Raw genomic sequence first — 44210 nt, forward strand, 5'->3', positions numbered from 1 at the left:
ACTGGAGCAGGCGGTGGGCGTGGGTGGCCGCGCCGGCGTTCCTCGTGCTGACCGCGGCCACCGCGTTGCTGGGCGGCGGGCTGTACCTCTCCGCGCTGATCGGTCTCGGCGTCTTCGCCGTGGTGCTCGCCTTCCAGCGCGACACCGCCTGGCCGCAGTTCGCCGTCGCGGGCGCGGTTTTCGCGCTCTCACTGAGCTTGCGCACGCTCGACCGGGACGTGTGTGACTACGTCCCGGCCGGCACGCACTTCCTCTGGCACCTGCTCAACGGGCTGGTGCTCTACCTCGTTTCCCGGGCGATCATCCGTCCTCAGTGGACTTAGTGGACGCCGATCGGGCGCAGGTTCTTGTCGTGCTCGTCGGTGTGGTAGTCCTCCGGCTCGGTGTCGTCCGTGCCGTTGAACACCTTCAGCTGCCGGGCGATCACGGTGACGATCGCCGCGACCACCAGGTTGGCGATCAGCGCCACGAAACCGACGTAGATCTGGACCTGGGAGCCCGCGAACGGGTGCCAGCCGAAGATCGACATGTTGCCCAGTGCGAGCGCCGAACCGCCGAAGTGGAGCTTGCCGTTGGCCGGGTTGGGGATGCCGTACAGCATGATCAGACCCCAGCCGATGCCGACGATCCAGCCCGCGATCAGGCCCCAGCGGTGGAACCAGCGCGTGTACAGCGCGAGCGCCACGGCCGGCAGCGTCTGCAGGATCAGCACACCGCCGATGAGCTGGAGGTCGATCGAGAACTGCGGGTCGATCAGGATGATCACGGCCACCGCGCCGAGCTTCACGACCAGCGAAGCCAGCTTCGCCTGCTTCGCCTCTTCCGCCGGTGTCGCGTTCTTGCGGAGGTACTCCTTGTAGATGTTGCGGGTCCACAGGTTGGCCGCGGCGATCGACATGATCGCGGCCGGCACCAGGGCACCGATGCCGATCGCGGCGAACGCGATCCCGGCGAACCAGGACGAGAACTGGTTGTCGAACAGGACCGGGACGATCGTGTTGCCGTCCGCCTTGCCGGTCGCCGCGTTCGTCAGCGGCTTCACGCCGGCGGTGATCGCCACGTAACCGAGCAGCGCCAGCAGGCCGAGCACCAGCGAGTACGCCGGCAGCGCGACCATGTTCCGCTTGATCACGCTGCGGCCGCGCGAGGCCAGCACGCTGGTCAGCGAGTGCGGGTACAGGAACAGCGCCAGCGCCGAACCCAGGGCCAGCGTCGCGTACTGCAGCTGGTTGTTGGCCGTGAGCAGGATCGACCCGGACGGCTTGCCGGTGGCCGGGCTCGGCGTGCCGAGCTTCTTCGCCGCCGCGTCGAAGATGTGCGACCAGCCGCCGAGCTTCGAGGGCAGGTAGATGATCGCCACCAGGATCACCAGGTAGATCAGGATGTCCTTGACGAACGCGATCAGCGCGGGCGCCCGCAGGCCGGACTGGTAGGTGTAGAAGGCCAGGATGATGAAGGCGACCAGCAGCGGCAGGTGCCCGACGATGCCGGAGCCGTTGATGCCCATCGTCCGCAGCACGGCTTCGAGGCCGACCAGCTGCAGCGCGATGTAGGGCATGGTCGCGACGATGCCGGTGACCGCCACCAGCAGCGCCAGGATCGGCGAGCCGAAGCGGCCGCGCACGAAGTCGGCCGGGGTCACGTAGCCGCGGACCCGCGAAACCGACCACATCCGCAGGGCCGGGAGCAGGACGATCGGGTAGACGACGATCGTGTACGGCAGCGCGTACAGGCCGAGCGCGCCGGCGCTGAACACCAGCGCGGGCACCGCGACGAACGTGTACGCCGTGTAGAGGTCACCGCCGAGCAGGAACCAGGTGATCCACGAGCCGAACTTGCGGCCGCCGAGACCCCATTCGTCCAGGTGGTCCAGCGTGCTGCCGCGCTGCCAGCGCGACGCCATGAAGCCGAGCACGGTGACCAGGGCGAACAGGAGCGTGAAGATGATCAGCTCGGGCCACTGCAGGTTGCTCATCGAGCGTCCCCCTCGTCCAGGTCCTCGACGCTCAGCTTGTCCGGCGCGTCGACGGTCGGCTTGTCCCGCGTCATCAGGTAGACGATCCAGGTGCTGAGCACCCCGACGCCGACCATGAGGAATTGGAACCAGTAGAAGAAGGGCATCCCGAACAGCCGTGGACCGTCCATGTTGAACAGTGGCGTGACCAGGACCAGCAACGGGACGATCAGGAGCAGGTTCCACGGGCTGAACTGGAACCCGCGCACCTTTCCGTCGTGCTTCACAGTCGACATCGGACCTCACCCTTGACACTTCCGTAACCGACTGACTGACCTTAAGACCTGGGTGACAGCGAGTCACGCTTGTCCGATATCGATTTGATCGCCCCGCGCAAAGCTCTCCGACGAACGTGGGTTGCCCCGCCCGTACCGGCCCGATATCAATAGCCGACTCCGCACGCGCAAAACCCAAAAGGGGCAACCGTATGACACGACTCCGCTACGCGGTGGTGATCCCGGCGATCGCCGGCACCCTGCTGGCCGGGTTCACTCCTGCGTTCGCAGGCCAGGAGGTCGCGGCCGGTAAACAGCCGCTGAACTCCACGAACATCCCGGCGCAGTACGCGAACCAGAAGCTGGACTGGCACAAGTGCGCTGTCCCCTCCGAGCTGCCGACGGCCCCGCCCGCGGGCGCCGAGGACATGGAGTGCGCGACCTACAAGACCCCGCGCAACTGGTACCAGGCGAACGCCCAGATCGACCTGACCATCGCGGTCAGCCGCCTGAAGGCGACGCAGGACGCGACCGCCAGCGTCGTCACCAACCCCGGTGGCCCGGGCGCGCCCGGCCGCAACTTCCCGGCCCGCCTGCGCAACCAGACGAAGCTGCGCGAGCACCAGGAAATCGTCGGCTTCGACCCGCGCGGCACCGGCAAGAGCACCAACATCACCTGTGGTGGCGCCATCGGCACCGGGTCGGACCTGGACCCGCGTGACCGCGACCGCGGCAACCTGAACCTGATCCTGCAGGCGACGAAGTACGCGGCGCTGTCCTGCCAGCAGAAGTCCGGCGAGCTGGGCCCGCTGATCAACACCGACCAGACGGTCAAGGACATCGACCTGCTGCGCGTGCTGCTCGGCCGCGACAAGATCAACTGGGTCGGCTACTCGGCGGGCACCTGGATGGGTGCGCACTACGCGCAGGCCTACCCGACGCGCACCGGCCGGTTCGTCCTCGACTCGGCCACCGAGTTCACCACGACCTGGCAGAAGTCGTTCGACTGGCAGCCGCTCGGCTTCGAGCGCCGCTGGCGGCAGGACTTCCTCCCGTGGATGGCGAAGTACGACAAGCTCTACCACTTCGGCACCACCGGCGAGGCCGCCCGCCAGACCTACGAGCAGGTCCGCTACGCCCTGACCCAGGGCGCGGTCACCCTGCCCGACGGTTCGACCGTCTCGGCCAACGGCCTCGACTCGTTCATCGCGTCGCAGATCTACTCGAAGCGCGCCTTCCCCGGCCTGGCCGACTACCTGGTCAGCGTCCGCACGCTGACCCAGGGCACCGCTTCGGCGGCGGCCAAGTCGTCGGCCGCGCAGAAGGCCAAGGCCGCCGACAAGAGCACCGTCACCTACGGCGCGCAGCCGCTGATGGTGCCGGCCGACGGCGACTCCTACGACGCCAGCTTCTGGACCATCCCGTGCAACGAGGGTCCGTGGACCGGCTCGCCGAACAGCGCCATCAAGGACTCGCAGAAGCTGATCGACAAGCAGCTGCCGCTCCTGGGGGCCGGCTGGTTCATCCAGCCGTGCCTGTTCTGGAAGAAGCCGCCGTCCCCGCTGCCCGTGCTCGACGGCAAGGGTGTCCCGCCGGTGCTGATCGTCGAGTCGGAACACGACCCGGCGACGCCGATCGAGGGCGCGAAGCGCGCGCACAAGGCGTTCGCGGGTTCGCGGATGCTGACGATCACCGGTGAGGGTGACCACGGCATCTACGCCGGCGGCAACGCGGGTGTGGACAAGGTCGTGGAGGCCTACCTGATCGACGGCGTGGTGCCGAACGACCAGAGCCTGCCCGGCATGCCACTTCCGGTGCCCGCGGGCGCCTGAGGGCACTAGATGTGGTGGGGCCCCGCCGAACTCCGGTTCGGCGGGGCCTTTTCCACACCTGTGCACAGAGTTGTCCACAGGCCGTGGACAACTAGTGGTATTAGAATCACGCTCATGGTGCGGGTACCGCTGACGGACGAAGAGCGCGAACGGGGCGAACGCCTGGGCCAGGCCCTGCGGGCGGCACGCGCCGGCCGGAGCATGGTCGACGTCGCCGCCGAGGCGGAGATCTCGGTCGAGACGCTCCGGAAGATCGAGACCGGCCGGATTCCGACGCCGGCGTTCTTCACGGTGGCGGCTATTGCGGATGCCGTCGGGCTGCCGCTGGAGGAGTTGCGGGCGGCCGTCACACCTGCCGCGTCGCCGCCACTTTCGCAGGCGAGCTGACCGCCCCGGACATGCGCTGGCACCTCACCGGCGACATCGAGGACTTCCTCGCCCGGGCCGGGGACTTCCTGCGCTCACGGCCCGCGCTGCACACCTCGCAGCTGACCCGGCTCGAGAAGCTGCGGACCCAAGAAGAAAAGGGCACGCTCTTCGGCCGGCTGGAGCGGGACGGCGAGGTCCGTGCGATCTGCTACCTCCGCCCGTCGCTACGCCTGATCCTGACTCCGGTCGCACCGGACGAGGTCGACGTCCTCGCCGCGGACCTGGCCGGCCACGCATTGTGCGGAGTGACCGCGGAGGACGACTCGGCCACCGCGTTCGCCGAGGCGTGGCACCGCCGAACCGGCATGACACCGGAGCCGGGCGTGCGGGTGCGCCTGCACCGGCTCGGCACGCTCACCCCGCCCGACCCGATGCCCGAAGGCCGCGCTTCGGCCGCGCCGGACCACGCGGAGGTCGTGCGCTGGTGCAGCGAGTTCGCCACCGCGGTCGGGGACGCGCCCCTGGCCGACGAGCGGTCCTGGGCCGCCTCGAACTTCGCGGGCAAGCGGTTCACGTTCTGGGAGACCGGCGTTCCGGTCGCCATGGCCGGCTCGACCCCGGTGCTGGCCGGCATGGTCCGGATCGACCCCGTCTACACCCCGGTCCGGTTCCGCGGCCGGGGCTACGCGGGCGCGGTGACGGTGGCGGCGAGCCAGGCCGCGCTCGCCGCCGGCGCGACGGACGTGGTCCTCTACACCGATCCCGCCAACGTCACGAGCAACGCCCTGTACCGGCGCCTCGGCTTCGTCCCGATCGCCGCGTTCCGCGGGTACGACTTCCGCTAGAGCGGGCGCAGCTGCTTGAGGATGTGCTCGCGGTCGTTGAGGAACGCGCAGCCCGGCACCGGCAGGTCGTAGCTGTTCAGCAGCTTCTCGAAGTCCGAAAACTCGTCGGCCGAGAAGCCGAAGCCGACCCGGTAGGCGTGCGCGGCCAGGACGTCGGCCAGTTCCTCCCACTCGCCGGCCCACAGCAGCGTGCGGTAGTGCGTGTAGTCCTCCGGCGAAAGGCGGTTGCCGATCATCGTCAGGACGCTGTCGGCGAAGAAGCTGATGCGGTTGCCCTTGAGGTCCGCCACCGTCGGGTTCGCCGGGTCGCGGGCGGTGTCGGGGTTGCGGACCACGCCCGGCCCGGCCACCGGGTAGGCGGTGTGGACGTGCCCGTTGTCCTCGACCAGCACGATCAAGTGGACGTTGAACCGCTCGCCGGCGCAGCGCCAGCGGCCGTTGCGCTGCTGGCGCCGGGCCTCGCTGGGGTCGTTGGCGACGTCCTTGACCACGGAGATGATCTGCTCGTCGGTCCAGCCGGCCGGGAACTCGCTGGTCGCCCTGCGCCCGACGCCCGGTGCGTGCCCGCCGCCCACTCGCTGCTCCCTTCGTCGCAACGAGCGTAGGTCAAACGGCCGCGGCGAGCAGCACGATGCCGACGACCTGGAGATCGAGACCGCGGAAGAGCTGGCGGGTGAGGTTGGCCGGCATCGGGCCCATCGGGGTGTCGACGAACCCGGGATTCGCGTAGTCAACGGCGGTGCGGGTGACCGTGCGCAGGATCGAGAGCACCGAAAGCGGCACGGCGAGCCACGCGCCCGCGGCGAACGACGTCCCACCCGCGAGGGTGACCACGAACAGCGCTGTCGCCCAAAGAAGACCCACCCCGGCGAGCACCAGGCCGTGGGCCAGCACCAGGTCGCGATCCCGCGAGCCCAGCCACCGGCGGCGGCCCGGATTGCGCCACAGCTCGCCGAGCCCGCCGGCGAACGGTGTCAGCGCGACGTACGCGCCGAGGCCGACCAGGACCGCGCCCGGCACGGTCGGCACCGCGATGTGTGCGACGACGACCGCGAGGCCGACCAGCAGCGCCGCCCCCGCGTACCGCGACCGGCCGAGCGTCCCCGCCCACGCCAGCCGCAGCGGGGTCGGGCGGCGCAGCGAAAGCCCGCCGATCGGCGCGGACGGCGGGAGCAGCATCATCGGGTCGAGGAAGGTGACGGCGACCGAGCGCAGCACCCGGCCGTCCCACCCGGCGAGCAGCGCCGCCCGGCCCGCGCGCGACACCGGTTCGCCGCCGAAGGCCAGCGGCAGCGCCGCGACCAGCACCCCGGCCGCGACGAACTGCACCGTCGCCGGGCCGAGGCGGAGCGCGGCGATGCCCAGGCCGAGCACCGCGAGCGCCAGCGGGCCGAGCGCGTCGAGGCGCAACGACGTCCGCCGGGCCGACGCGAAGGCCGCCACCCCGGTCGCGGCGACGATCGCGACCGCCGCGCGCCACTCGTTCAGCCCGGCGCCGCCGACGGCGAGCAGCAGCGCGGCCAGGTAGCCGGTCACCGCGATCACGCCGGTCCAGGCGCCGAGCAGCCGGAGCGTGACGACGCGGCCGCGGTCGACCGGGGCGAAGTCGAGCCAGGTCAGCTCCGCCGGTTCGACCCAGGCGAAGCCGCGCCGCAGTAGGCCGCGCCAGCCCACCGCGCAGCACAGCGTCAGCAGCCCGAGCACGGCCGGGAAGTCCACAATGGACGATCCGTAGAGCGCCGGGCGCCAGGCGTCGACGTGGAAGAACGCGGTGAACAGGAACCCGAAGCCGAACAGGAAGACGAAGGTCGCGGTGTCGCCGCTGAAGATCCCGCCGAACCGCTTCCGGCCCGGGATCCGCATCCGCCTCGGGGTCAGCGTCACCACAGTTCGAGCACGCTGTCCGCGGCTTCCAGCAGCGGCGGGTGGTGGGTGGCCACCACGACCGCCGCGCCGGCCGCCGTCGACCGGGCGATCACCTCGACCAGCCATTCCTTGCCCGCCGTGTCCAGCGCGCGTTCCGGCTCGTCCAGCAGGAGCACCCGGTGGGGCCGCGCGGTGACGCCGAGCAGCAGCAGGCGACGCCGCTGGCCCGCGGAGAAGTGCCCGGACGTCACGCGCATGCGTTCGCCCAGGCCCGCGTCGCGCAGCAGTTTCTCGTGGTCGCCGAGGTCGGCGCCGAACGAACCCGACAGCAGTTCGAGGTGCTGCAACGGGGTCAGCTCGGCGAAGAAGTCGGAGTCGTCGAAGAGCACCGTCACCTTGCGCCGGAATTCGACGTCCCGCTCGTCCGGCACCTTGCCGTCGATCAGCACGCGGCCCCGCTGCGGCTTCTGCATGCCGTAGAAGCAGCGCATCAATGTCGACTTGCCGACACCGTTCGGCCCGACGATCGCGGCGCACTCGCCGGGGTCGACGGTGAAGTCGAGGTCGTCGAACAGCCAGAGCTCGCCGGCCCGGACGCCGAGCGCCTTCGCGTCGATCATCGGAGGGCTTCGAGGACCGGGGCGAACTCGTCGAGGAACGGCTCGAGGACGGTGAAGTAGCTGAACCCGAACCGCTCGCGGTGCGCCCGCAGCTGGTCGGCGATCTGCGCGGGCGTGCCGACCAGGGCGACCGGCAGCTCGCCGATCTCGGTGGCGCTCAGGCGGCCGCCCACCAGCTGCTCCAGCTCGGCCAGGCCGGCCGCGCGGTCGTTCGTGACCTTCACGAACTGGCAGAGCAGGTTGAACTCGACCGAAGGCGCGCGGTCGCCGAGCTTCGCCCGCACGAACGCCACGCGCTCGTCGACCTCCTCGGGCGCGGCCGCGGCCAAGGGCGAGCCGTCGGGCGTCTTGGTGGTCCCGGTGAAGCCGATGATGTCGGCGTGCTGCGCGGCCAGGCTGAGCACCCGGTCGCCGCGGCCACCCAGCAGCAGGGGCGGGCCTTCCGGACGCACCGGCGCGGGTTTGTGCTCGGGGTCGGCGTACCGCCGCTTGAGCTCGGCGATCGTCCGCTCGAGGTGGTCGACGCGCTCGCGGGCGGACGGGAACGGCATCCCGGCGGCCTCGAACTCCTCCTTGACGTACCCGGCGCCGAGCCCGAGCTCCAGGCGCCCGCCGGTGAACTGGTCGGTGCCCGTGACGTCCCGGGCGAGCAGCACCGGGTTGTAGAACGGCGCGTTGAGCACGAAGGTGTTCAGCTTGACGCGCGAGGTGACCTCGCCGGCCAGCACGAGCGCCGGGAACGGCGGCGCCATGCCCAGGTGGTCGGCCGCCGACAGGACGTCGAAGCCGAGGTCCTCGGCCTTGCGGCACTTCTCGACCCAGGCGGCACGGCTGTCCGGCACGACCATGTTGACACCGAAACGGAAATCCCCAGTCATGCCGACCAAGGTACTCACCGGAGCTTTTCGATCACCGGGCCCAGCCTGGCCAGGTCGTCTTCGAGCACGGTGAAGTAGCTGACGCCGAGGGTCTCGCGGGTGCGCAGCAGCTGCTCGGCCGCCGCTTCCGCCGAGCCGGCGACGACCGTGGCCAGCTCGCCGAGCTCCTCGACGCCGAGGTGCGGCACGAGTTCGTGGGCCGCTTCCAGGGCCGCTCGCCGGTCATCGGTGATCCGGACGAAGTGGACCATCAGGTTCAGCTCGACGTCCCGGCCGTCGAGCACCTGCTTCACGAACTCTGCGCGCTCGGCCAGCGCGGCAGCACCGGCCAGGGCCAACCGACCCTCGGCCGCTCCGGGCGCGGTGCCGGTGAGGGCGATGGTGTCGGCGTGCGCGGCGGCGAAGGTCAGCATCCGGTCGCCCCGGCCGCCGAGCAGCAGCGGCGGCCGCGGGCGGTCGGTGAACGCGCGCTCGAGCTCGGTGACCACGTCGACGAGCCGTTCGAACCGGCGGCCGGGCGTGCCCCAGTCGACGCCGGCGGCTTCGAACTCCGCGCGGACGTACCCCGCGCCGATCCCGATCTCCACCCGGCCACCGGTGAACTCGTCGAGCGCGGTGACGTCCCGGGCCAGCAGCACCGGGTTGTGGAAGCTCGCGTTCAGGACGTAGGTGTTCAGCCGGATCCGCTCGGTGGCCTCGGCGGCGAGGAGCAGAGCCGGGAGCGGCGCGACCCGGCCGAGGTGGTCGACCACGCCGACGACGTCGTAGCCGAGGTCCTCGGCTTGGCGGCACTTCGCCACCCACTCGGCCCGTGAGCCGGGCACGTACAACGCGACGCCGAAGCGGAACGGTCTCATGGCCGCGAAACTACCCGTAAAAGAACAAAGGGACGCCTCCCGGATGCGGCCGGGAGGCGTCCCCTGTCTCAGGGAGCTCAGCTGAGGCGCTGGGCCAGCGCGTCGAGCTCGTCACGCAGCGACGTCGGAACCTTGTCGCCGATCTTCTCGAACCACTCCTCGATCAGCGGCAGCTCCTCGCGCCACTCCTCGGGCTTGACGTCCAGGGCGGCCTGGATGTCCTCGAGCGGCTCGGTCAGGCCCTCGGTGTCGAGGTCCTCGGCCCGCGGCACGAAGCCGACCGGCGTCTCGACCGCGTTGCCACGGCCCTCGACGCGCTCGACGACCCACTTGAGGATCCGGGAGTTCTCGCCGAAGCCCGGCCACAGGAAGCGGCCGTCGTCGCCGCGGCGGAACCAGTTGACGTAGAAGATCTTCGGCAGCTTGTTCGCGTCGGCGTTCTTGCCCAGGTTCAGCCAGTGCTTGAAGTAGTCACCGGCGTGGTAGCCGAGGAACGGCAGCATCGCCATCGGATCGCGGCGGACGTTGCCGACCGCGCCGGCCGCCGCGGCCGTCGTCTCCGACGACATCGTGGCGCCCATGAACACACCGTGCTGCCAGTCGCGGGCCTCGTTCACCAGCGGGACCGTCGTCTTGCGGCGGCCGCCGAACAGGATCGCCGAGATCGGCACGCCCTTCGGGTCGTCCCACTCCGGCGCCAGGATCGGGCACTGCGACATCGGCGTGCAGTAGCGCGAGTTGGGGTGGGCGGCCTTCTCCTCGGAGTCCGGCGTCCAGTCCTGGCCCTTCCACGACGTGGCGTGCTGGGGCTTGTTCTCCATGCCCTCCCACCAGATGTCGCCGTCGTCGGTCAGGGCGACGTTCGTGAAGACCGTGTTGCCCTTCTCGATCGTGCGCATGGCGTTCGGGTTGGTGTGCCAGTCGGTGCCCGGCGCGACGCCGAAGAACCCGAACTCGGGGTTGACCGCGTACAGGCGGCCGTCTTCACCGAAGCGCATCCAGGCGATGTCGTCGCCCAGGGTCTCGGCGCGCCAGCCCGGGATGGTCGGCTGCAGCATGGCGAGGTTGGTCTTGCCGCAGGCGCTCGGGAACGCGGCCGCGACGTAGTGGACCTTGTCCTCCGGCGAGATCAGCTTGAGGATCAGCATGTGCTCGGCGAGCCAGCCCTCGTCGCGCGCCATCACCGAAGCGATGCGCAGCGAGTAGCACTTCTTGCCCAGCAGGGAGTTGCCGCCGTACCCCGAGCCGTAGCTCCAGATCGCGCGCTCCTCGGGGAAGTGCGAAATGTACTTCGTTTCGTTGCAGGGCCAGGAAACGTCCTTCTCGCCCGGTTCGAGCGGGTGCCCGACCGAGTGCAGCGCGGGCACGAATTCGCGCTCGCTGCCGTCCGGCGCGATGAACTTCTCGAGGGCCGCCTTGCCGGCGCGGGTCATCACGCGCATCGACGCGACAACGTAGGCGAAATCGGTGATTTCGATACCCAGCTTGGGATTCTCGTCGCCGAGCGGGCCCATGCAGAACGGGATGACGTACATCGTGCGGCCGCGCATCGAGCCGCGGAACAGCTCGGTCATGGTGGCCTTCATCTCGGCCGGGTCCATCCAGTTGTTGGTCGGACCGGCGTCCTCGGGACGCTCCGAGCAGATGAAGGTCCGGTCTTCGACGCGGGCGACGTCGTCGGGGTCGGAAGTGGCCCAGAAGGAGTTCGGCTTCGACTTGAGCTGCACGAACGTGCCCGCCTCGACCAGCTCCTGGTTGATCCGGGCGGCTTCTTCGTCAGACCCGTCGACCCACACGACCCGGTCCGGGGTGGTCAGCTCGGCGACCTCCCGGACGAAGGACAGCACGCCAGTGTGCGTCGTCGGCGCGGTGTCCAGTCCGGGGATGGCGACTGCGGTCATCTCTACTCCTGACTTCCGACGACAAATGCGCCCGCACCGGAACGACGTTGTCCCGGTGCGGGCGTCATTGCCGGCGACCGAATGGCTTCGCACACCGGCTGGCGAACCGGTGTGGATGTTTTGGGATTCCCCGAGAGTAGCCGCATGACCGGCAAGTAACCGAGAGCTGACGTGTAGGTTCTCTCACAAGAACGATAAGGGAATCGATTCAGATGTCACTTGATCGGTGTATTCGCCGAAAATCTTGCGGTGGCCCGGGACACACCTGTGACCTGCTCGTTTTCATTGAAGACATGAAGAAAGCCCGAGGCCGCAGCCCCGGGCTTTCAAACTATGACCTGGGTCACTTTCAGTTCGGCGAAATCCACTGCCCGGTGCCGGAGTCGATGCGCGCGACGCCTTCCAGGGTCTGCGTGCCGGCCTCGCCCCAGGCCGCGTCCGCGGCGGGATCGCCGTCGTTCCTCAGTCCACTGGAGACTTCGGTCCACTGACCGGGGCCGGAGTGCTCGAACGTCGTGGTCGTGCCGTCGGACTCGGTCTGCACCGCGATGTCCGCTTCGCCGTCGCCGTCCTTGTCGGTGAAGGCGATGGTGCCGCCGCTCTTCGTCTCGACGATGGCGGTGTCGTTGTGGCCGTCGTGGTCGGTGTCGATGGTCGCGACGCCCGCGTCGACTTCGCCGTCCGGCAGGTCGGCGTGGATGTGGCCGCCGGAGCTGTCGTCCCGGCCGCCGGTGTCGGAGTCGTCGTGGCCGACGCCCGCGCCGTCCTGGACCCACTGGCCGCTGGCTTCGTCGTAGACCGCCTGCTCGACGACCTTCCCGTTCTCGTCCAGCACGGCGTAGTGGTCGGCCTCGCCGTCGTGGTTCGTGTCGATGAACGCCTGGGCCGAGCCGTCGTCGTGCTCGATGATCGCGGTGTCGTTCACCCCGTCTTCGTTCACGTCGTAGTTGACCTCGGCCTGGTACTCCTGGCCGTCGACGTGGACGGTCATCGCGTCCGGGCTGCTCGCGTCGGTGTCGCTGCCGCCGCTCTCGTCGACCCACATGGCACTTCCCCCTTCGAACCGGGTAACACGCTCCGACCTGCTGTCTGAGGGTATGACTCACCGTAGGCCCGTTCGGTTCCGCTTCACAACCGGACCGGTGCTCAGGCGGTTTTGTCCCGCAGCGCCCGGATCCGCGTCAGGAAAGCTTCGGCGCGCTCGCGACCGTCACTGACCTCCTTGAGCCGCTTCGACACGACGGCGATCTTCTTGGCCCGCTCCTGCGCGCCCATCTTGATCGTCTTGTCGACTTCCTTCAGCTCCGCCTCGATGGCGTCGATGCGCCGGCCCAGCGCCTCGTCCAGGGCCATCGACAGCTGCTGCTCGGCCTCGATGAGCTGCTCGGCGACCAGCTGGTCGAGCGTCGAACGGGCGTCCGCGATGGCCTCGACCAGCCACTGCTTCATGTGCTGCTTGTCGGCCGCGTGCTTGCGCGTGCGGGCCATCCACCAGCCGGCGCCGAGACCGATGATGATCGTCGCGGGCAGCACGACTGGGTTGAGGATCGCGACGCCGGCCAGCGGCAGCGCGGCCACCTTGCCGGCCCCGACACCGCCGGAGATCCCCATGAAGACGAGCAGCTTGTCCTCGGCCGTCGGCGGCTTCTTGTCCGGCGGGCGCAGCACCACGGGCGGGCCGCCTGCCCGGGCGAACTGCGCGCGGATGACGTCGAGCTCTTCGGGCGAGAAAAGCTCCGCCAGTGAGACGTTGGTGACCTGGTTCAGCCGTTGCGAGAGCAGCATCGAAATGCGCTGCGACGTCGTCTGCAGCGCGATGTCGACCTGCTGGGGCAGCGCGGCCAGCTCGTCGCGCTTGGCGGCGTCGATCAGCTGGCGGAAGTGGGTCTGCGCGTCCCGCATCTGCCGGCTGCTTTCGTGCCCGACCTCGACGCGGGTGCGCTGCACCTCGCCGCGCAGCTTCAGCTGCCAGCCGCGGGTCGAGCTCCGGCGTTCGGCCTGCAGCTGGTCACGGCGTTCGCGCAGCTGCTCGGCCTCGGCCTCGCCCGCCGACAGCGCGCGGCTCTCGGCCTGCAGCTTCGCCTTGAGCTCGCCCAGTGCGCTGGACAGCGCGCGCAGCGTGTTCGCCTCGCCGAGCATCGCCGACCGGCCGACGAGCAGCTCCTGCAACGCCGTCTGGATCGCCGCGACGCCGGACTTCTCCCGCAGCATCGCGGCCATCTGCTCGTTGGGCGCCTTCGCCGCGGTCTCGAACATCCGCGCCGACACCGGGTGGAACACCGCTTCGGCGAAGCGGGGCGCGTAGTCGCGCAGCAGCTGCCGGTCGGCTTCCATGACCTCGCGCCAGCCGCGGAACATGTCCACCTTGGTCAGCGCGAACACGACGGTCTCGACGCGCTCGCCGACGTCCCGCAGGAACTGCAGCTCGGTCGAGGTGAACGGCGCCGAGGCGTCGACGACGAACAGCAGCGCGGTGGCGCCCGCGGCGGCTTCCTTGGCGAGCTCGCCGTGCATCGAGTCGAGCCCGCCGACCCCCGGCGTGTCGACCAGCGAAAGCCGTTCGAGCAGGGGCACCGGCCCGGTGACCTCGACGTACCGCGGCGGGATCTGCCCCGGCGGCAGCTCGTGCGCGGCGGACACCCAGTTGATCAGCTGGCCGAGGTCGATCGGCACCGGGGCGAGCTGGCCGGGGTAGCAAGCCTGCGCGCCCCAGCTGTCCGCGTGGTCGAACACCAGGTAGGTCGCGGTGGCGACGTCGGCGTCCACAGGGGACAGGCCCGGTGTCGCGAGCAGGGCGTTGACCAGCGAACTCTTCCCGCGGTTCGTCTCGCCGACGACCACGACGGCCGGCTTCTTCGGCCGGGCCTTCCGGATGTCCTCGACCCACTTGGCGGCGTCCGGATCGGCGTCGCGGACGACGGTCAGCAGCTGGTCTCGGGTCGCGGCGACCTGCGCGGGCAGGCTCGGCGCGGTCGGTGCGCTCACGGGCTCTTCTTCGCGTAGACGGTGACGATGGGGGCGCGCAGCAGGCGGTCGTGGTCGGCGAAGCCGGTGACCTCGGTTTCCGCGACGATGCCGTCGAGCGCCGGGTCTTCGGTGGGGACCGCGCCGCCGGCCTCGTGGCGGGCCGGGTCGAAGCGCTCGCCGTCGGGCCGCAGGGCCTGGACGCCGATCGCGGCGAGCCCCTCCTCCAGGCGTTCGACGACGCCGCCGCTGCGGGCGCGGTCCAGGGCGTACAGGCACATCTGGATCAGCGCCTGGCGGTCCGCGAGTGCCCGCTCGAGATCACTCACCTGCTGCAAGGGGTGCACATCGGTGTCCGACGCGGCCACGCCGCCGTCGGTTCCCTCCTTGCGAAACCACGCCATGACCCACAGTCTGGCGGACTCACCCACCCTCCGGGGATGAAACCGGGCGAAGGAACCGGATCAGGATCGTCCGGAGGATCGCCTGCTCGGCGGCCAGATCGAGGCCGGGGTCGATGCTGGCCCGCGAAATCATCGCGTCGATCAGGCCGGCCAGCCAGCCGGCGACCGCGCGCGGGGCGACGCCGGGGTCGATCTGCCCGGCCGCGCCGGCGCGGGCGACCAGGACGGCCAGGCCGTCCCGCATCGCCCGGTCGTTGCGCTGGATCAGCTCGGCGAACTCGTCATCGCGGGCGGCCTGGGCGGCGGCTTCCAGCACGAGCCGGACGACCGCGGGGTGCGCGACCTGGCCCGCCAGCTCGGTCACGACGTCGAGCAGCGCGGCCAGCGGATCGTCCGTCTTCGCGGCGGCTTCGAGGCGATCGGCCGTCTCGGCGGCGTCGTCGGTGAAGATCGCCGTGAAGACCGCACGCTTGCTGGGGAAGTAGTGGAAGAGGCTGCCGGAGCTGATGCCCGCGGCCCGGCAGATGTCCGCGGTCGTCGTCCGCTCGAAGCCCTTCTCCGCGAAGCAGCCGGCCGCCGCGTCGACGATCGACGCGCGCTTGGCCGCGTGCTTGGCCGGGTCGACCGTCCTCATCGCTCGACCGGCTCGTCCTGCCAGGGGTAGCCGTGCTCGGCGAAGGCCGGCGCCAGCTCGCGGCCGGTGAGGTCGGTCTTCTCGCGGGCGATCTCCCGGCCGTCGGTCGTGCGCAGGACGAGCTCCTTGCCGTCGAGGTAGACGGCTTCGAGGTCGGCCTCGATGCGGCGGGTCTTGTCGCCGCGGACCAGGGTGACCCGGGTCGGCGACACCGTGACGACGAGGCGCTCGTGCGCCCAGATCGCGGCGAACAGCAGGCCGAGCACGAGCCCGCCGCCGACCGCGGCCAGCGTCGCCCACGGCTGCGGCAGCTTCGTGAGCACCTTGAACACGCCCTGGAAGGGGAAGGCGGGCAGGTCGCTGACCCACGCGGCGATGGCCCAGACGCCCACGCCGAGCGCACCCCCGATGAGCGGGCAGCCGACCCAGGACCCGGTGCGCAGCCACGACGGCTCGTCGACGGTCGTCTCCATGCGGTCCATTATTAGACCGCGTGCTCGGTTTATGAAACCGGGGGTTCAGACGAGCTGGTCGATGACCTCGCGGAGGACCGCTTCGAGGCCCGGTCCGTTCTCGGCGAGGCGGGACGACACGAGCAGCTGGTCCTCGGCCGTGCGCAGCCAGATCGAACCAGCGACCGAGATTTCGATGACGTTGAGGCGGAAGGGGTAGGCGCGGCGGCCCAGGCGGACTTCGGCCTCGCGGACCAGCTGGCCGAGCCGCTCGCCGGCCACGATCTGGCGGCGGTAGAAGCCGGGGGCCCACGGGGTGCTGCCCGACGGCTCGTGCGACCCGCGCAGGGCGGGGCCGCGGGCGTTGGCGAAGTGGCGGGCCGCGGCCGGGGCGAAGAAGTCGACCGCCTGGCGTATCGCCGAGCCGGGGGCGAGTGCGGGCCTGCCGTAACGGATGCGCGGGCTGCGCGGGTCCGGGTCCTCGCGGTTGCGCAGGAAGGCGAGCAGGTCGACCCACCAGCCGGCCCAGTGCGCCTGGACGGCCGCGCGGTCGAGCCCGGCCGGGATGTGCACCGGCACCTGCGGTTCCACCGGCGGCAGCACCTGCCCCTCGGAAACGGACAGCGCCAAGGCGTCCCGGATGTACAGCGCGACGTCGACCTCGGTCTCGCTGCTCCAGCCGGCTCGCCAGGATGTCGTGTTTTCTAGGCGCACGCTTCAACAGTACGCGGAAAAACGCGCCTACCAGGGAGAGTTGGCAAGCCGAAACAACCTCAGGCTTCGCGGACCTGTTGCCAGATCAAGAAGTACGCCCGGTGCACGACGTGCGCGACGCGGCTCTGCGCCGGCGTCGCCCCGAAGGAGGCGAAGGACCGCCACCAGCCCGCGCGTTCGAGCGCGTGCGCGGCCAGCTCCTGGCGCGGGGCGCCGGGCTTGCCGAGCTGGGCGCCGATGTCGGCGTTGCTGCCGACCCGCAGCACCTCTTCGGACAGGTCCTCCGGCATGTCGACCGCGCCGGACGCGACCAGCGTCAGCGCTTCGAGCAGCCGCAGCTGGTGGGCCTCGGGCTTGGCGAGGAGTACTTCGATCGCATCGTGGACACGCTGGCGTTCGGCGGGGTCGGCCGAGGCGTGCGCGAGCGCGGTCACCGAGGCCAGGGCCGCGGCCGCCTTGATGCCGTCGGCGCGGGCGGCGAACACGATCGACAGCCGCTGCCGGACGGCTTCGAGACCGGACGCGTCGAGCAGCGCCCGCCGCAGCGCGCCCGCCGTGATCTCCGGTTCCTTGCGAATGGCCTCGACCGCGTGCGAAATGCCGAACAGGTCGAGCTTCTCCAGCAGCCGCAGCCGGGTGCCCGCCGGGACGTCGCACTCCCAGCTGGTGAAGATGTCGGCCGAGATCAGCATGGTCTGCAGGACGTCGTCGTCGAGCTCGGCGAGCTGCCGCAGGGCCTCGGCGTCGGCGGAGGTGAAGCCGCCGGACTCGGCGGACTCGGCGATCAGCCCGATCACCGGCAGCACGTCGGCGACGCGCGGCTTCAGCGTGGACGCCTGCTTCTCGGCGAGCAGCGTCGCGGCCTTCCAGACGTCGCCGCCGGACCCGTCGACCGACTCGGGCGCGATGGTGTCGGCCTTGTTGAGGACGGCGATCGCGTTGACCGGGCCCGCCTCGCGGCTCGCCGTGGCCGCGGTGAAGGCGGCGAGGGCCTGCTGGTCGTCCGCGCGGACGCCCTGCGTGACGACGTACAGCACGGCTTCCGCACCGGCGACGGCGTTGCGCGAGGTGTCGTCGAGCTCGTCCGAACCCTCTTCGTCGTCCTCTTCTTTGCGGTGCTTCGCCGCACCCAGCAGCTGCTCGGTGCGGGACACCGAAGCGGCGTCGAGCGAGCCGAGGCCGGGGGTGTCGATCACCGTCATGCCCTGCAGGACGGCGTTGGTCAGGTACGCCTCGATGTGCGACACCTGCTCGATGTCGACGCCCAGCTCGGCGGGGATCATGCCGTCGGCGGCGAACGGGAGCACCTGCTTGCGGCCGTCGGTGAAGACGATCTCGACGCGGTCCACCGTGCCGTACTGGAACCGGGTGACCAGCCGGGTGCACTCGCCGATGTCGGTCGGCGCGACCCGGCGCCCGATCAGGGCGTTGACCAGCGTCGACTTGCCCGACTTGATCCGGCCGGCCACGGCCACCTGCAGCGGCGCCCCGAGCCGGCGCAGCACCTCGGCGAACCCGGCGGCGGTGCGTGCGGACACCTGCGGCTGCAGGCGGTGACACAGGTTGGCCACCGACATCGACAGCGGACCCGCGAGCCGGCCCTGCTCCGGTGACGTCACGGCCCCCAGTCCTCCCCGTCGTTCGGCGACCCGTGAATCGTGCCATGCGGGTCATCCCCAGGTCGCACCGAAGGTGGTACCGCCGGCCGACGCGCGGTTTCCGCGCCGCGACCTAGTGTTGTGTGGTGCGACGGCTGAGCCTCTGGATGCGTGCCCACCCCATGGCGGGCGACTCGGTCCTCGCCGTCCTGCTCGGCCTGTTCGACCTGCTGGTGTTCGCCGCCGGCGCCCTGGACGAGGGCCCCGGGCTGCCGCCCTGGTACGTCACCGTGCCGGTGGAACTCGCGATGATCCTGCCGCTGGTGTTCCGGCGGCGGTCACCACTGTGGTCGGCCTACGTCGTGCTGGTGATCGGTGTCGTGCACGCGACGCTGGAGCTGGGCATCTCGAGCATCGCCGGCCTCGCGATGAGCATCTACTCGGTCGTCGTCTACGCCGGGCGGCGGCCGGGGCTGGTGTACGTCGGCGCGGTCGTGGCCGGCTCGGCCCTGATGCTCGCGCTCGGCCCCTCGGACGAGCTCGTCATCTCGGCGCTGTTCCTGGCGTTCGGGATCGCCCTGTGCTGGACCCTCGGCGAGTTCGTCGGGGCCCGGCGCGCCTACGACGTCGAAGTGGAGGCCAGGTTGCACCTGCTCGAGACCGAACGGGACCAGGCCACCCGGATCGCGGTGGCCGAGGAACGCGGGCGGATCGCCCGCGAGCTGCACGACGTCGTCGCGCACGCGGTGAGCGTCATGGTCGTGCAGGCCGACGGCGCGTCCTACGCGATCCAGAGCAACCCCGAGCTCGCTCAGCGGGCTCTGCAAACGATTTCCGAGACCGGCCGCGGCGCGCTCGGCGAACTGCGGCGCCTGCTGGACGTGCTCCGCAGCGACGACGCGGAGGGCGAGCCCCGGGTGCCGCAGCCGGACGCGCACGCCCTCGCCGAGCTGGCCGACCGGATGCGCACCGCCGGCGTGCCGGTGGACCTGGAGCTCGGCGAGCTCGGCGACCTGCCGGCCGGTGTCTCGCTGGGCGTCTACCGGATCGTGCAGGAGTCGCTGACCAACACGCTCAAGCACGCCGGCCGCGGCGCGACGGCTTCGGTGCGGGTGCACCGCACCGGCGACCTCGTCGAGGTGCTGGTGTCCGACGACGGCGCGGGCGCCGCCCAGCTCGTCCCGGCCGGGCGGGGCGACCGGCGGCTGCCGGGCGGGAACGGCCTGATCGGCATGCGCGAACGCGCGCACGTGTACGGCGGGACGCTCGACGTGGGCCCCGCTCCGGGTGGAGGGTGGCAGGTCCGTGCGGCCCTGCCGGTTAGGTTGGACAAGTGATCCGGGTGGTGGTCGTCGACGACCAGGAACTGATGCGCGTCGGGTTCCGGATGGTGCTGGGCGCCCAGGAGGACATCGACGTCGTCGGCGAGGCGGGCGACGGCGCGCAGGCCATCGAGCTGGCCGAAAAGCTGCGCCCCGACGTCGTGCTGATGGACGTCCGGATGCCGGTGCTGGACGGCGTCGAGGCGACGAAGCGGATCGTCGCCGCGGGCACCGCGCGCGTGCTGGTGATGACGACGTTCGACCTCGACGAGTACGTCTACGCGGCGCTGCAGGGCGGGGCGAGCGGGTTCCTGCTCAAGGACACCCAGCCCGGCCACCTGGTTTCGGCGTTGCGCGCGGTCGCTTCGGGCGACGCGGTGGTGTCGCCGTCGGTGACCCGCCGCCTCCTGGACCGCTTCGTCGGCACGGGCGGCGCGCCGATGCGGGACACCACCGAGCTGGACGTGCTCACCGACCGCGAGCGCGAGGTGCTCGTGCTGATCGCCAAGGGTATGTCGAACCTGGAGATCGCCGAGGCGCTGTTCCTGTCCGAGGCGACGGTGAAGACGCACGTCGGGCGGATCCTGGCGAAGCTGGAGCTGCGGGACCGGGTGCAGGCCGTGGTGCTGGCCTACGAAACCGGTCTCGCGCGCCCCGGCCTGGGCTGACGCCGGGTCAGAGCCGGGTCGCCGCGCGGACCAGGCCGGCGAGGGCCAGCGAACGGCTGTGCGGTGGCCAGGCGATCACCGTGGTCACGGTCGGCGCGTCCGGAACCGGCACGGCGACCAGGCCCTCGAGCAGCGCGGCGCGGCTGGACTCGGGCATGACCACCGTGGTGCGGCCGAGCGCGATCAATTGGAAGAGCTGGGTCTGGTTGCGGACTTCCGCACCGGGGCCGTCGGGGTAGGTGCCGCCGGGGCCGGGCCAGCGGGCCAGGGGCAGTTCCGGCAGTGAAGTGACCTCCGCCAGCCGGACCTGGGACCGGCCGGCGAGCGGGTGCGCGGCGGGGAGGATGGCGACCTGCCCTTCCACGGCCAGGACCTCGGTGTCGAGATCGGCCGTCGAGTCGAAGGGCTGGTGCAGCAGGGCGACGTCGGCCCGGCCGTCGTGCAGCGCCTGCTGGGGCTGCGATTCGCAGAGCAGCAGGTCGACGGCGACGGCACCCGGCTCGGCCGCGTACGCGTCGAGCAGTTTCGCGAGCAGTTCGCCGGACGCCCCGGCCTTCGCGGACAGGACGAGCGACGGCGGGCTGGCGGCGGCGGCCCGGGTCCGTCGTTCGGCCGCGGCCAGCGCGCCGAGGATCGCCCGGCCTTCGGTCAGCAGCACCGAGCCGGCACCGGTGAGCGTGACCTTGCGGCTGGTGCGTTCCAGCAACGCGACGCCGAGCCGCCGCTCGAGCTGGGCGATCGTCCGCGAGAGCGGCGGCTGGGCGATGCCGAGGCGTTCGGCGGCCCGGCCGAAGTGCAGCTCCTCGGCGACCGCGACGAAGTAGCGCAACTCCCTCGAGTCCACCCGCTCAGGCTACCCGCCAGACCGATACCACCGGGGTATCGTCGCTCGTCGTCGAGGGTGTTGGTGCTCCGCCGGGACGCACCCATGATCGGGGCATGAACGAACGGACGGTCGCGCTGGTCACCGGCGCGAACAAGGGAATCGGCTTCGAGATCGCGGCCGGGCTCGGCGCGCTGGGCTGGAGCGTCGGCGTCGGGGCGCGCGACGACCAGCGCCGGGAGGATGCCGTGGCGAAGCTGCGCGCGGCCGGCGTCGACGCGTTCGGCGTGCCCCTCGACGTCACCGACGACGCGAGCGTGGCGGCCGCCGCGGCCCTCGTCGAGAGGCGCGCCGGACGGCTCGACGTCCTGGTCAACAACGCCGGCATCGCGGGCGCCTGGCCGGACGAGCCGTCGGCCGTCACGCCGGAGAACCTGCGGGCGGTCGTCGAGACCAACGTGATCGGCGTCGTCCGGGTCACCAACGCGATGCTGCCGCTGCTGCGCCGCTCCGCGCACCCGCGGATCGTCAACCAGTCCAGCCACGTCGGGTCGCTGACCCTGCAGACCACGCCGGGGGTCGACCTCGGCGGGGTCAGCGGGGCGTACTCGCCGTCGAAGACGTTCCTCAACGCGATCACCGTCCAGTACGCCAAGGAGCTGGCCGGCACGCCGATCAAGATCAACGGCAGCTGTCCCGGCTACGTCGCCACCGAGCTGAACGGCTTCCACGGCACGAGCACGCCCGAGGACGGCGCCAAGGTCGCCGTCCGGCTCGCCACCCTGCCCGACGACGGCCCGACCGGCGGGCTGTTCGACGACGCCGGGCCGGTGCCGTGGTGACGTCGGTCAGCGGAAGTCGTCCGGCGGGGTCGTCGCCGGGTCCTTGCCCGCGTGGCGGACTTCGGTGAGCCAGCGGCCGAAGTCCGGCCGGTCCCCGTCGACGTCCGTGTAGCCGTACTCCTTCATCAGCGTCCAGGAGGCCACCGTCTGGCCGGCGAAGCGGGCGACGTCCGGGTCCTGCGCCAGGGCCGCGACGCCACGGGCCAGCAGGTACGGCGTCTCGGAGATCTTGAAGTCGACCGGCGCGATCTTGCCGACCGCGTCACGCCAGTTGTCCTCGGTGACCTCGAAGATGTCCAGCATCGACTCCGAGCGCAGGAAGCCCGGCGTCACCGCGAAGCCGACGCAGCCGTACTCCTTCAGCTCCGCGCCGAGGGCGCGGCCGAGCGCGCGGATGCCGCACTTGGCCAGGTAGTAGGGGAAGCCGGCGCCGACGTAGTCGTCGTTGTCGCCGTCGGTCACCTCCAGCACCAGACCGCGGCGGGCGATCACCAGCGGCAGGAGCTTGTGCAAGGCGATGAGGTGGGTGTCCAACGCGTTGTGCGTCAGCTTGAGCGCGTCGTCGAGGGGCGTCTCCCAGTAGGGCGCGTCGAAGTGGAAGTACATGTCGCCGCCCCAGACGTCGTCGACCAGGATGTCGATTCCGTCCACTTCGGACTCGATGCGGGCCTTCAGCGCGTCCACATCGGACTGTGAGGTGAAGTCGCAGCGGACGACGACCGCCTTGCCGCCCGCCGCCTCGACCAGCTCGCCCGTCTCTTCGATCGTCTCCGGGCGCTTCATCGGTGACGCCGTTTCGCGCGTGGTGCGGCCGGTGACGTACACCGTCGCGCCCGCGCGGCCCAGCTCCACCGCGATCGCCCGGCCGCAGCCCCGGGTCGCCCCGGTGACCACCGCGACCTTGCCCGCCAAACTCATGCTTCCTCCCGTCCCCGCCACGCGGACAGCACCGCGTCGACGTCCTCCGCCAGCCGGTCGGCCAGCCGCCCGTGCGGCCGGATCGACCAGTCGATCGACACCCCGTTGATCACGCCGAGCACCGCACGGGCCGCGCGCGGCACGCTCGGCGCGTGCGGCAGCGAAGGAGCCGCCGCCCGCACCAGCCGCCGCAGTTCGTCCTCGACCGCCGTGAAGTGCTCGCCCAGCAGCGACCGCAGCACCGGGTCGCCGATGTCCACGCCGAGCTGGCCCAGGTGGTTCGCCGCTTCTTCGGCGTCACCGAGCACCGCGTAGACCGCCACCGCCGCGGCGCGCAGGCCGTCGACCGGGTCGTCTGCCCGCTCGGCGCACTCCCGCATCTGCTCGACCGCCCGCCGCGTGGCCCGCCGGCTCATCTCCTGCAGCAGGCCGCTCTTGGAGCCGAACCGCTGCGCGACCGTGCCGACCGATACCCCGGCCTCGGCCGCCACCTGAGCCAGTGTGAAACCGGGGCCGCAGCGGCCGATCACGGTCTCCGCCGCACCCAGCAGCCGCTCATCGGTGATGCTCCTCGGCCGGGCCACCCCATTATTGAACCACAGTTCATTAATGGGGTCGAATCAGGGTTGACTCAGGGTCATCACGGATCGCGCATCGGCCGAAGAGCCAGCAAGGTACTACTCAGGTAGGGGGAGTGGTTCGGCCTCCAGGGTGACGCGCAAACCATCCCCGACCCGCGACGATGAACGCGTCGTAAGCGAGGGGCGGAAGAGGAGCAGTCATGATCGAGGCAACGGGCCTCACCAAACGGTACGGAAAAACGCTGGCGGTGAACAACCTGTCGTTCTCCGTGTCCGCGGGGCAGGTCACCGGCTTCCTCGGTCCGAACGGGGCGGGCAAGTCCACCACCATGCGGATGATCCTCGGCCTGGACAACCCGACGGGCGGCCAGGTCACCATCGGGGGCAAGAAGTACCACGACCTCAAGGAGCCGCTGCGCACCGTCGGCGCGCTGCTCGACGCGAAGTGGGTGCACCCGAACCGCTCGGCGCGCGCCCACCTGCTGTGGATGGCGAAGTCCAACCGCATCCCGGCCACCCGCGTCGACGAAGTCCTCGAGACGGTCGGCCTGACGAGCGTCGCGGACAAGCGCGCCGGCGGGTTCTCGCTCGGCATGTCGCAGCGCCTCGGCATCGCGGCCGCCCTGCTCGGCGACCCCGAGGTGCTGCTGTTCGACGAGCCGGTGAACGGCCTCGACCCCGAGGGCATCCTCTGGATCCGGAAGTTCATGCACCGGCTGGCCGAGGAAGGCCGCACGGTGTTCGTCTCCAGCCACCTGCTTTCGGAGATGGCGCTGACCGCGAGCAACCTCGTGGTGATCGGCCGGGGACAGCTGATTTCGCAGTCGTCCACCGAAGACTTCGTCGCCCGCGCGGCCGAGAACACGGTGAAGGTGCGTTCTCCGCAGCTGGCCGAGCTCCGCGACGCCCTGCAGCGCGCCAGCGCCGGCGTCGTCGAGGAGGCGAACGCGCTCGTGGTGTCCGGGATGGACAGCGACAAGATCGGCGAGATCGCCGCCGCCAACCGGATCGTGCTGCACGAGCTGAGCCCGCAGACCGGCTCGCTCGAACAGGCCTTCATGCAGATCACCGGCGACTCCGTCGAGTACCACACCGGCCTCGACGCCGAGGCGCAGCACGTGCTCGAGTCCGCCAAGTAACCGGGGAAACCAAGACCATGAACCTGCTCGCCGTGGAACGCATCAAGCTGTTCTCGACCCGCTCGCCGTGGTGGTGCGCGCTCATCACCCTGGCCCTGACCATCGGCTTCGCGGCCATCATCGCCGGCGCGACGCCGTCCGACGCCCAGCTCACGCTGCCGGCCACCCAGTTCGGCGGCTCCCAGTTCGGCATCGCCGTCGTCATGGTGCTCGCCGCGCTCGCGGTGACCACCGAATACCGCTTCAACACCATCCGCACGACGTTCCAGGCCGTGCCGCACCGCTCGCCGGCGCTGGTCGCCAAGGCGATCGTGGTCGCGCTGGTCGCGTTGGTCATCGGCGAGCTCGCCGCGTTCGGCGCCCTCGGCCTCGGCATGCTGATGCGGCCGAACGACGGCCTCGGCCTGCACACCTCGCAGGACTGGATGAACGTGGCCGGGCTCGGGCCGGTGTTCGCGCTCAGCGCCGTGCTCGCGGTGGCGCTCGGCATCCTCATCCGGCACAGCGCCGGGGCGATCGCCCTGCTGCTGATCTACTACTTGGCCGTCGAGGAGCTCGTGCAGCTGATCCCGAAGATCGGCAACCACATCCACGAGTGGATGCCGTTCAACGTGGCCAACAAGTTCCTCCGCGGCTCCGCGGTGGTCGACGGCCCGCCGCCGTCGGACTCGCCGCTGAGCCCCGGCTGGGCGCTGGCGTACTTCGCCGGCATCGCGCTCGTGTTCCTGCTGGTCGCGCTCGGGGTCGCGAAGAAGCGGGACGCGTAGGGGGTAACAGGGGAAAAAGGGGAGAACACCGGATCCGGGTCGCGCTGTCGGGGGGCGACCCGGGTCCGGTGTTTCGCAGTAGGCTCGCCTCGACGGACGGGGAGCCCATGATCGAAGCGACAGCACTGACCAAGCGGTACGGCGCGACCACCGCGGTCGACGAACTGACGTTCACCGCACGGTCGGGGCGCGTCACCGGCTTCCTCGGCCCGAACGGCGCCGGCAAGTCGACGACCATGCGGCTGATCCTCGGCCTCGACACCCCGGACGCGGGCCGGGTGCTCGTCGACGGCGTCCCGTACCGGGAGCTGACGGATCCACTGAGGACGGTCGGCGCGATGCTGGACGCCACCTGGCGCCACCCCGGCCGCAGCGGGCGCGACCACCTGCGCTGGCTGGCCGCCACCAACGGCATCCCGGACAAGCGCGTCGAAGAGGTGCTGGCGCTGGTCGGCCTGACCAGCGTCGGCAAGACCCGCGTCCTGCAGTACTCGCTCGGCATGCAGCAGCGGCTCGGGATCGCCGCCGCCATGCTCGGCGACCCGCGCGTGCTGCTGTTCGACGAGCCGGTGAACGGCCTCGACCCGGAGGGCATGGCGTGGATCCGGCAGCTGCTGCACGCGCTGGCCGCCGAAGGCCGGACCGTGTTCGTGTCCAGCCACCTGCTGCCGGAGATGGCGCAGACCGCGCAGGACCTCGTGGTGATCGGCCGCGGCCGGCTGATCTACCAGGGCACCATGGACGAGTTCATCGCGCAGACGAGTGAACACGGCGTCCGCGTCCGCACCCCGCACGCGGACCAGCTGCGCGCGGCGCTCACCGGGCAGGCCGAGTTCACCGAAGCCGACGGTGCCTTCGTGGTGTCCGGAATGGACAGTGACCGGATCGGGCAGCTCGCCTTCGACGCCGGCGCCACGCTGCACGAGCTGAGCCCGATCACCGGCTCGCTCGAGCAGGCCTACCTCGACCTGACCCGCGACGCCGTCGAATTCGCGGTGCCGTCCGCGCCGTCCGCGCCGTCTTCGGAGGCCGCCCGATGATCACCAACCTCCTGCGCGCCGAGCGCATCAAGCTCTTCAGCACCCGGGCGCCGTGGTGGTGCCTGGCCATCGCGATCATCGCGCCGCTCGCCTTCACCGCGCTGTTCTTCGCGCTGGCCGGGCCGGAGATCCCGCCGACGGTCGGCAACACCCAGCTCGCGAGCGGCAACGGCCGGACCGTACTGCTCGTGCTCGCGGTGCTCGCGACCGCATCGGAGTTCAACTGGGGCACCATGCGGCTGACGTTCCAGGCGGTGCCGAGCCGGGTGCCGGCGCTGGTGGCCAAGGTGCTGGTCGTCGGCGCGCTGGGCGCCGTGCTCGGGCTGGTCGTCGGCTTCGGTTCCTGGGGACTGGCGTCGCTGGTGCAGCCGGACGCCGACCTCGCGCTGCACTCGGGCGCCGCCTGGCGCTCGGTGCTCGGCCAGAGCCTCGTCTTCCTCTTCACCGCGGTGGCCGGCGTCGGCGTCGCGCTCCTGCTGCGCAGTGTCGCCTTCGGGCTGACGGTGGTCCTCGTGTGGACGCAGGTGCTCGAAGGCGTGCTCGTCTTCATCCCGGGCATCGGCAAGCACATCTACCAGTGGATGCCGTTCCACGCCGCCGACGAGTTCGTCGGGGCGGGCGGGTTCGCCGCGGGGCCGCTGGGGCTGGCGCCGGCGCCGCTCGGGCCCTGGGGGTACCTCGGTTACTTCGCGGCGATCACCGTTGCCCTGTTCGTGGCCGGTGTACTCGTGACGGCACGACGCGACGCCTGAGCGTGACCGCGGTCTCAATACCGCAAAAAACCTTGTTAACAAAAGGTGAAACACCTGTGGCTTCCCTCACAGGCACCGGACATACTGCTACGACCAGGCAAGATTCATAAGTGAGAGCACCGGACCCGTCTGAACTCCCCCTGGAGGTGAATCTTGACGGTGGACACCGGGCAAGAATTGGGCGGCACGATTCCCCGAGCCCGCGTCGAAGACGACGCTCCCCGGCTCGAACCCATGCTGCACCTCGAATGGTCGCGGGCGATCGAACTCCCGCAGGCCGCCATGACGGCGGCGACGCCGGCGGAACTCCGCCGCGCGTGGGTGCACCGCGCACCCGAAGACAGCGTCCTGGCCCTGTTCCGCGCTTCGGCCGGGATGGCGGGCCCGATCCCCGCGCCGTGGTGGCTGCGCGCGATCGCGGACGGCAAGCTCGATTCGCGGGAGCAGGGTTTCCGCGTCGAGGACCGGATCGCGCAACTGCTCGGCAGGCGCCCGGGGTGGGAATTCGTCCCGTGGGCCGCGGACGGTGAATCCGGCTACTGGGAGTTCATGCCGTCCGAACGCGGCAAATCGGGACACGCGATTCCGACGACGGTGATGAACACCGACCGGCACGAGGGCTGGATCGACGTCCTGCCCGCGCACACCGGGCCGACACCGGACCCGATCCCGATCGCCGGGCTCGCCGGACTCCGGTCGCGTCTCGGGGTGATCGAGGCCGTTCGTTAACCTCTCCCTCCGTGGAGAAAGAAGACGGGCGTCGGCTGCGCAGCGTGGTCAGTTACGTCAAGCGCGGTGGCCGGATGACCGTCGGGCAGCAGCGGGCGTGGGACGACCACTGGCCGCGGCTGGGCCGCACGGTGAGCGAGCTGCCCGAAGGGCCGCTCGACTTCACCGCGTGGTTCGGCCGCGAGGCGCCGGTGATGCTGGAGATCGGCTCCGGCATGGGCGAGACGACCTCGCAGCTGGCCGCCGCGGCGCCGGAGCTCAACTACGTCGCGGCCGAGGTCTACGACCCGGGCCTCGGCCAGCTGATGCTGCGCGCCGAAAAGCTGGGCGTCGAAAACCTGCGGCTGCTGCACGGTGACGCCGTCGTGCTGCTGACCGAGCACGTCGAGCCGGACACGCTGCACGGCGTGCGGCTGTTCTTCCCCGACCCGTGGCCGAAGAAGAAGCACCACAAGCGGCGGATCGTGCAGCCGTCGTTCGCCGCGCTCGTGGCGTCGCGGCTCGCGCCGGGCGGCACCTTCCACATGGCGACCGACTGGGAGAACTACGCCGAGCAGATGCTCGAGGTCTGCTCCGCCGAACCCGCGCTGCGGAACTGCTACGACGGCTGGGCGCCGCGGCCGGAGTGGCGGCCGGTGACGAAGTTCGAGCAGCGCGCCGACGTCGAAGGCCGCGTCTCGCACGACCTGATCTTCGAGAAGCGCTGAAGGGGACTCTCCCCGGATCCCCTGCGGAGAAAGTCCCCTTCAGCTCACTACCCCCGGTATCCGCCCCTCCCCCGACAGAGGGGCGAACGCCTTATTCGTCGGCCAGCGGCTCGGCCTGGACCCGCTTCAGCGCGGGGGTGCAGACCGACGCGCCGAGCAGGGCCACCCCGACCCCGAGCACGACCGGCGCCAGCAGCCACGGGCTGAGGACGATGCCGCGCGCGTCGACCATGCTGTAGAGCCCAACGCCGACCAGTACCCCGACGATTCCCGCGCCGATCGTGGCGACCAGCGCCGGCAGCGCGGCTTCCATCCGCAACGCCCTGGCCAGCACCCGCACCGGCGTGCCCGCGGCCATCAGCGCGCCGAACGTGCGGCGGCGGTCCATCACCGAGCCCGCGGTCGCGACCGCGGCGCTGCAGCCGGCCAGGACGCCCGCCGCGATCAGCCCGATCACGGTGACCCGGCGCAGGTCGCCGAGTTCGGTCTGCTGGTTGTACAGGTACTGGTCGCGGCTGCCGATCTCCGCGCCCGCCGCCGGGCCGGCCAGTGCCGTCCGGACGGTCTCGCGGTTCGCGTCGGTGGTCGGCGCGACGACGGTGTAGTCGGTCAGCTCGAGACCGTCCGGCAGCGCCGCCGGGTCGACGATCAGCGTGTCCGACAGGTCCGCGTCCCGGGGGTGCACGGCTTCCACCCGCGTCCCCGACTTCGCGGCCACCGCCGTCCCCTCCCAGTTCGTGGCGAACTTGTACTGGGCCAGGTCGATCGCCGAGTCGCCGAACACGGCAGGGCCGCCCGCGCAGTTCTCCGGGGTGAGCCCGTAGCGGGTCAGCTTGACGGCGTCGGCGCAGGTCATCACCAGCGCGCGGTGGCCGTACCGGTTGGGGGCCTGGCCCTTGACGAGGTAGACCTCGCCGACCGCGACCGCCTGCTCGTTCTGGCCGTACTTCCGCAGGGCGGCGTTGGCCTGGTCGACCATCGTGCCCGCGTGCCGGCCGTCGGTGTCGACGTAGAGGACGGAGTCGGCATAGGACCGCCCGCCGCCGGCCATCGATTCGAACGTCGGCAGCAGCGTCAGCGCCATCGACCCGGCGAACACCGCCAGCACGATCCCGGCGGAGGCCCGGTAGGCGCCCTTCGGGTCGTCACGCAGGCGGCGGCCGGCGAGCAGCGCGGACGGGCGCCGCCAGATCCGGACGAACGTGCCGCCGACCGCCGACGTCACCCACGGCCCGACGATCGCGGCCGAGCCGACCAGGAAGAACAGGCCCGCCATGACCAGCCCGATCCCGCCGGTCTCCTGCACCGTCGTCACGGCGATGAGGAAGAACGCGCCGGCCGCGGGCAGGGCCAGCAGCCGCCACCAGTGCAGCGGCTTCTTCGTGTGCCCACCGGTCGCGAACAGCGGGTTCTTCAGGACCCGGCGCAGGCCGAGGACGCCGGCCAGCACCACGAGCACCGGGATGGCCAGGACGATGAACACCGTCAGGCCGACCGGCAGCGCGAAGTCGGACGCCAGCCAGGTGCCGCCGGCCCACGGCACGAACGACGCGAGGCCGTGCAGGGCCGGGCTGATCAGCAGCCCGAGGGCCGCGCCGATGCCCGCGGACAAGGTCGTCTCGGCGGCCACCATGTTCGTGACCTGCCCCGGCGTCGCCCCGGCCAGCCGGATCGCGGCCAGCCGCCGTTCCCGCCGGGCCGCGGTCAGGCGCGCCGACGACGCGACGAGCACCAGGCTCGGCACCAGCAGCACGATGATCCCGACCCAGGACAGCAGCATGAGCAGCGCGTCCGGGCTCGCCTTCCCGCTCGGGAACCCCGCCACCTGGGACACGTTCTCCGGCATCGCGTCCGGCGCGTGCCCGGTCAGCGCGACCAGCTGCTCCGGGAACCGGAGACCGTCTTCGCCGAGCGAGCCGACGGGCTTGCCGAACCGGTCGCCGAGCTGGGCGGCCGGGTTGGCCTGCAGGAGCCGGCCGAGCGCGGGGGACACGACGGTCTCGCCGGGGCCGGGCAGCTGCGGCACGCCCGGCGGCAGCTGGATCGACCCGGCCGTCGCCCCGGGCGCCAGCGCGACGTCGACGCGGACGATCTGCTTGCCGTCGAAGTAGTCCTTCGACGCGTTGAAGAGCAGGTTGACCGGGCCGTCGGAGCCGTGGCTGTAGAACTGTTCGCCCTGCCAGAGGGCGCGCTGTTCGCGGTTCTGGGTGGCGAACGGCAGCGTCGCCAGCAGCAGCACCAGCCCGGTCGCGACGGCCACCCCGATCGCGGTGAGGATCGCCGACGTCCGGGTCCGCCGGTCGACCCGCAGCACCCGCAGGGCGATCTGGAGGGAGTTCACGCGGCCAGCCTCGCCGCGATCAGGCCGTCCCGGATGGCGACGGTCTTGGGCATCGACTCGGCCAGCTCGCGGTCGTGGGTCACCACGATCACCGCGGCCCCGGTCTCGTGGGCGGCGCCGAGCAGCGCGTCCATCGTGTCGCGGCCGGTGCGCGTGTCGAGCGCACCGGTCGGCTCGTCGGCGAAGATGACCTTCGGCCGGTGGGTCAGCGCCCGGGCGATCGCGACGCGCTGGGCCTCGCCGCCGGACAGCTCGCCGGGACGGCGGCGCTCCTTGCCGGCCAGGCCGAGGCGGGACAGCCAGACGCGGCCGGCGTCGATGGCCTCCTTGCGCCCGAGCCCGGCCAGCAGCGACGGCAGCGCGACGTTCTCTTCGGCCGACAGCTCGGCCACCAGCATCCCCGACTGGAAGACGAACCCGAACTCGGTGCGGCGCAGTTCGCTGCGCTTCTTCTCGCCGAGGTGGTCGATCCGCTGCCCGGCCAGGAAGATCTGCCCGTCGTCGGCCCGGAGGATGCCGGCCAGGACGTGCAGCAGCGACGTCTTGCCCGAGCCGGACGGCCCGACGATGGCGACGGCGTCCCGCGGCTGGATGTCGATGTCGATGCCGGCCAGGGCGTGCTGGTTGCCGTAGCGCTTCACCAGCCCCCGGCCGGAGAGCACCGGGCCGTTCGTCGCGTGTGGAGTGTTCGGGTCCACGAGGTTCTCCCTGTCGGTCGGATCTTGATGCCGACGAGCCTCGCCGAAACCACGGGGTGTCCACTTCGGGCAGACGGCCAGTGACTGCCCCGGCCGCCTCGGCCGATCGGCCGAGGGAGGGCGGGCCACTCGGCCAAGGTGCGGGCACCGGGGAATCACGTAACGTCACGTTGTGCCCGCCGCGCCCCTGCCGAAAACGCTCTACACCCGCGCCGCCGCCCTGGTGCGGCGCATCGGCGTGCCCGCCGCCGTGCTGTACGCCGCGCTGCTGTTCGACGTCATCTACACGACGCAGGCGGCACTCGACGAGCACGGCCCGCGCTTCGTCGACTTCGGCCTGCTGCCGGGCATCTTCGCGATGGTGGCGTGCGGGCTCTGGGCCCAGAAGCGCGCCGCGGTCGCCGGGGTGGCCGGCGGCGGGGTGCTGATCTTCTCCACCCTCTTCCTGCACGCGTTCCACATCCCGCCGTACTCCTCCGTGCTGCCGAAGGTGACGATCACCGAGGTCGTGGCCGGGGTGCTGATGGTCTACTACGTGGCCCGCCGGGCCCGGGCGGGCGTGGCGTTCTGCGTGGTCGGCTTCCTGGTCGTCGCGGGGCTCATCGCCGTCTTCGGCCGCTACGCCGGAGTCGGTGACATCGACAGCGGCACCGGCACCCAGGCGCTGCTGTTCGGCCTGCTGCTGCTCGTCGGGGCCCTGGTGCCGGCCATCGCGACCCGGGACCGCAGGCCGCAGGCCGATCCGCGGGTGCGGCGGCTGAACCGGGTGAACGAGCTGGCGATGGGGCAGTGGCCGCTGATGGGGCTGCTGGCGTTCGCGCTGCTGTTCGAGTTCGGCTACACGTATTCGAGCAACGCCCGCGGGTTCCCGATCCTGTTCTGTTCGCTGGTCGCGGCCGTCATCGCGGTGCTTTCGCCGCGGCGGCCCGCCGACGCGCTGCTCGGCCTCGCCGGGATCATGCTCGTCTCCGCGGTCGTCACGCCGTTCCTGAATCTGCGGTCCTACGACTACCAGATGCCGGGCGGGGTGCCGGCCGTGCAGGTGATCGCCGGCATGGGCGTGGTGGTGAACCTGACCCGCGCCCAGGGGCTGAGCCGGTCCTGGCCGCGGATCGCCGTGCTGTCGAGCGTGGTGGCGCTCGCCGCGATCCTCAACTCCTACCGGTCCCGGGGCCTGCAGACCGACCCGGAAACCTTGACACTGCTGGCCTTCGCCGCGGCGCTGATGCTGGGCATCTCGATCGCCGTCGGCCTGATGCTGCGCTCGCGGGACGCCCAGCGCACCCAGGCCGTGCAGACGGCGGTGAGCGACGCGCAGACGGCCGAGCGGATGGCGCTGGCCCGCGAGCTCCACGACGTCGTCGCCCACCACGTCACCGGGATCGTCGTGCAGGCGCAGGCCGCGCGGATGATGGCCGAGAAGAAGCCCGAGATCGCGGTCGAGGCGATGGCCCGGATCGAGAACGCCGGCGTCGAGGCGCTCGCGGCGATGCGGCGGCTGGTCCGTTCGATGCGCGGCGACGCGCCCGCCGGGATGAGCGAGTTCAGCGAGCAGGCCACCACCGATCTCGGCGCGGACCTGCGGAAGCTCGTCGAGACCGCGAACCACGGCGTGCCGACGTCGATGCACCTCGACGTGCCGCCGGACCTGCCGCACGAGGTCGGCCGCTCGGCGCTGCGGCTGGTGCAGGAGTCGCTGACCAACGTCGGCAAGCACGCTTCGGGCGCGACCGAGGCGTTCGTCGTCGCCGAGGTGCAGGGAGATCAACTGCACCTGAGGGTGACGGACAACGGGCGGGAGACGGCGCACCGGCCGGCCGGCGGCTCGGGCGGCTACGGTCTGGTCGGCATGCGCGAACGCGTCGCGCTGCTCAAGGGCCGGTTGTCGGCCGGGCGGGATCCGGACGGCGGCTGGCGCGTCGAAGCTTGGCTGCCGCTGGCGGCCGGAGAAGACCAGGAAGGGGACGAGTGATCCGGGTACTGATCGCCGACGACCAGGAGATGGTGCGGATGGGTTTCCGCATGATCCTGGACGCGCAGGACGACATCGAGGTCGTCGCCGACGTCGCGGACGGCGTCTCGGCGGTCTCGAAGGCCCGCGAGCTGCGCCCGGACGTCTGCCTGCTCGACATCCGCATGCCCGGACTCGACGGCCTGGAGGTCACCCGGCAGCTGGCCGGCCCGGACGTGGCGGACCCGCTGAAGGTGGTCGTGGTCACGACGTTCGACCTCGACGAGTACGTCCACACGGCGCTGCGCAACGGCGCGTCCGGGTTCCTGCTGAAGGACGCGGGCCCGGCGCTGCTGATCGAGGCGGTCCGCGCGGCCGACCGCGGTGACGCGCTGGTGTCGCCGCAGATCACCGTGCGGCTGCTCAAGCACTTCAACGGCGGCGCGGTGAAGCCGCAGGCCGCCTCGCCGTCCGAGCCGCTGACGCCGCGGGAGCTGGACGTACTGAAGGCGGTCGCGCGCGGGCTGACCAACACCGAGATCGGCGCGGAGCTGTTCATGTCGCTGTCGACGGTGAAGACGCACCTGGCGTCGGTGCAGAGCAAGATCGGCGCGCGGAACCGGGTGGAGAGCGCGGCGTGGGCGTGGCGGAGCGGAGTCGTTTCGTGATTCCGGGTGCGTAGTATCCAGAGATGCAACGCCGTTTCCACGCCCCTGTCGTTCTCCCCGCCGACCCGTCCTGTTCGCTTCTCCGTGACGCGGTCGTCGACGTCGACGCCGATGGGCGCATTTCGTACTGCGGACCGGCGGCCACCGCCCCGGAATCCACCGCACCGGTCACCACCCTGACCGGCATCCTGCTGCCCGGCCTGGTCAACACGCACGCGCACAGCCCGATGACGCTGCTGCGCGGCATGGGCGGCGACCTGCCGCTGCTGCCCTGGCTCAACGAGATCATCTGGCCGGCCGAGGCGAAGCTGCGCCCGGAGGACGTCCGCACCGGCATGCTGCTCGGCTCGGTCGAGATGCTGCGCCACGGCGTCACGACCAGCGCCGAGATGTACTTCGAAGGCGAGCAGCTGGTCGACGCGGTCCTGACCACGGGCGGCCGGGTACTGGTCGCGCCCCCGGTGATGGAGCTGCCGGGCCTGGACTGGAAGGCCCAGCTGGCGGCGATCGAGCGCTGGATCGACACGGACGGCCTCCGTTTCGGCCACGGAGACCGCATCGAGCTCGGCTACGGCCCGCACTCGGCGTACATGCTCTCTTCCGACGGCTTGCGCGCGACCGCGGAGTCGGCGCTCTCGCGCGGCGCGTTGGTCCAGATCCACGTCGCCGAGGCGGCGGCGGAGGACACAGCGGTTCGTGCTTCTCATGGTTCGGTGCCGGCTTTGCTTCGTGAGCTGGGCATGCTGGACGGCCGGGTGCTGGCGGCGCACTCGATCCACCTGTCGGATTCGGACATCGCGCTGTACGCGGCCCACGGCGTCGGCATGGCGCACTGCCCGGGCTCGAACGCGAAGCTGGCTTCGGGCATCGCGCGGATCGCGGACCTGCGCGCGGCAGGGGTTTCGGTGGGACTCGGCACCGACGGCCCGGCGTCCAACGACGACCTCGACCTGTGGGAAGAACTGCAGCTCGCGGCCATGTTCGCCCGCCTGGCCACGGGCGATTCGACGGTGCTGACGGCGGCCGACGTCTTCCTGCTGGCGACTCGGGGCGGGGCTGCCGCCTTGGGCCGGTCCGACATCGGTTCTTTGGAGCCGGGCCGGTGGGCCGACCTCGTGCACATCGACCTGGACGACCCGGCGTTCGCCTGTGGCTTGGACGTGCCGGACGCGCAGCTGCTGTCGAACCTGGTGTGGGCGGCCGGGTCACGACGGGTGCGGGATGTGTGGGTCGCGGGTGAGCAGGTCGTGGCCGACGGCGAGTCGACGAAGGTGGACCGGGCGAAGGTGCAGGCCGGCGTGGCCGAGACAGCGGCGCGGCTGCGGGCTTGATCCGGAGTCGCGCCCAGACCTCCCCGCCCACCCCGATCCGAAGCCGTAGTCACAATCGGGCCCAGCAGATCCCGCTTTCACCGCGGCAGCGACCGAGCCTTGCCGGCACCCTCGCCCTCTCCGGGCAGGGCGCCGACAAGTCGGAACGCCCTTCTTTCCGGCGCCACACCGGCCCGAACAGACGCTGACGCCCCGGACCTGCACCCCATCCAGCCCTCCCCGGCCACCCCGATCCGAAGCCGAAACACGGCCGGTGGTGCCGGGTCAAGGCACGCTTTCCCGCCTTGACACAACCTGCCGGCCGTTGAACAATCCGGCGTTCGGGCCGGCGGGAACCCCTCAGTCAGGGTTCACCACCGATCCCCACCATGGCGAGGCTCTGCGGCAGCCAACCGCAGCCCAGGCACGGCCCGCCCTCCCTGGGGGCTGCCCCCGCTTCCAGCGTATCGGCGGCATCGGACAAAACCCGGCCCCAACAAACCCCCGCACCCAAGTTGTCCACAGCCCGACCCGCCAGTGGACAACTCACCAGAGCCGTAAACGCAGAAAGCAAAACGGCCCCACACCCAAGAGGGTGCAGGGCCGCAAAGCCAAAGATCACCGAGGCGCCGGACCAGCCTGGTCCGAAAGCATCCGCAGCGCGTTCACCAGGCCGTTGACCAGCCCCCGAACCAGGTCGCCCTCCTTGAACGACGCCACCATGCTCGCCACCGCGAGCTTGGCACCGCGGTCCGGCAGCCGCACATAAGCGGCCTTGCCCGTGACGATCTCGATCTTGCGCTCACCCGGCGAGACCGCGATCAGCACCGAGTTCGACGGGTCCGCCGTCATCGCGTGCAGCTTCTCCGCCGTCTCGCGGCTCTCCGCGCCGAGCTCGCCGAGGTACAGGCTGAAGTCCAAGCCGGTCTCGCGCGAAGCGAACGTCAGCGCCTCGTCGAGGCGGGCCAGCTGGCGGGTGTTGAACGGCCCGGACGGCGCCTCCGGCTCGTACATCTTGGCCGCGGACACCCGTCCGGTGGCCATCAGAGCCTCGCCGTAGCCCAGCTCGGACTCGTCGACGCGCTTCGTCAGCTCACCAGTTGCCACGAGCGCCTCCCGCCGCGGTCGGGGCGCCCTCGGGCGCGCTGTTCTCGGTGCCGGCGTGCCGGTGGGCCGTGCCCGCCCCTTCGGGGTTGGCGCTCCACCACATGGCCGGGTACTCCCAGGCCTGGCCGGACCGGTGCCGCGGGGCACCGCCGGACCTGCGCCGGAGCGTCAGCAGCCCGGCGAGGCCGTAGATGGCCAGCGGGATCACGGCGAAGACCACGATCGTCTCGACGATGTTCACGCCGGTGAGCGTATCGGATGACCTCCGCACCCACCGCGCGCGGCGCACTCGACCGTTCGTCGTAAGCCGAGTGCCGTCCGCCGCTTGGCTCGCGGCCACTGGAACGTTGGGGCGAAGACCGTCGGGCCGAAAGGTTGCAACTCAACGTACAGGCGGCCGCACCCGCCGCTGTCGTCTTGTCGGGGCCTTGAAATCCTCGTAGCTTTTTCACCTGTACGGGCCTTGCGCCCCGCTCCCCAGCCCCAGCAGGTAACGCACCGGTCCCAGGAGGCCTTGCCATGAACAGCGTCCAGACGCCCGCACAGGCGATCACCGAGACCACCTCGTCACTGAGCGAAATCGAATTCGTGCCCGGAACGCGTGTGACGGCGGGCACAAGGGTTACCCGGGGTACACGCGTCACTCGCGGTACACGTGTGACGGCGGGAACGCGGGTCACGATGGGCACCCGGGTGACGGCGGGCACGCGAGTCACCCGAGGGACCCGGGTCACGCGCGGCACACGCGTCACGATGGGCACGCGTGTGACGGCCGGCACGCGAGTCACCTGCGGCACGCGCGTCACGCGGGGCACTCGGGTCACCCGCGGCACGCGCGTCACCATGGGCACCCGCGTCACCTGCCAGAGCGACTACGCGCTCGCTGCCTGACCCGTACTCCAGGGACGCGCGCTACCTCAGCGCAAGCACCCGGCTCGCCCCGGCCGCCGCACAGGCAGCCGGGGCGCCGGCTTGTCAGGGGGCGCTCCGCCCGCCGGAGGAGCTAAGCGGCGGAGCCCAGATACGGCCGCCAGAGCGGGTCGGCCTCCTTGGAGTGCGCGAGCAGCCGCCAGTGCGGGCCGTGGGGCGCCCGCGGGACGATCCGCAGCCGCCAGCCGATCTCCGAGAGCAGCCGGTCCGCTTTGCGGTGGTTGCACTTGGCGCAGCAGGCGACGCAGTTGGTCCAGCTGTGGGGGCCACCCCGGCTGCGCGGGAGGACGTGGTCGATCGTCTCGGCCCGCCCTCCGCAGTAGGCGCAGCGGTAGCGATCCCGGTGCATGAGCCCCGCACGGGTCAGCGGCACCTGCGCGCGATACGGTACGCGCACGTACGTGCTGAGGCGGATCACCGAGGGCACCGGCAGCGAAACCTTCGCCGAATGCAGCTCGATCCCGCCGGGGTCACCGTGGACCACTTCGGCCTTGCCGCACATCACGAGCACCACGGCGCGCCGCAGCGGCAACGCCGTCAGCGGCTCGAAGGTGGCGTTGAGCAGGAGCACCCGGCGCCGGCCCCAGGCCGGGGCGGCCGGATCCCGGCCTCTACTACGCTGTCCGGGCGGGCGGGTCACTCCCCCTGGGCGGGTCCCCGGCCCGGCCGGGACGGTTCCGCCGGATGCGGAACCCCCCGGATAGGCACGCAGAACCACCTCTGGCGCCTCGTCGGCCGTGGCTTGGCCGGAGACGCCGCGGGGGCTGGGTTGTCGGTCTGGCACTCGACCACCTCCAGGGGCGTAGGCATAGTCGACCACAGAACAGGCCCCCAGCGCACGTGTGTTACAAGACGTGTCACATCCGCGCGACCCAACATCCACTCGGCGTTGGGGTGCCCGACCCGATCGGAAGGATGAACGAACCGCCGTGCTTTCCCTGCTCCCCTCCGCCGACCCGCCGTGCGTGAAGGACCCCAGTACGTTCTGCTACACGGTGTACGACGTCACGCACAACCTGTGGCTGGCGGGCTCGGCGAACTGGCTGATCACCAAGCCGGTCAAGATCCTGATGATCATCGTGATCGCGTTCCTGGTGCGCCTGATCCTGAGAAGGCTGATCAACCGCGTCACGACCCTGCCGAAGACCGGCGGCAAGCTCCCGTCGCTGCTGCGCCCCCTGCGCGAGCGCGCCCCGGAGGTGCTCGGCTCCGCCGTGATCGAACGGCGCCGCCAGCGCGCGAAGACCATCGGCTCGGTGCTGAAGTCGATGTCGACGTTCCTGATCTACGGCCTGGCGTTCATCCTCGTGCTGGGCGAACTCGGCATCAACCTCGGCCCGATCATCGCGTCGGCGGGCATCATCGGCGTCGCGATCGGCTTCGGCGCCCAGAACCTGGTCAAGGACTTCCTGTCCGGGATCTTCATGATGGTCGAGGACCAATACGGCGTCGGCGACGTCGTGGACGTGGGCGAAGCATCCGGCACGGTCGAGTCGGTGGGCTTGCGCATTACGACGCTGCGTGACGTCAAGGGTACGGTCTGGTACGTCCGCAACGGCGAAGTGCTGCGCGTCGGCAACTCGAGCCAGGGCTTCGCGGTGGCGGTCGTGGACGTCCCCCTCGGGTACACGGCCGACGTCGAGCGCGCGACGACGGTGCTCGCCGACGCGGCGGTCACGGCCACGGAGTCCGACGCGCTCAAGGACAACGTCCTCGAGCCGCCGGAGATGCTGGGTGTGGAAAGCGTCACACCGGAAGGGCTCTCGCTCCGCCTGACGGTGAAGGTCCGGCCGGGTAAGCAGTGGGCGGTGCAGCGGGCGCTGCGGGCCCAGCTGCTGGCGGCTCTGGAGGAGGCGGGCTTCGAACCGCCGCTCGGCCGGCTGTTCCCGCCCGCGGCCCCGGCCGTCGAGAAGTAGGCGCCATTACGCTGGGGAGCGGGTTCGCGACGAACCGGAACTGTGCGGACCGGGCGTCGGGAACCCGCACCCCAAGGGCAAAATGGAAGGCGTGTCTGCAGTGAGCGAACCGGCGAACCTCTACGAAGCGGTCGGCGGCGAACCGACCTTCCGCCGGATCGTCGGGCGGTTCTACGAGGAGGTCGCGCGCGACGAGGTCCTCCGGCCCCTCTACCCCGAAGAGGACCTCGGGCCCGCCGAGGAGCGGTTCCGGCTGTTCCTCATCCAGTACTGGGGCGGCCCGCACACCTACTCCGACCAGCGCGGGCACCCGCGGCTGCGGATGCGGCACGCGCCGTTCAAGATCGGGCCGCTCGAGCGGGACGCCTGGTTGCGGTGCATCCGGATCGCCGTCGACGAAGAGAACCTCGAAGAACCGTACCGGGGGCAGCTGTGGGCCTACCTGGAGATGGCGGCGCACAGCATGATGAACAGCTTCGTCTGATGACCTCGGCCGCCTGGTGGCGCGATGCCGTCTTCTACCAGGTCTACGTGCGCTCGTTCGCCGACTCGGACGGTGACGGCGTCGGGGACCTGGAAGGCATCCACTCCCGGCTCGGTTACCTGGAGCTGCTGGGCGTCGACGCGCTGTGGCTGACGCCCTTCTACCGCTCCCCCATGGCCGACCACGGCTACGATATCGCCGACCCGCGGGACGTCGACCCGATGTTCGGCACCCTCGGCGACTTCGACGTGCTGCTCACCGAGGCGCACAAGCGGAACATCAAGGTCACCGTGGACGTGGTCCCGAACCACACCAGCAACCAGCACGCCTGGTTCAAGTCGGCGATGGCCGCCGCGCCGGGCAGCCCCGAGCGCGACCGGTACATCTTCCGCGACGGCGTCGGGCCGAAGGGCGAAGACCCGCCGAACAATTGGGTCAGCGCCTTCGGCGGCCCGGCCTGGACGCGCGTGCCGGACGGCCAGTGGTATCTGCACCTGTTCGCGCCGCAGCAGCCGGACCTCAACTGGGCCAATCCCGAGGTCGCCGCGGATCTCGAGCGCACGCTGCGGTTCTGGCTCGAACGCGGCGTCGACGGCTTCCGCATCGACGTCGCCCACGGCATGGCCAAGCCGCCCGGCCTGCCGGACATGGACCCGCGCGCGAACGCGCTGGGGCCGAGCCACTACTACGACCCGCGGTGGGACCACGACGGGGTCCACGAGATCCACCAGATGATCCGCAAGGTGCTCGACGAGTTCCCGGACGCGATGGCGGTCGGCGAGATCTGGGTGACCGACGAGGAACGCCTGTCGCGCTACCTGCGGCCCGACGAACTGCACCTGGCGTTCAACTTCCGGCTGGTGCTGACCCACTTCGACGCCGACGCCATGCGCACGGCCATCGAGCGCTCCCTGGCCGTCCCCGCCCGCACGGGCGCCCCGGCAACTTGGACGCTGGGCAACCACGACGTCTGGCGCCAGGTCAGCCGCTACGGCGGCGGCTCGGTGGGCGTGCGGCGCGCGCGGGCGATGGCCCTGGTGGAGCTGGCGCTGCCGGGCGCGGTGTACCTGTACAACGGCGAAGAACTGGGGCTGGCGAACGTTTCGCTGTCGCCGTCGGACATGACCGACCCGCGGGCCAAGACGAGCGGGGCGGAGTTCGGGCGGGACGTGGCGCGGGTCCCGCTGCCGTGGGAGGGCGACCTGCCGCCGTTCGGGTTCTCGCGCAATCCGCGCACGTGGCTGCCGATGCCGGCTTCATGGGCGGGGTTGACGGTGGAGAAGCAGATCGAGGACGCGGACTCGACGCTGTCGCTGTACCGCGCCGCCATCGAGCTGCGGAAAACACACGCGGCGTTCAGCGGCGACGAGCTGGAGTGGTACGGCGCACCGGCAGGCTGTTTCGCCTTCCGGCGGCGCGGGGGTGGGCTGGTGTGCGCGTTGAACACGTCGGCCTCGCCGATCGCGTTGCCGCCGGGTGAGGTGTTGTTGTCGAGCAGTCCGCTGGTGGAGGGGAAACTGCCCGCGGACTCGGCCGCCTGGCTCGTCTAGCTCTGGCCACCCGAACCCGAGCCGTCGTCGAAGGCGCCGCTGGCCAGCCAGGCCACCAGGGCCGCGGCCTGGAGGTAGGGCGCCGCCTGGGCGGCCGCCCGGCCCGCCGCGCGCGTGCGACCCCACCTCTCAGGTCTTTCGGCGCGCTCCGGCGCCTGCTCGCCCGCCGGACGGTCGCGCCGCCACTGCGGCTCCGACACGCGGACTTCGTCGAGGAAGTCCGCGGTCGGGTCGTTGTCCGGGGTCATGCCTCCAGCGTGCCACCATCCGGGCCGGATGGTGGCCGCCGTAAGGACTTCGTCAGAACAACAGCGGCAACAGCGCGTGACGGCGTCGCACGATCGCGCCATAGCGCGCGTCCAGGCGCATCCACGAGTCCGTGGCCGTCACGCGGACCACGTCACCGGGCACGTCCGAGTCCACGAACCCCATGCCGGACATCGCGAACAGGCAGCGCATCTGCACCTTGACCTCGACCGAACCGCCGCTCACGGTCAGCACCGCCTGGTCCATCAGCGACGCCGGCGGCGTGCCGTGCGGGCCCACGTTGTCCCTGGCCAGCGTGACGCCGCGATCCGCCAGCTCGGACACCACCTGCGCCGGGAGCTCGTCGACCAGCGGCCAGCGGCCGGGCGGCGGGAGCTCGCCGTGCCAGAGCAGGTCGCGGGCCGGGCCCGGGTCCATCCGGGGCCCGCCCGCCACGGTCAGCGCCGCGAGCAGCTCGTTGCCGGACACCGTGACGTCACCGGGTGTCACGTCCCCGGCCACCGCTCGGGTGGCCAGGCACTCGAACGGCGTCGACGTCCAGGCCTCGACCACGCCGTCGCCGCGCCGGCGCAGCCGGACGGCCGTCTGGCCGTCCAGCCGGACCGCGCGGGCGACGAACGCGCCGAGGGTCTCCCGGTCGGCCGCGTCCGGCACGAACAACTCAGGCATCCGCGAACCCCTGCTTCAGAAACTCCGACTCGGCCGGGCTGAGCCTACGCGGCCGCAACTCGACCGTGTCGTACGGCGCCAGCACCGTCTCCGCGGTGACCGCCACCGGGTCGTCCGGGGACGGCCCGCCGTGCACCCGGTAGGCCAGCGTGAAGCTCGCCGCGCGCAGCTGCGTCAGGTCGATGTCCACCCGCAGTTCCTGCCCGGACACCACGATCGGCGCCTTGTAGGCCACTTCCAGCCGCACCACGACGATGCCCTTCGGCAGCTGGTCCAGCCCCGCCTCGACGGCGCCCTTGAACAGCAGCGGGATGCGTGCCTCTTCCAGCAGCGTCACCAGCTTCGCGTGGTTGACGTGGCCGTAGACGTCCATGTCCGTCCAGCGCGGGCGGACGTGCGATACGTAGGTCACCGCACCGTGCTCCGGATCTGGCGGGCCGCCACCGAGAGGGTCGCCAGGTCGAGCCGGCCGGACTTGGTGATCTCGTCTAGCGCGACGCGCGCCCGCTGCAGCCGGGACGCGTTCGTCTTCTCCCACTGCGCGATCTTGGCGTCCCCGGACGAGCCCGGATCGCTGTGCCGCAACGCATCGAGCGTGATCGCCCGCAGCGAACCGTAGACGTCGTCGCGCAGCGAAAGCCGGGCCAGCGCGTGCCAGCGGTTGCCGCGTTCGAGCTTGCTGATCTCGGTGAGCATCGAGTCGATGTCCAGGTGCGCCGAGAGCGCGTAGTACAGCTCCGCCGTCTCGGCCGGGCTGTGCACCGCGTCCACGCCGATCTGCTGCTCGGCGAGCTCGGCGACCTCGGTGACGTCGAGCAGGCCGTAGGTGTGCAGCAGCAGCGACACCCGGCGGGCCAGGCCCTCGGGCACGTTCGCGGCGATCAGCTCGTCGACGTGCTTCTGCACCGACTCGGCTTCGCGGCCGCGCAGCAGGTCGCCGATGTTCGGGACGAGCTTGTCGAGCACCCGCCGGAAGCGCTTGATCTCCGACAGCGGGGCCAGCGGCTGCGGCCGGTTGGTGAGGAACCAGCGCGCGGCCCGGTCGAGCAGGCGCCGCGTCTCCAGCACCATCGCGTCGGCGACGTCGGTGTGCACGACGTTGTCGAGCGCGTCGATCTCCTTCCACAGCGCGGGGAGGTCGAACACCTGCGTCACCACGGCGTACGCGCGCACCGCGTCCGTCGCCGTCGCGTTCATTTCCTCCATCAGCCGGTAGACGAAGGAGATGCCACCGCCGTCGACCACCTCGTTGGCGATCAGCGTGGTGATGATCTGACGGCGCAGCGGGTGTTCGCCGATCGCCGAGCCGAACCGCTCGCGCAGCGGCTTCGGGAAGTACTCGGGCAGCCGCGCCGCGAAGACCTTCGAGTCGGGCAGGTCGCTGGCCAGCAGCTCGTCCTTCAGCTCCAGCTTGACGTGCGCGAGCAGCGTCGCCAGCTCCGGCGAGGTGAGGCCCTTGCCCGCCTTCTCCAGCTCGCGGAACTCCGAATTGCTCGGCAGGGCCTCGAGCTTGCGGTCGAACGCGCCCGCGGCCACCAGCGCCTGCACCTGGCGCGCGTGCACCGACAGCATCGGCGCGGCGTGCGCGCGGCTGACGCCGAGGACGGCGTTCTGCCGGTAGTTGTCCTTGAGCACCAGCGCGCCGACCTCGTCGGTCATCTCCTCCAGCAGCTCATTGCGCTGCTCGCGCTCCAGCTTGCCGGTCTGGACGAGGTGGTCGAGCAGGATCTTGATGTTGACTTCGTGGTCGGAGCAGTCGACGCCGGCCGAGTTGTCCAGCGCGTCGGCACCGCGCCCGTCATCGGGTAGCCGATCATCGGCAGCTCGACGTCCCCGACCCGGTACCAGTCGAAGAGCGGCCCGACGCT

At 71.1% G+C, this 44210-nt stretch carries 46 protein-coding genes and 1 pseudogene; 20 read left to right on the forward strand and 27 right to left on the reverse strand.

Annotated features, from left to right (window positions below; all coding sequences use genetic code 11):
- Positions 1 to 323: pseudogene (locus tag ACWDN5_RS26950) on the forward strand (hypothetical protein); the annotation flags it as partial.
- Here the strand turns inward: ACWDN5_RS26950 and mctP are convergent.
- Together mctP and ACWDN5_RS26960 are read right to left on the reverse strand one after the other, a co-directional pair.
- Positions 320 to 1975: a monocarboxylate uptake permease MctP gene (mctP, locus tag ACWDN5_RS26955; RefSeq protein WP_449678236.1), complete on the reverse strand. Its 1656-nt coding sequence runs from the start codon at positions 1973 to 1975 to the stop codon at positions 320 to 322. The pseudogene ACWDN5_RS26950 and the gene mctP overlap by 4 nt on opposite strands.
- A complete protein-coding gene (locus ACWDN5_RS26960; protein WP_310969647.1) occupies positions 1972 to 2250 on the reverse strand; it encodes a DUF3311 domain-containing protein in 279 nt (92 codons plus the stop codon). The genes mctP and ACWDN5_RS26960 overlap by 4 nt, the downstream gene beginning before the upstream one ends.
- Before the next feature lie 191 nt (positions 2251 to 2441).
- Between ACWDN5_RS26960 and ACWDN5_RS26965 the strand changes: the two genes are divergently transcribed.
- From ACWDN5_RS26965 to ACWDN5_RS26975, 3 genes are all read left to right on the forward strand, one after another.
- Complete coding sequence (locus ACWDN5_RS26965) at positions 2442 to 4061, forward strand: alpha/beta hydrolase (RefSeq protein ID WP_310969648.1); 1620 nt, start codon at positions 2442 to 2444, stop codon at positions 4059 to 4061.
- Between the two features lie 114 nt (positions 4062 to 4175).
- Positions 4176 to 4448, forward strand: a complete 273-nt coding sequence (locus ACWDN5_RS26970) for a helix-turn-helix domain-containing protein (protein ID WP_310969649.1) — start codon at positions 4176 to 4178, stop codon at positions 4446 to 4448.
- 11 nt (positions 4449 to 4459) lie between these two features.
- Positions 4460 to 5275, forward strand: coding sequence for a GNAT family N-acetyltransferase (locus ACWDN5_RS26975; RefSeq protein ID WP_449678237.1), 816 nt, complete (start codon positions 4460 to 4462; stop codon positions 5273 to 5275).
- On the opposite strand, the gene ACWDN5_RS26980 is transcribed toward ACWDN5_RS26975, so the two are convergent.
- From ACWDN5_RS26980 to ACWDN5_RS27040, 13 genes are all read right to left on the reverse strand, one after another.
- The gene (locus tag ACWDN5_RS26980) at positions 5272 to 5850 is read right to left on the reverse strand and encodes an EndoU domain-containing protein (RefSeq protein WP_310968450.1); all 579 of its coding nucleotides are present in this window, start codon (positions 5848 to 5850) and stop codon (positions 5272 to 5274) included. The genes ACWDN5_RS26975 and ACWDN5_RS26980 overlap by 4 nt on opposite strands.
- Before the next feature lie 31 nt (positions 5851 to 5881).
- A complete protein-coding gene (locus ACWDN5_RS26985; protein ID WP_449678238.1) occupies positions 5882 to 7162 on the reverse strand; it encodes a hypothetical protein in 1281 nt (426 codons plus the stop codon).
- Positions 7156 to 7761 (reverse strand): ABC transporter ATP-binding protein, encoded by a 606-nt coding sequence (locus ACWDN5_RS26990; protein ID WP_449678239.1) that lies wholly within the window; start codon positions 7759 to 7761, stop codon positions 7156 to 7158. The genes ACWDN5_RS26985 and ACWDN5_RS26990 overlap by 7 nt, the downstream gene beginning before the upstream one ends.
- Positions 7758 to 8639, reverse strand: a complete 882-nt coding sequence (locus ACWDN5_RS26995; RefSeq protein WP_449678240.1) for an LLM class F420-dependent oxidoreductase — start codon at positions 8637 to 8639, stop codon at positions 7758 to 7760. The genes ACWDN5_RS26990 and ACWDN5_RS26995 overlap by 4 nt, the downstream gene beginning before the upstream one ends.
- 14 nt (positions 8640 to 8653) lie before the next feature.
- Positions 8654 to 9496: a TIGR03621 family F420-dependent LLM class oxidoreductase gene (locus tag ACWDN5_RS27000; protein ID WP_449678241.1), complete on the reverse strand. Its 843-nt coding sequence runs from the start codon at positions 9494 to 9496 to the stop codon at positions 8654 to 8656.
- Between the two features lie 77 nt (positions 9497 to 9573).
- A complete protein-coding gene (locus ACWDN5_RS27005) occupies positions 9574 to 11397 on the reverse strand; it encodes a phosphoenolpyruvate carboxykinase (GTP) (RefSeq protein ID WP_310968445.1) in 1824 nt (607 codons plus the stop codon).
- Between the two features lie 349 nt (positions 11398 to 11746).
- A complete protein-coding gene (locus tag ACWDN5_RS27010) occupies positions 11747 to 12442 on the reverse strand; it encodes a hypothetical protein (protein WP_449678242.1) in 696 nt (231 codons plus the stop codon).
- 101 nt (positions 12443 to 12543) lie between these two features.
- Entirely contained in the window at positions 12544 to 14382 is a 1839-nt protein-coding gene (locus tag ACWDN5_RS27015; protein WP_449678243.1) for a dynamin family protein, read from the reverse strand.
- Positions 14379 to 14765: a nucleotide exchange factor GrpE gene (locus tag ACWDN5_RS27020; protein ID WP_449678244.1), complete on the reverse strand. Its 387-nt coding sequence runs from the start codon at positions 14763 to 14765 to the stop codon at positions 14379 to 14381. The genes ACWDN5_RS27015 and ACWDN5_RS27020 overlap by 4 nt, the downstream gene beginning before the upstream one ends.
- 19 nt (positions 14766 to 14784) lie before the next feature.
- The gene (locus ACWDN5_RS27025; RefSeq protein ID WP_310968440.1) at positions 14785 to 15399 is read right to left on the reverse strand and encodes a TetR/AcrR family transcriptional regulator; all 615 of its coding nucleotides are present in this window, start codon (positions 15397 to 15399) and stop codon (positions 14785 to 14787) included.
- A complete protein-coding gene (locus tag ACWDN5_RS27030; RefSeq protein ID WP_449678245.1) occupies positions 15396 to 15872 on the reverse strand; it encodes a YqeB family protein in 477 nt (158 codons plus the stop codon). The genes ACWDN5_RS27025 and ACWDN5_RS27030 overlap by 4 nt, the downstream gene beginning before the upstream one ends.
- Positions 15873 to 15917: 45 nt before the next feature.
- Positions 15918 to 16565 carry a hypothetical protein gene (locus ACWDN5_RS27035; protein WP_449678246.1) on the reverse strand — a complete coding sequence of 216 codons (648 nt, stop codon included), beginning with the start codon at positions 16563 to 16565 and terminating at the stop codon, positions 15918 to 15920.
- A 59-nt stretch (positions 16566 to 16624) separates the two neighbouring features.
- Positions 16625 to 18184: a dynamin family protein gene (locus tag ACWDN5_RS27040; RefSeq protein ID WP_449678247.1), complete on the reverse strand. Its 1560-nt coding sequence runs from the start codon at positions 18182 to 18184 to the stop codon at positions 16625 to 16627.
- A gap of 146 nt (positions 18185 to 18330) precedes the next feature.
- Between ACWDN5_RS27040 and ACWDN5_RS27045 the strand changes: the two genes are divergently transcribed.
- Together ACWDN5_RS27045 and ACWDN5_RS27050 are read left to right on the forward strand one after the other, a co-directional pair.
- A complete protein-coding gene (locus tag ACWDN5_RS27045; protein ID WP_449678257.1) occupies positions 18331 to 19500 on the forward strand; it encodes a sensor histidine kinase in 1170 nt (389 codons plus the stop codon).
- Positions 19497 to 20153 carry a response regulator transcription factor gene (locus ACWDN5_RS27050; protein ID WP_310968437.1) on the forward strand — a complete coding sequence of 219 codons (657 nt, stop codon included), beginning with the start codon at positions 19497 to 19499 and terminating at the stop codon, positions 20151 to 20153. The genes ACWDN5_RS27045 and ACWDN5_RS27050 overlap by 4 nt, the downstream gene beginning before the upstream one ends.
- A 7-nt stretch (positions 20154 to 20160) precedes the next feature.
- Here ACWDN5_RS27050 and ACWDN5_RS27055 read toward each other — a convergent pair whose 3' ends face one another.
- Positions 20161 to 20997, reverse strand: a complete 837-nt coding sequence (locus ACWDN5_RS27055) for a LysR family transcriptional regulator (protein WP_449678248.1) — start codon at positions 20995 to 20997, stop codon at positions 20161 to 20163.
- 95 nt (positions 20998 to 21092) lie between these two features.
- Between ACWDN5_RS27055 and ACWDN5_RS27060 the strand changes: the two genes are divergently transcribed.
- Positions 21093 to 21818: an SDR family oxidoreductase gene (locus tag ACWDN5_RS27060; RefSeq protein WP_310968435.1), complete on the forward strand. Its 726-nt coding sequence runs from the start codon at positions 21093 to 21095 to the stop codon at positions 21816 to 21818.
- Positions 21819 to 21824: 6 nt separating this feature from the next.
- On the opposite strand, the gene ACWDN5_RS27065 is transcribed toward ACWDN5_RS27060, so the two are convergent.
- Together ACWDN5_RS27065 and ACWDN5_RS27070 are read right to left on the reverse strand one after the other, a co-directional pair.
- Positions 21825 to 22736 carry an SDR family NAD(P)-dependent oxidoreductase gene (locus ACWDN5_RS27065; RefSeq protein WP_449678249.1) on the reverse strand — a complete coding sequence of 304 codons (912 nt, stop codon included), beginning with the start codon at positions 22734 to 22736 and terminating at the stop codon, positions 21825 to 21827.
- The gene (locus ACWDN5_RS27070) at positions 22733 to 23320 is read right to left on the reverse strand and encodes a TetR/AcrR family transcriptional regulator (RefSeq protein WP_310968433.1); all 588 of its coding nucleotides are present in this window, start codon (positions 23318 to 23320) and stop codon (positions 22733 to 22735) included. Before ACWDN5_RS27070 ends, ACWDN5_RS27065 begins: the two co-directional genes overlap by 4 nt.
- A gap of 197 nt (positions 23321 to 23517) precedes the next feature.
- On the opposite strand from ACWDN5_RS27070, the gene ACWDN5_RS27075 reads away from it, so the two are divergent.
- The 6 genes from ACWDN5_RS27075 (at position 23518) to trmB (ending at position 28451) form a co-directional block, all read left to right on the forward strand.
- Positions 23518 to 24456, forward strand: coding sequence for an ABC transporter ATP-binding protein (locus tag ACWDN5_RS27075; RefSeq protein ID WP_449678250.1), 939 nt, complete (start codon positions 23518 to 23520; stop codon positions 24454 to 24456).
- A gap of 17 nt (positions 24457 to 24473) precedes the next feature.
- Complete coding sequence (locus ACWDN5_RS27080) at positions 24474 to 25223, forward strand: ABC transporter permease (protein ID WP_310968431.1); 750 nt, start codon at positions 24474 to 24476, stop codon at positions 25221 to 25223.
- Between the two features lie 107 nt (positions 25224 to 25330).
- Positions 25331 to 26263 carry an ABC transporter ATP-binding protein gene (locus ACWDN5_RS27085; protein WP_449678251.1) on the forward strand — a complete coding sequence of 311 codons (933 nt, stop codon included), beginning with the start codon at positions 25331 to 25333 and terminating at the stop codon, positions 26261 to 26263.
- Entirely contained in the window at positions 26260 to 27015 is a 756-nt protein-coding gene (locus tag ACWDN5_RS27090) for a hypothetical protein (protein ID WP_310968429.1), read from the forward strand. The genes ACWDN5_RS27085 and ACWDN5_RS27090 overlap by 4 nt, the downstream gene beginning before the upstream one ends.
- Before the next feature lie 159 nt (positions 27016 to 27174).
- On the forward strand, positions 27175 to 27744 hold the full coding sequence (locus ACWDN5_RS27095; RefSeq protein ID WP_310968428.1) for a hypothetical protein: 570 nt from the start codon (positions 27175 to 27177) through the stop codon (positions 27742 to 27744).
- A 74-nt stretch (positions 27745 to 27818) separates the two neighbouring features.
- Positions 27819 to 28451 (forward strand): tRNA (guanosine(46)-N7)-methyltransferase TrmB, encoded by a 633-nt coding sequence (gene trmB / locus ACWDN5_RS27100; protein ID WP_310968519.1) that lies wholly within the window; start codon positions 27819 to 27821, stop codon positions 28449 to 28451.
- 91 nt (positions 28452 to 28542) lie between these two features.
- Here trmB and ACWDN5_RS27105 read toward each other — a convergent pair whose 3' ends face one another.
- Together ACWDN5_RS27105 and ACWDN5_RS27110 are read right to left on the reverse strand one after the other, a co-directional pair.
- The gene (locus ACWDN5_RS27105; RefSeq protein WP_449678252.1) at positions 28543 to 30792 is read right to left on the reverse strand and encodes an FtsX-like permease family protein; all 2250 of its coding nucleotides are present in this window, start codon (positions 30790 to 30792) and stop codon (positions 28543 to 28545) included.
- Positions 30789 to 31490, reverse strand: coding sequence for an ABC transporter ATP-binding protein (locus tag ACWDN5_RS27110; protein WP_310968426.1), 702 nt, complete (start codon positions 31488 to 31490; stop codon positions 30789 to 30791). The genes ACWDN5_RS27105 and ACWDN5_RS27110 overlap by 4 nt, the downstream gene beginning before the upstream one ends.
- A 172-nt stretch (positions 31491 to 31662) precedes the next feature.
- On the opposite strand from ACWDN5_RS27110, the gene ACWDN5_RS27115 reads away from it, so the two are divergent.
- The 3 genes from ACWDN5_RS27115 to ACWDN5_RS27125 are packed head-to-tail and all read left to right on the forward strand — an operon-like array spanning position 31663 to position 35440.
- Positions 31663 to 33462, forward strand: a complete 1800-nt coding sequence (locus tag ACWDN5_RS27115; protein WP_310968425.1) for a sensor histidine kinase — start codon at positions 31663 to 31665, stop codon at positions 33460 to 33462.
- Positions 33459 to 34109, forward strand: a complete 651-nt coding sequence (locus tag ACWDN5_RS27120; RefSeq protein ID WP_191313514.1) for a response regulator — start codon at positions 33459 to 33461, stop codon at positions 34107 to 34109. The genes ACWDN5_RS27115 and ACWDN5_RS27120 overlap by 4 nt, the downstream gene beginning before the upstream one ends.
- A gap of 23 nt (positions 34110 to 34132) precedes the next feature.
- Positions 34133 to 35440, forward strand: coding sequence for an amidohydrolase family protein (locus ACWDN5_RS27125; RefSeq protein ID WP_449678253.1), 1308 nt, complete (start codon positions 34133 to 34135; stop codon positions 35438 to 35440).
- A gap of 597 nt (positions 35441 to 36037) precedes the next feature.
- Here ACWDN5_RS27125 and ACWDN5_RS27130 read toward each other — a convergent pair.
- Positions 36038 to 36526: a DUF5130 family protein gene (locus ACWDN5_RS27130; RefSeq protein ID WP_449678254.1), complete on the reverse strand. Its 489-nt coding sequence runs from the start codon at positions 36524 to 36526 to the stop codon at positions 36038 to 36040.
- The gene (gene ctaJ, locus ACWDN5_RS27135) at positions 36513 to 36767 is read right to left on the reverse strand and encodes an aa3-type cytochrome oxidase subunit CtaJ (protein ID WP_310972138.1); all 255 of its coding nucleotides are present in this window, start codon (positions 36765 to 36767) and stop codon (positions 36513 to 36515) included. Before ctaJ ends, ACWDN5_RS27130 begins: the two co-directional genes overlap by 14 nt.
- A 278-nt stretch (positions 36768 to 37045) precedes the next feature.
- On the opposite strand from ctaJ, the gene ACWDN5_RS27140 reads away from it, so the two are divergent.
- A complete protein-coding gene (locus ACWDN5_RS27140) occupies positions 37046 to 37417 on the forward strand; it encodes a hypothetical protein (protein WP_310972136.1) in 372 nt (123 codons plus the stop codon).
- Positions 37418 to 37529: 112 nt separating this feature from the next.
- Here the strand turns inward: ACWDN5_RS27140 and ACWDN5_RS27145 are convergent, their stop codons facing one another.
- A complete protein-coding gene (locus ACWDN5_RS27145) occupies positions 37530 to 38027 on the reverse strand; it encodes an HNH endonuclease (RefSeq protein ID WP_310972134.1) in 498 nt (165 codons plus the stop codon).
- 394 nt (positions 38028 to 38421) lie between these two features.
- Here ACWDN5_RS27145 and ACWDN5_RS27150 point away from each other — a divergent pair, with 394 nt between their 5' ends.
- The 3 genes from ACWDN5_RS27150 to ACWDN5_RS27160 all read left to right on the forward strand — a co-directional run bounded on the left by ACWDN5_RS27150 (position 38422) and on the right by ACWDN5_RS27160 (position 41406).
- Complete coding sequence (locus ACWDN5_RS27150; RefSeq protein WP_396136939.1) at positions 38422 to 39372, forward strand: mechanosensitive ion channel family protein; 951 nt, start codon at positions 38422 to 38424, stop codon at positions 39370 to 39372.
- Between the two features lie 100 nt (positions 39373 to 39472).
- Positions 39473 to 39856: a globin gene (locus ACWDN5_RS27155; protein ID WP_354923302.1), complete on the forward strand. Its 384-nt coding sequence runs from the start codon at positions 39473 to 39475 to the stop codon at positions 39854 to 39856.
- Positions 39856 to 41406: a glycoside hydrolase family 13 protein gene (locus tag ACWDN5_RS27160; protein WP_310972130.1), complete on the forward strand. Its 1551-nt coding sequence runs from the start codon at positions 39856 to 39858 to the stop codon at positions 41404 to 41406. The genes ACWDN5_RS27155 and ACWDN5_RS27160 overlap by 1 nt, the downstream gene beginning before the upstream one ends.
- Here the strand turns inward: ACWDN5_RS27160 and ACWDN5_RS27165 are convergent.
- The 4 genes from ACWDN5_RS27165 to ACWDN5_RS27180 form a co-directional block, all read right to left on the reverse strand.
- Complete coding sequence (locus ACWDN5_RS27165; RefSeq protein ID WP_310972128.1) at positions 41403 to 41654, reverse strand: hypothetical protein; 252 nt, start codon at positions 41652 to 41654, stop codon at positions 41403 to 41405. The two genes, ACWDN5_RS27160 and ACWDN5_RS27165, sit on opposite strands and share 4 nt — an antisense overlap.
- 52 nt (positions 41655 to 41706) lie before the next feature.
- A complete protein-coding gene (locus ACWDN5_RS27170; protein WP_449678255.1) occupies positions 41707 to 42342 on the reverse strand; it encodes a hypothetical protein in 636 nt (211 codons plus the stop codon).
- Positions 42335 to 42754 (reverse strand): acyl-CoA thioesterase, encoded by a 420-nt coding sequence (locus ACWDN5_RS27175; protein ID WP_310972124.1) that lies wholly within the window; start codon positions 42752 to 42754, stop codon positions 42335 to 42337. Before ACWDN5_RS27175 ends, ACWDN5_RS27170 begins: the two co-directional genes overlap by 8 nt.
- Positions 42751 to 44210 (reverse strand): NAD-glutamate dehydrogenase domain-containing protein (locus tag ACWDN5_RS27180; protein WP_449678256.1); only part of this gene is annotated, 1460 nt, incomplete at its 5' end. The genes ACWDN5_RS27175 and ACWDN5_RS27180, both read right to left, overlap by 4 nt.

The organism is Amycolatopsis sp. NPDC003731, assembly GCF_053586895.1.

Bases quoted from the DNA above. Each gene is read 5' to 3' on its own strand.
- ACWDN5_RS27045 (WP_449678257.1), top strand. From the start codon at position 18,331: ATGCGTGCCCACCCCATGGCGGGCGACTCGGTCCTCGCCGTCCTGCTC.
- ACWDN5_RS27075 (WP_449678250.1), top strand. From the start codon at position 23,518: ATGATCGAGGCAACGGGCCTCACCAAACGGTACGGAAAAACGCTGGCG.
- ACWDN5_RS27030 (WP_449678245.1), bottom strand. From the start codon at position 15,872: ATGGAGACGACCGTCGACGAGCCGTCGTGGCTGCGCACCGGGTCCTGG.
- ACWDN5_RS26990 (WP_449678239.1), bottom strand. From the start codon at position 7,761: ATGATCGACGCGAAGGCGCTCGGCGTCCGGGCCGGCGAGCTCTGGCTG.
- ACWDN5_RS27025 (WP_310968440.1), bottom strand. From the start codon at position 15,399: ATGAGGACGGTCGACCCGGCCAAGCACGCGGCCAAGCGCGCGTCGATC.
- ACWDN5_RS27010 (WP_449678242.1), bottom strand. From the start codon at position 12,442: ATGTGGGTCGACGAGAGCGGCGGCAGCGACACCGACGCGAGCAGCCCG.
- ACWDN5_RS27160 (WP_310972130.1), top strand. From the start codon at position 39,856: ATGACCTCGGCCGCCTGGTGGCGCGATGCCGTCTTCTACCAGGTCTAC.
- mctP (WP_449678236.1), bottom strand. From the start codon at position 1,975: ATGAGCAACCTGCAGTGGCCCGAGCTGATCATCTTCACGCTCCTGTTC.
- ACWDN5_RS27000 (WP_449678241.1), bottom strand. From the start codon at position 9,496: ATGAGACCGTTCCGCTTCGGCGTCGCGTTGTACGTGCCCGGCTCACGG.
- ACWDN5_RS27065 (WP_449678249.1), bottom strand. From the start codon at position 22,736: ATGAGTTTGGCGGGCAAGGTCGCGGTGGTCACCGGGGCGACCCGGGGC.
- ACWDN5_RS26965 (WP_310969648.1), top strand. From the start codon at position 2,442: ATGACACGACTCCGCTACGCGGTGGTGATCCCGGCGATCGCCGGCACC.
- ACWDN5_RS27170 (WP_449678255.1), bottom strand. From the start codon at position 42,342: ATGCCTGAGTTGTTCGTGCCGGACGCGGCCGACCGGGAGACCCTCGGC.
- ACWDN5_RS27020 (WP_449678244.1), bottom strand. From the start codon at position 14,765: ATGGCGTGGTTTCGCAAGGAGGGAACCGACGGCGGCGTGGCCGCGTCG.
- ACWDN5_RS27125 (WP_449678253.1), top strand. From the start codon at position 34,133: ATGCAACGCCGTTTCCACGCCCCTGTCGTTCTCCCCGCCGACCCGTCC.
- ACWDN5_RS27060 (WP_310968435.1), top strand. From the start codon at position 21,093: ATGAACGAACGGACGGTCGCGCTGGTCACCGGCGCGAACAAGGGAATC.
- ACWDN5_RS26960 (WP_310969647.1), bottom strand. From the start codon at position 2,250: ATGTCGACTGTGAAGCACGACGGAAAGGTGCGCGGGTTCCAGTTCAGC.
- ACWDN5_RS26970 (WP_310969649.1), top strand. From the start codon at position 4,176: ATGGTGCGGGTACCGCTGACGGACGAAGAGCGCGAACGGGGCGAACGC.
- ACWDN5_RS27005 (WP_310968445.1), bottom strand. From the start codon at position 11,397: ATGACCGCAGTCGCCATCCCCGGACTGGACACCGCGCCGACGACGCAC.
- ACWDN5_RS26995 (WP_449678240.1), bottom strand. From the start codon at position 8,639: ATGACTGGGGATTTCCGTTTCGGTGTCAACATGGTCGTGCCGGACAGC.
- ACWDN5_RS26975 (WP_449678237.1), top strand. From the start codon at position 4,460: ATGCGCTGGCACCTCACCGGCGACATCGAGGACTTCCTCGCCCGGGCC.
- ACWDN5_RS27140 (WP_310972136.1), top strand. From the start codon at position 37,046: ATGAACAGCGTCCAGACGCCCGCACAGGCGATCACCGAGACCACCTCG.
- trmB (WP_310968519.1), top strand. From the start codon at position 27,819: ATGACCGTCGGGCAGCAGCGGGCGTGGGACGACCACTGGCCGCGGCTG.
- ACWDN5_RS27080 (WP_310968431.1), top strand. From the start codon at position 24,474: ATGAACCTGCTCGCCGTGGAACGCATCAAGCTGTTCTCGACCCGCTCG.
- ACWDN5_RS27090 (WP_310968429.1), top strand. From the start codon at position 26,260: ATGATCACCAACCTCCTGCGCGCCGAGCGCATCAAGCTCTTCAGCACC.
- ACWDN5_RS27085 (WP_449678251.1), top strand. From the start codon at position 25,331: ATGATCGAAGCGACAGCACTGACCAAGCGGTACGGCGCGACCACCGCG.
- ACWDN5_RS27165 (WP_310972128.1), bottom strand. From the start codon at position 41,654: ATGACCCCGGACAACGACCCGACCGCGGACTTCCTCGACGAAGTCCGC.